Below are 57671 nucleotides of genomic sequence, written 5' to 3' on the forward strand. Positions count from 1 at the left end.
CCACGAAGGCATTTTTCAACAGGCTGTTAGACGGAAACTTCCGACGGCAGCGCGGTCTGCTCGCGAATGCGCGGCTCTTCTTCCAGGCAGGCCAGCAGGTTCTCTTGGATCGTGATGCAGATGTCGTTGAGCGGCAGGTGGCTGAGTCGCTTCGTCGAGAAGGGGTTCTGCAATTCGACACCGATCTGATCGAGGGACAAGAGCGGATAGGCCACCATCATGACGATGATCGGCGTCATCATGCCCGCCTTGTCGAAGATACCGAACGGCAGGGCCACCAGGTACAGGAACAAGAAGCGGCGAATCTTGACCGAAAAGGCCTTGGCCAGCGGCGTCTTCAAGATGCGTTCGCAGGCGCCGATGTGATCGATGAGCAGATCTCGTTGCTGTTCGGCCTGCATGAAGGCGAAGCGGTCGAGTTGTTCGCTGTCGAGCGCCTGACGCAAAAGTTGTGCAATCCGTCCGGCCACGTACACCGGCATGTGCTGCGCGGCGACCAATTCCTCGGTCTCGCGCTTGCCGATCAGTTGCTGCATGTCGTCGATGTTGAACTCGCCTCGCAGGCTATGGCGGCAAGCGTGCGAAAAGGCGGCCGTCCAGCGGACAACACGGTTGCGCCATTCGTTGTCGCGGGGACCGTAGGCGAGGGAGATCTGCGCCAAGTTACGCGATTGATTGACGATACCACCCCACAGCTTGCGACCCTCGTACCAGCGATCGTACCCCGAGTTCGTGCGCAGCACGAGCAGCAAGGCCAGGACCACACCGATCAGCTCGTACGGCGCGACTCCCGAGGTGGGAATCCACGTCGAATTGGCGCCGATCACCCAGACCAAGGTGGCAAACAGGCCGAACACCGCCAGCCGCCCCTTGATCTCGGGCGTTACCGAGTTGTGGATGGTGAAAACTTCGGACCAGAATTCTCTGCGTTCGCGTTTTGTCACAAATTGCCTCGATTGTTTCTCTGTGATTCGATGATCGCTCATTTAGGCGGCGACATAGGCCGCGCATCTTTGTCGATCTAGCAAGTCGAGTGCCGTGTCGCCGATGAGTCGGTACATCAAACGATGGCTCTGCGCCGCGCCCATCACGACCAGATCGGCCTGCCACTTCTGGGCATAGGGGGGCACGACGTGTCGCACCTTGCCGCAGGCAAATCCGGTTTCGAGAACGGGACGCCGCGCCAGGCAGTAATCGGCCATCTCGCGCAACGACCGTTTCGCCTCTCCCTCGTCTTTGCCAATGGCCAGCAGACGATGATCGGCGGCGCCGAAGGCGCCCTGATTGACGAAAGAACGGATCGCACGTCCCGAGGCTTCGCTTCCCTCGTAAATCATCAGTACCCGTTCGATTTTGGCGAGCTCGGGATGTACGGCCAGTAAGGGATAGACTCCCCGTCGCAACAGGTCGATCAGGTCCGTGCGGCTGAGATGGTCGTCGCTCTGTTCGGCGGCTGTCGAGCATCGGGGCGAGGTAACCAACACATCATGAAACCGCGACTCGCGAGCCAGCACCTGCAACGGATTGCCCTCCGCGCGGCGCACGTCGAAGTCCAGCCCCGCCCCGAGACACGCTTGCGTCATTCGCGCCCGGGCGACTTCGTGTTGCAGTTCCACGGTCGCGCGACGGTTCTGCTCCAGGGCGGCGTAGACGGCCGATTCTCCCTGGTTGGCTGCCTCGGCCCGACGAGTGTCGTACAGCGTGACGGCGCGTAGCCGGGCGTCGCACTCTTGCGCCAGCGCAACGCCCAGGCGGATCACTGCCTCGGCCTTGCTCGTTCCGGCGAGATGGAGCAGGACGCTGTTGAGCATGATTCGACCGTCGCGGTGGGGAAAAAGCCGGGAATTGCCGACCCTATTGCTGTGGTCAAATGACGCTTCCTGGCTACACTCTAAAAATCCCGGTTGTTGACAACAATTCGGCTTCTATGGACTGGGAGATCAAAAATGTCGAAGTCGTGTGTGTTTTCTATGGATCGGTTCGAAAATCGGGCTGTTTTGGCGGCTCGAGCGATCCAACGAAAGGTTTGATACGTAAACAAGAAGTTACGAAGACACCCAGGCGCCTCGGTGGTTGCTAGCGACCCCGAGCTCGTTCGGTCGGGAACGAGAGTGCCAAGCGGTCCCCCTATTCATGAAATAGGTAGCAATACCATGCGCCCAGCCGACCCTGCGCTCGAAGTCTGCGCGCCCAATGGCTCGCCTCTCTCTCCGCGGCTCCTCGAGAATCTGCAAGAGCTGAATTTCTCGCATCTGCTCTATTTCTGGACGGTGGCGCGCGATGGCAGCATTGCCAGTGCCTGCCATCGTCTCCAATTGAGCCAGCCCACGATCAGTATGCAGATTCGCAAGCTCGAGCGGTCGTTGGGGCATCGCTTGTTCGACCGTTCCGGGCGGAATCTCGTCCTGACCGACGTGGGACGCACCGTGTTCGACTATGCGGACGAGATGTTCTCCCTCGGTCGCGAACTGCTCAGCACGATGCGCGGATTGCCCGGCAAACGCTCGGGCCGGCTACACGTGGGTATTCCTACCCACCTGCCGAAGATCATCACCTATCGCTTGCTCGACCCGACGTTGCGGCTGCCGGACAAGGTGCAATTGATCTGCCACGAGGCCGAGTTGAGCGAGCTGGTCAACGGACTCACGCGGCACCGTTTCGACGTCATCCTGACCGATACGCCGATCCACTCGTCGACGAGCGTGCGTTGCTTCAGCCATCCGCTGGGCGAATGCGACATCGCGATCTGCGGCGTGCCGTCGATGGCCGCCAAGTATCGCGGTCGATTTCCCGAATCGCTCGATGGGGCGCCCTTCCTGTTGCCGACCTCGGCGACCGATCTGCGCCGTACGCTCGACCGCTGGTTCGATAGCCGCTCGTATCGACCGAATATCGTGGCCGAGTTCGACGACAGCGCGCTGATGAAAGAATTCGGCGGTGGCGGCGAAGGACTCTTCCCGATGCCCACGGCGGTGGCGCCCGATGTCGAACGCCAATACGGCGTCGAAATGATCGGTCGCTTGCCCGACTCACGCGTGCGGTACTTTGCCGTGACGACCGAGCGCAAGCTGACGCACCCGGCCACGGTGGTTATTGCCCAAACGGCACGATCCGGCTTGTTGAGCGAGCCGGAAGAGTAAGGCCGGCTCGCGATCAGGCGAGCAGCGCGACGGCAGACGCTAGCGTCAGGCTCAACCCGTGCGCAGCCGGTCTTCCAGCGCTCGCACCGCTTCGTCGGCGTTCCAGGTGCGCTGCGACAAGGTGACCGGGGCACGGTTCGAGACCCAGTCGTTCACCTTTTGCTGGGCGGAGAGAACCGTCGCGTGGCTGCGGCGACCGAAGTAGGTGCCGATCTCGGCCAGCGCCGCCCGCGTGTGCTTGCGCGCCAGCCACATGGCGAACATGCGTGGATAACTCACCTCTTTCGCCTTGCGCGACGATTGCAGGCTGCGCGGCTCGAGACCGAACACCTGGCAGACGGCCCGCTCGATATCGGCCATGCGGACCGGACGCGCCGAACGCTGGATCATGTCCCCCAGCGCGTCCTGCGCCAGCGCGAGATCAATCGGACAACCCAGCGCCTGGCTGGTGGCGTGCAGACGATGGAGCGCGCCGGCCAGCGCGCGCGGGTGCGAGGTGATCTGCTCGGCCACAAAATCGGCGACGGCGGCCGGTACCTCGAGCTGCATCTGCCGCGCCACACGCGTCACGATCCCGCGACGGGTCTCGTACTCGGGCTGCTCGACGCGGCACAGCATGCCCCCTTCGAGCCGGGTGATTAACTCATCTCCCAACTCGGGGATCTCGTTCGGAGCGCGGTCTGATGCCAGCACGATCTGCCGCCCCATCTCGGCGAGCGTGCCGACCGTATAGAGCAACTCGACCAGCGTTGCTCGTTTGCCCGCGAAGAATTGCAGGTCGTCGATCAGCAGCAGACCCACGCCACGATATTTGCGCCGAAAGTTGGGGAGCCCGCTGCGGTTCAAGGCTTCGAGAAAGAAGCTCGTGAATTGCTCGGCAGTGAGGTAGACCGCGCCGCCGGGGAGACGCTTCTGCATCGCCGCCGACCAGATGCCCTCGAGCAGGTGGGTCTTTCCCACGCCGGTGGAACCATAGATCACCAGGGGCGAAAGCGTCCCCGGCCGTTCCGTCGACATGACCGCCGAAGTATGGGCCAGGCGATTCGATGCCCCGACCACGAACTCGTCGAGCCGCGCGAAGCGGCGGCGCGTGGGCACCGTATCGTTCGCTGCCATGGGAAACTTAAGCGTTACCTCTTCCCCCGCCGCGCCGGGGAGGGCTGGCGCCGGCGGAGAAGCGATGCGCCGTTGGCGAGGAGATCGAGCTGAGGGGGCCCCTGCCGCCGCGCGCAGCGGCTCGGCCGGGGGCACGACTACCTGCGGAGACGGCCTCTTCGCCGTTTCCTGCGGCACTGGGGCCGTGGCGTCATCCCCCTCGGTCGCCACGCTGGAGACGACAAAGCGGACGCTGGCCGAGGTGCCGATCACGTCACGGGCACAAGCTTCGATCTTCGTGCGGAAGTTGCGCCGCAGCCAATCGTGGAAGAACTGACTCGTCGCGCGGACCGTGACGATGGTGCCCGTGACGTCGAAATGCGTGTTGGCGCCGAACCAAAGCTCAAAGCTCTGTTGGCCGAGCGACTCGGCCAATGCGTCACGCAATTGGATTACGACGTCCCTATCGTTCACGCGTATCTTCCCTGACGTCCCCAGCGCGCGGACTTCGCGCAGCGTACCGGCGGAGGCTCATGCATACCGCAGGCGCGCAATCTTAGGTGGCGAAGTTAGGCAGAGGAATAAACTCTAGAAGTGCATCGCGCGACGAGCCGCGTGGCCCCACCCCCGACGTGGCGAGCGTTCGCGACGCGGCCGGCGATTCCGCCTGAAAAGCTGCGGCCGCGGACTGTGCGATCGATCGCTGGTGCGTCTGCGTTTGGCGGCGTTGTTTGGCTGGCGTCGTCCCCGCGCGAGTCACGTTTCCGTGTCACCCGAGCAGCCGATTGTACGCCTGCTAGCTTGGCTGTCAAAGAGAAAAGAACGACGTTCTTCGCGCGCCAAAATCGTCGGCGAAGGGCGTCGACATTTCGTGCGGGAATCTGTGAATATCTTCTCGCGCCAAGCCCCCAAAAAATATTTTTCCGCTCGGCGCGACGTCGCGTGCAAAACCTGTTGGCACCGCGCCACTCGTCGTGACGCAACTCGACGGACGATGTTGCCGAAACGCCGCCCGCCACTAACTTTCCAGCAATCGCACGAACACACTGCGCCGATCCCACGCCAAAAAACCGCAGGCCGAGTACATCTTCAGCGCCGGTTCGTTGGCGGCATCGACGGCGAGGACGAGTTTGCCGCGTGCGGCACAACGCGCGCGCCATTGCGCGTAACGCGCGACGTCCATCCCTAGTGTACGTCCGCGCACCTCGGGCGCGAGACCCATGTACACGAGTTCCCATTGATCGTGTGCCGGATAATCCGACAGGAGCAGGCAACCCACGTCCCGATCACCTTTGCGCACGAAGAACCACGGAGCCGCGGCGGCCGTGCCCGTCGGTCGATAACCCTCGATCACGTCGCGCATCTCTCTCGCGCCGTCGAGTTCGGGGCAATCGCGACTATCGACATAGGTTCGTTCGATGATTTGGGCGAGGCGTGCTTCCTCTCCCGCCTCGACCGGCACGAACTCGAGCGGCGTGCTTGGCATGGTATCGGGGAAATGATCGCGCGTGCTGACCAGATAAAGCAGGTCGACCCTGTGCTGAAGCCCAGAGGTCGCGAGCGCGGTAGCGGCGCATCCTGTATCGGTCTCGAGCAAGGACTGAACAAGCCGCACGTGCTCGCGGCGACAATGCACCAGCGCCGCCGCAATCAAGCGTGGCGCCAATTCGTCGTACGACGCGGTATCGGTCGTGCCGGGCGCGTGTAACAACGCCGTGCGCCCAGGCTGTACTTCGACGAGCACCCCCCCCAGCAGCCGGCCACGATCGCGGGCCACGAGCAGCTCGGCCTGGGACGGGGAGCCGGAAGAAACTGAATTCAACAAGGCGGCGAGGTGTCGCTCGCGTTCTTCGAGAGGAAGACGCCGGCAGAGAAGTGCTAGCGCCGCGCGGCGGTCTGCCAGAGCACAGGGTGCGATTACTACAGATGGATCGTCGTCATCGGTCGTCATGACCGGCAGAATACCGCAGAGTGTAGGTTTTCGTCACGCGGGTTGTGCCGAACACACGACGAGTAGGCTATATACTAGGAGGCGGTTCCCCGTGTTCTCTTCGGCAGGAGTCTGTGCCATGCGGTGCCTGGCCCTCGTAACGCTCTGTACGCTTGCTGGGTGGCTGCCTGGGGGCGTACTGGCCCAAGACCCCGTCGAACGCATGCAACGCGACATTCGCCGCGAGTCGGGCGAGGAGGACGATTCTGCCGCGCGCGAGCCGGGCTATCTCGGCCTGATCGGAGACGCCCCCGAACAAAACGGCTCGGGCGTGCAGGTGCGCGAGATCTATTCCGGCGGCCCGGCCGATCTGGCGGGCATCAAGCCGGGGGACATCATCCTGCTGGTGGCCGAACGCAATATCGGCGGTGTCGGCGATCTCGGGGCGATTCTCACGGCCAATCAGCCCGGTAGCAAGTTGATCTTCACCATCCAGCGCGAAGAAAACGAATTCGAGGTGATGGTCACGCTCGGCCGCCGTCCGAACAGACCCCACTCGGTCGCTATGGCCAAATCGGGCCAGCCCGCTCCGGCCGGCACGACGCCTCCGGCCAGCGGCTCGTTGTTGGGACTGCGCGCCCTGCCGGTCACCGAATCGGTGGCGCTTTCCCTGGGGCTGCCGCGCGCGGCAGGGGCCTTGGTAACACGCGTCGTGACGGGATCACCGGCGGAGCTGGCTGGCATACCCGAGGGGGCCGTTATCGTGGCGCTCGATGGCAAGGATGTCGCCGATGCGCAAGACCTGGCCGACCGCGTCCGCGCCCTTGGTCCCGGGAAGACGATTGACCTGGCCATGTACCTCGACGGCAAGCTGCACACCCGCCAGGTTCGCCTGGGAAGCACGATGCAGAGCGATGCGCCGGCCGGCGTGCCCGGTCTCCCCCCGGAAGGGAATGTTGCTGCTCCCAACGTCTCGGGTGGTCCACAACTGGGCACACCCTCGAGCAGCGGCGGATCGGTTCAATTGCACGCGCTCGAGCAAAAGATCGGCCAGCTCGAGGAACGCCTCGCGCGCATCGAGCGTCTGCTGGAACAGATCCTGGTTAAGGAAAGTGTTCCCGCGCCGGTCGGCGAGATCGACATCGACACCGTCGAAACGACCGCGGCCCCCCTTCCGCAATAGCGTCGAAAGGGACAGCGGAGCAAACAACGCTGCACTTCAATCGTCAGCCGTCGCGCGGACGAACATCTCGTCGATCAACCGCCGCGGCGCCCCGATATCGAGGACCTCGACGCGACCGGTATATTGCTCGGCGCTGACGGTGAAGAATCCCGGTTTCGCCGCGACGAACGTGCAGGTGATCCGCGCTTGGATCGTGTGACGCGCGGGCTGCCCCGTGTCGCAATCCAGACCACTGGGCAGATCGACCGCGAGAATCGGCACGCGCGACGCATTGAGCACGTCGATCACGCGATCGATCGGCGGACGCGGCTCTCCCGTGGCTCCCGTGCCGAGCAGGGCATCGACCCCCCAGCCAGCCCCTGACAGCGCCGACGAAAGCTTCGCCGTGGGATCGTCGTCGGGGGAGATGATCTCGATCGGCAGCCTGGCACGCGCGATGATCGCGTAGTTGGCCGCCGCATCGCCCGTGAGCATCGCGGGATCGGACCACAAGAAGACTCGCACCTTGTGGCCGCGCAGATCTAGGTGCCGGGCGATGACGAATCCATCACCGGCGTTGTTGCCTCGCCCGCAGCAGATCACCACCTCTCCCGAGATCTCTTCACGACAGAGGATGTCGACCACGCCACGGCCCGCGTTCTCCATCAAGACCAGCCCCGAGAGGCCGTACTCCTCGATGGCCCGCCGGTCGACGTCGCGTACTTGCTGGCGGTTGAGGGTCCGCATGAGAGATCCGGCCAGTCCAGCAATTCAAATCGGCACTCTGGACAAGCTAGCAGTGCCACACGAGGTGCGCTAGGCACGAGCTGTAGTTATCAAATCGCATTGGCCATGGCGGTAAGCTGCACCACGGCCCGTTTTTGCTCTTTCTCGAGGTACTCGCGTCCCTTCTTCACATTCACGTGATCCCAGGGGAGTCGATCGGCCAGTCCGTAGGGCTGGTGCAACGTGGCCTGTACGTCGATGCCGAGCTCGGCCATCGCGTCCCACCAGAGTTTTGGATTGGCATGCTCGTGCCAGCTATCGAGCCGCGCCCCGCGGCGCCAGGCGAGCTCGATCACGTCCGCCATGCGGCGATCGCCCCGGCTCAAGGCCCCTTCGAGCAGGCTGGTTTCGACGTTGTGGCACTTGACGCTCACCGCGCGGTTGCGGACGCGCCGCTTCATATAGTCGTGCGCCCAGCGGAAATACTCGCGCGTCTGCATGCCGTTCCATTGATAGGGCGTATGCGCCTTGGGAACGAAGTTCGACACGCTCGCCGTGACGCGGGCAAAGCGGCCCGTCTCGTCGCGGCCGATTTGCGCAATGTGCTCGGCCATTTCCACGATGCCGTCGAGATCCACCTCGCGCTCGCCCGGCAAGCCGCAGAGGAAGTAGAGCTTCACCTTCTCGAAGCCGCGGCTGAAGGCGAAGCGGCAACCTTCGTACAGGTCGTCGTTCTTGATCTTCTTGCGGATCTGCTCGCGCATGTCGTCGCGGGCCACCTCGGGGGCCAACGTGAGGCCCGAGCGGCGATCCGTCGTCAAGAGCGAGGCGATTGTGCGGAGTTGCTCGTTCACGCGCAGGCTGGGGATGGCGATGTTCACCCCCAGCGGCTGGAACGTCTCCTGCAAGCGCCGCATGAGCTGCTCGAAATGGGGATAGTCGCTCGTCGAGAGGGAGAGGATCGAGATTTCGTTGTAGCCCGTGTTGCGATAGCTCTCGAGCGCGGCCGAGACGATCGTTTCCACCTCGCGTATGCGCAAGGGACGCTTGATGACGGTGCTCTGGCAGAAACGGCACTGCCAGGGGCAGCCGCGCATGATCTCGATGGCAATGCGATCGTGAACGCACTCGACGAACGGCACGATCGGCGCCGTCGGCAATGGGATGCCATCGAGATCGGAGATCACCGACGGCTCGATCGTCTCGGGAATGCCCTCGCGCGTGGGATGCAACTTGACGAACCGGCCCTCGGCGCCATATTCCGGTTCGTAAAAGCGCGGCACGTAGGCGTAGGGAATTCGCCGGGCCATGTCGGCCAGCACGTCGGCGCGTGCCTCGCGACTGGCGGCCTCGGTTCGCCAGGGGGCGTCGCCCCGCGCCTCGCGACGCAACTCCAGCCATTCGTCGCAGATCACCGGCAGGCTCGGTTCGCCGTCGCCGGTGATGAAAATGTCGACGAACGGCGCCAGCGGCTCGGGATTCTGCGCGCACGGTCCCCCCGCGATGATCAGCGGATGCTCGAGCGTGCGTTCTTCAGCCCGCAGCGGGATGCCCCCCAGATCGAGCATCGTGAGGAGGTTGGTCGCGCAGATTTCATATTGCAGGCTGAATCCCAACACGTCGAAATCGACGAGCGGCGTGAAGGTCTCGAGGGAATAGAGGGGCGTTCCCGAGTTGCGGAGCGCCGCCTCCATGTCGAGCTCAGGGGTGAAGACCCGTTCGCAGGCCCAATCGTCGCGTTGATTGGTGAGCGAATAAAGGACCTGCAGGCCGTGATGGCTCATGCCGATCGAGTAGGTATCGGGGAAGGCGAGGCACAGCCGCCCGCGGACCGTGCGATGGTCTTTGGCGATGACGTTGAGCTCGCCCCCGACGTACTGTGCGGGCGAACGGACGCCCGGCAGCAGGCGACCGACGACGTAATCCTTGAGGCGTTGATTGAGCATTTTTACAGTTCTAATGGTGCAGCGCCCCGCTCGATCCGGCTGCTCGCGGAAGTGTCCTCAATTATGGCGGATAGGGTGGCTGGAAAACAGGCCAATGGGTGCGATAATCTCTCGTGGACTCGCCCTCGCTGACGCTTTTTGAAGTCGCGCTTTTCGCGAAATCCCAATGCGAAGCGTGAGTTTTGAAGTGGCGCGATTCGATCCGGATCTGGCGACGCGCAAAAATCCTCGGCCAGCGCGGTGGCCGAAAATCAACGGCGCAACAAGCCTCGCACCCGTGTACAGTGGTAGGTCAGGTACCCCGTACCTGACACTTGTTCGACTCGGCCACGTCAAAGTGCTCGAGCATGCCATGTGCAAAGTGGCACGGGCTGTCTAGCCTGTGCAGACGCTACGAGTGGTGCGCGATGGTGCGCGTACCAACACCTCCTACGAGGCCACCAATACCCGGTTGAGAAGCACGAGCGCCCAGCCTGATCCTCGATACGCAAGTGCCCACCACCGCACCGCTTGCAACGAATCCGCTGCTCCTGGGGCGACCGAGTGGTGCGCGATGGTGCGCATGGTGCGCGAACCAACACAATTCGCTCGAAAAGCGCAACTTCAAAACGGACGCTTCGGGTTGTGCTCTTGGCTCCACGCCGCACTACATCACAATCCAAAGCGTCAGCGAGGGAACTCACCGGGCGACAGTCCGCGGCGATTTCGATTCGGACGGCCTCAACCGGCGACACGCGCCGCGCACAATGCCGCGAAGCAGCCGAAGAGTTTCTCCGCAAGCTGGTGCATCGCGGGCAGTCGCGCGGGAGTCTCGGCACGGATTCGCGCCGGATCGATATAGTCAAGCTCCGCCAGTTCCTGGCGGCCGGCCGGTTCGCTGAGCCAGTGCTCGATGATCTCGTGCGTTACCTCGGCGTGGAACTGCACGCCATAGGCGGTCTCGCCATAGCGGAACGCTTGTTGCACGCACGACTCGCCACGGCAGAGTTGCACGGCGCCGTCGGGCAACTCGAACGTGTCGCCGTGCCATTGGAAGACCCTCTCGCGCGGAGCGAAGTGTGCGAAGAGAGGGTCGCCCGCCGCCTCGGCTGTCGGTGCGAGGTCGTACCAGCCGATTTCCTTGACGGGATTGCGATCCACGCGCGCTCCCAACGACCTGGCCAGCAACTGCGCGCCCAGGCAAATGCCAAGAACAGGTACCTGGTGATCGACTGCCGCGCGAATCCAGTCCATCTCGGGCAAAAGAAACGGATGCTGCTCGGTCTCGTCCGTGTTCATCGCGCCCCCGAGCACGATGAGTCCCGCCAGTTGTTGCGGATCGAACGCGCGTAGCGATTCGCGCGACAGATCGAGATACGAGTAAACGAGCCCCGCCTGTCGCAAGGCCAACTCGGCGACGCCCAGAGACTCCTCGGCCGTATGGCGAAACACGAGCACAGGTCGCATGACGGCACCTATTTGCCCGCGAATCGAGCCAGCGCCTCGCGATTCAATTCGATGCCCAGCCCGGGCTTCTCCGGAATCGCCAGCATTCCCTCGGCATCGAGGCGGAATGGCTCGGTAATGATCTGTTCGATGTACGGCGCCGGGGTCAGGTACTCGACAAACCGCGCCACTGGCATGGCAGCGGCCAATTGCAGATCGGCCGCCACGCCCACGGCGGTGTTCCAGCCGTGACTGACCATTTGAATGTTGTGGTCGTACGCCATCCAGGCGATGCGCCGCGCCTCGCTCAGGCCGCCACATTTCGTGGCGTCGGGTTGCACGATGTCGAACGCGCCGCGTTCAATCCAGGTTTGAAACGTCTGCCGCCGCGTGAGGACTTCGCCCCCGGCAATCGGTACCGGCGCGTGACGCCGCAGTTGCACGAAGCCCTCGATATCGTCGGGGGGGAGGGGTTCTTCGAACCAGCCGATGTTGTACTGCGCGAGCATCTGGGCCGTGCGCAGGGCCCACTTGTAGCCGTGCGGCCAGAACTGTTCGCTCCCCCCCGCGTCGACCAGGAGCTCGACGCCGTCCCCCACGGTGTCGCGGGCCGTGCGGACAAGCAACTCGTCGTAGCGCGAGTCGCGGCGGCCGAAGGGACGCCAGCCCAACTTGATGGCGCGAAAGCCGCGCGACGTGGTCGCCTGTAACTTGTCGCGCAGCTTGGCCGGCTCGTCGAACAAGATCGATCCATACGGCTTGATCTTCGTGCGATAGCAACCCCCCAGCAGACGTGAGACCGGCTGGTTGCAGAGCTTGCCGAAGAGATCCCACAGCGCGATATCGATGCCGGAGATGACGTGCTCGACCGTGCCGCCACGCCCCTGCCAGAAGCTCGATTGCCGCAGCTTTTCGCTGACGCGCTCGGGCTCGACGGCCGACTCGTGCAGCCATTGCGGCCGGAGAAACTCGACGCCGGCCTCGACCAGTTGCGAGCTGGTAAAGACGCTGCCGACGCCGGTGGGGCCCTCGTCGGTGATGACCTCGACCAGGGCGTGCAGATCGTCTTCGGCCTCGTGGGCGTCGGGCCAGCCACCGTCGACGGTGCCGCCCAGCAGGCGATGGACGCGAATATCGGTGATTTTCATGCCGCACAGCTTACCGGCCGCGGCGAGCGCGGGCAAAGGGGCGACCGCGCTGGCGACAACCGCGACGGGCTCCCTGGACGTTCGTCGCTTTGCCTGCCTTCGGCCGCTTCGTACACTCAAGGATAGGAACAGCACTTCCGAGCGACTTCTCATCCCGCAACGGCACTCGCCCACGATGCCCGATCCGACGCCCATTTTGTCGACGTCTTGCTCGCCCGGACACGCGGCGCGCCATGGCGGCCGAAGACGACACACGCTGGCCGTGTGGCTGTTGTGCCTTCCTGGATTGCTCCTCGTGGCCGGTTGCGGTGGTTGTGGCGAATCGAGTCCGACGGAGTTGAGCGAGAAGGAGAAGCAGGAGCAGGCCAAGAGGGAACAAGAACAGGCCGAATTCCTGCTCGGCACGTTGCGGACCGAGCCGAACGGACTCGATAAACGGGACGCCTCGACGCCGACGATTCCCTACAAGCCGGGGCATTGGACCAGTGCGACGCTCGTCGCGCAGGCGAGCCGAGAGAATCTGGACGGAAGAATCGAGACCGTGCCGCTCGCGCTGCCAGGCACACCTTATCGCTTAGGGGCAGAGCGCAACGCGGTTCTCGCCAAAGGAGAGGCTCGCCAGTTCGAGTTTATTTTCTTTCCCCCCGCGGGCCAACAGGATGCCGACGGTCGCGAGCGATCGTCGTTGGAGTCCGAATTGACGACGGCCTCGGGGCGCATGCTGGTGAACCGCCACGACGTGTTGTCTCCGATGCCCGCCTACCAGTATTTCTTCGTGGTGTTGGCGGCGGAGCCGGATCGATATTCTTTCTTCCGGCGGCTCGACTCGGTGCGTGCTCCTTCGGAGGGGCTCGACTCCGAATTCGACATGCACTATCGGGTGCTGTTGCCCAACGTGAAGATGCACGTGCCTCTCCCGTCGAGCTCGCTCTGTTGGACGTCGACGGCCTTCCTGCTGTGGGATCGCTTCGATCCGGCGCGACTCACCCCCGACCAGAAAACGGCGCTCGTCGATTGGTTGCACTGGGGTGGGCAACTCATCGTCAGTGGGCCCGATACGCTCGACGTGCTGGCCGCGGGTTTTCTCAAGCCCTACGTGCCGGCCGATCCAGGCGGTACGGTCTTGTGGACGGCTGGCGATCTGTCGCGACTCACCGTCGATGACTGGGAGATGGAGGGGCCCAAGTTGACCGATGATCGTGAATGGACCGGCGTCGAATTGCAGCCTCGAACGGAGGGCGTCACGCTGGTCACGAGTGGTGACCGTCCGATGATCGTCGAGCGGCGCGTGGGACGCGGTCGTATCGTCGCCACGGCTTTTAGCCTCACCGAACCGGAACTGCGAGCCTGGCCCAAGTTCGACACGCTGTTCAATGCTGCCCTGCTGCGCCGCCCGGCCCGGCGATTCGTACTCGTCAAAGGAATGGATGTCGCGACCGATCTGCTCGAGGAAGTACAGGGAGCGAACGACGCGGAGAAGGCGAAGGATGAATTCGAGCAGGATACGTTTCTAGTCGAATGGGCCGATGGCCACCCGCGCGACGACGCGGCGCGCACGTCGCGCGTGCGAATCTTTTCGCGAGATTCTTCCGCGCGAGCGCCGCTCGATGGTTCGGCCGAGGTACAGCACGGCGTCGAGGCGCCGCTCACGTCGGGCATGCCAGGCTACGCCCCGCCGGCGACGCGCTACGGCTCCGGTGTGGCGGGCTGGAATTCCCGATCGAGCCTGACGAATAGCGTGGCGCAGGTCCTCACCGATGCGGCCGGCATCACCATTCCCGAGGCCACCTTCGTGGTCAAGGTGATGGCGCTCTACCTCGCCGTGCTCGTGCCGTTGAACTGGCTCGTGTTTCGAGTGCTGGGTCGCGTCGAGTGGGCCTGGGTCGCGATGCCGCTGCTGTCGATCGCCTTCACGGTGCTGGTCGTGCGTTGGGCGCAGTTGGATATCGGCTTTGTTCGCTCCGAGACGGACGTGGCCGTCGTCGAACTGTACGACGGCTACGATCGGGCGCACGTCACGCATTACTCGGTGCTCTACACGTCGCTGGCCACGCGCTTTGCCGCGGTTTTCGAGGGGACTGCCGTGGTGCAGCCACTGCCGCGCGAGAAAGGGGCCTTCGACGGGCTCGGCAGCGACGATCTCGTCCTGGCACAGGGGACGACCACGCGGCTCACGGGATTCACCGTCGCGTCGAACTCGACCGGCATGCTGCATGGCGAGCAGATGCAGAACGTGGGGGGAGCGCTGCGTGTGGGCCGTGCTGCGGCGGGGGGCTGGCAGGTGACGAACGAAACCAGTCTCACCATTCGCGGGGCCGGTGTGCTATCGGCAGAGGGTGCCGCCTGGATCGGCGAGCTCGCCCCCGGCGCCGGCGCGGTCTTGAAGTTCGCCCCCTTCGATCCAGCCACGCTCTGGCAAGCAGAACTCGACGGGTCGCCAGAGACCGATGAATCCGCGGCGCCGGGATCGCTGAACGTGCGGCGACTGTACCGTATGAATGCGGATGATTTCGCCCAAACCTTTGCCGGCATGCGATTGATCGGCTGGACCGACGCCGGCCCGAGCGGCATGTCGATCGAACCGGCCGTTTCGCAACAAAGAAAGATGGCTTTCGTGGTGGCGCATTTGCAGACGCCGGAATTGAGCCGCCCGGCCGACGATATTGGCACGCCCCATCTACCGATCGACGACCAGGCGGAACCAGAGATGGACCCCAGCGAGAACCCGGCCTCGGCATCGTCCCCCCCCGCGGCCAACGCTGCCACGCAATCCACCGCAGCAAGTGCCGGGGGCATGCCATGATCGAGTTGATCGACTTCGGCAAGGATTATGGCGACTTCACGGCCGTCGAATGCCTGAACCTGAAAATCGAGGCGGGGGAATTATTCGGCTTCATCGGTCCCAATGGCGCCGGCAAGAGTACCACGATTCGCTTCCTGGCCACGTTGCTCAAGGCTAGCCGCGGCGATGGACGCGTGAACGGGCATAGCGTGGCCCGCGATCCCATGTCGGTGCGGCGCAGCATCGGCTATATGCCCGACAATTTCGGCGTCTACGACGGCATGCGCGTCTGGGAGTTCTTGGATTTCTTTGCCGTCGCCTACCAGATTCCGCGCGCGCGTCGCAAGCAGGTGATCAGCGACGTGCTCGAACTGCTTGATCTGGCGCACAAGCGCGACGACTTCGTGAACGGCCTTTCGCGCGGGATGAAGCAGCGGCTCTGCTTGGCGAAGACGCTCGTTCACGATCCGCCGGTGTTGATTCTCGACGAGCCTTCGAGCGGTCTCGATCCGCGCGCTCGCCTCGAGGTGAAGGCCCTGCTCAAGGAACTGTGCCGGATGGGAAAGACGATTCTCATCTCGAGCCACATTCTTACCGAGTTGGCCGACTGTTGTACGTCGATTGGTATCATCGAGCGCGGCCAGATGCTCATGCACGGACCGATCGATGACGTCTATCGTCGCATTCGGCGCAATCGCGTGATCGATATCCGCGTGAACGATCGGGTCGACGTGGCCCTCTCGGTGGTGCGCAGCCGGCCCGAGACGTTGAACGTCGAGAGTATCGATCACGCGATTCAAGCCGAACTGGCGACCGACGACGATGGTGTCGCGTTGCTGTTGCAGCAGTTGCTGGCCGCCGGGGTGGCCGTGCGTTCCTTTGCCGAGAAGGAGCCCACGCTCGAGGACGTGTTCATGCTGGTCACGAAAGGATTGGTCACCTAGGACCAGCGGCAACCATGTACCTCCGCGAAAATAGCGTTCTCCAGCGCGAGCTGCTGCTCAATCTGCGGCGCAAGCGGGCCTTTCTGTTGCTGCTGGGCTACCTGGCCGTGTTGGGGGCGGTCGTGTACGTCGCCTGGCCGCAAGAGAAGCAGATCGACCTGATGACATCGGCCGCGTCGCAGCCGCTGGTGAATCTCTTCTTCGCCGCGCAGTTCCTGCTCGTCTCGCTGCTGGCGCCGAGTTTCGCCGCCGGCGCGATCACCGGAGAGAAGGAACGTCAGACCTACGAGATGCTGCTGGCCAGCCCCTTGCGCCCCGCCGCGATTCTGTTGGGCAAGTGGCTCGCCTCGCTCGTGCCGCTGGTGGTGTTGATCTTCGCCTCGCTGCCGATCGTCATGCTCTGCCTGCCGCTGGGGGGCACTTCATTTTACGAAGTGCTGGCGGCCTACGCGGCTTTGATCCTAGCCATCGTGGCCTTTGGGTTGGTGAGCCTTGCCTGCAGCAGCTATTTCCAGCGCAGCGTGGCGGCGCACGTCGTGTCGTACCTGTTGATCCTGCCCGCCGCGCTGGCGCTGGCCGCTTTCTGGCAGACGACCTCCGGCATGTTTCGCCTGGTGACGTTCGCGACCGTGCTGCCGCTGGCAACCCTGGCGATCTGCGTGCCGCTCTTCCGGCGCACCGCGCAGCGTCTGCTGCATCCGCCCGATCTCGGCGCCGAGGGGCGCGAAGTGGTGGACGAAGATCGCGAGCGGCGCGAGGCGGTCTTCCTGGTGATTCATCGCGGGCAGTTTCCCGACAACCTCTTCGCGCCCGCCAAACGGGACGATCTGCTCGAGGACGGCGCGAATCCGGTCCTCGACAAGGAGATGCGGAGCGAGGTCTTCAGTCAGGGAACGCTGATGATGCGCGTCGTCATCCAGATCTCGATGGCGCTGGCCATCCCGTTGATGTTCTATAGCTTTTATTACGATGATCCCGGCCGGGCCCCCTGGTACGTGAACTACGTTGTGCTGTTCAACCTGCTCGTGGGGCCCGTCTTCTCTGCCGGGGCGATGACGAGCGAGCGCGAGCGGCAAACGCTGGAGTTGCTGCTGACGACCGCCCTATCGCCGTGGCAGATCTTGTGGGCGAAGCTGATCTCGGGCTGGCGCGTGTCGGCCGTGTTGACGAGCTTTCTGCTGTGGCCGTTGTTGCTCGCGTGTGTGCTCGTGCCCGACTATTGGAACAACCTGCCGGCGATGGCGTGGTACGTGGTCATCGTCTTGTTGGCCAGTGTCGTCACGACGACCGTGGCGCTGGCCATGTCGGTCGTGTGCCGCACGTCGATGATCAGTCTGGCGATGAGCTACCTGGTGTTGCTCGTGTTGTTCGCGGTTCCTCCGGCGGTGCAGTATTTTTCGGAAGAGTTTCTGCCCGACTCGCCGTGGACCGCACGCATGCCCGCGGCATCGATCACCAGTCCCTTCTCGGCTGCGCTGAGCGTGCCGCTGGAGATCGAACAATCGCCCTTCCGCCGGAATGCGACGACGATGACCTTCGACACGGCCGAGTATCGTGCGTGGCCCGTTTATCGGTTTTTCACGGCGTTTTACGTCGTGACGATTCCGCTGCTCGTCGCCGGCATGACGTGGTTTTTTCGGCGATGCTGGCGCGTGGTGTAAACACCAAAACCGTCACTGGGTGTCACTGCGGTGGCGAATGGATCAACTGCGAGGCATTGAGTTCGTCTCGGTTCAGAGAGAACGAAATGCGCGTAGCAGTGATCTGCTGAATCGTCCTTCCGGCACGAGTGACCGTGATGGTCGCGGGTCGTTTGGCATCTCCTCTCAGAAGCAGCGTACCGGTCGCTTCGTCGTAGGATTGCCGTGGCGCGGACCAGGTGACCGTAGGAATGGCACTCGCTAACTCAATCGAGTTCGGTCCTTGCTCCGCCGCGATAGAAAACAGGGCTGCCAGCAGCATGGACTCCAACATGGGCGATCCTCCGTGAGAAAACGAGCCAGATATCACGAAAGCCACGAGTGCAACAGATCGTAGCAGCCTTCGGTCTAAGAGCCCAAGGGCGTTTTCCGTCTGGCCGACGGCACGAAGCGGAATTGACCCAGTTTTGTCGGTCGACGTAGAATCCCGCCTCGCGGTGGTTCATCCAAGCCACCGGCACTTTGGGAGCTGGCCATGGATGGCCTCGTCCGGCAGGAAATCGAGACGGCAATCGCGGGCTCCGCACCGAGCATACCTGGTCGCTCGACCGCGCGGTTGATCGTCGCGCTCGCGGTGGGGTTGGCTCTCCCCGTAATGGCAGCGAAACTGGTGCTGCTCCCCTTCCCGGTGACCACTCCGCTCGAATTCGTGCGGTGGCTGCTGCGACTGGGCATCGTGGCCGCGGCGGATTTGTCTTTCATCATCTATCTTGCCGTGCTGTGCTCGCTGGTGGCGCTCGTCGGAGCGAATTTACCGTGGTTGCGAGGCAACGGTTGGCGTCGCACCGGTCACTTCTGCCTCGTGGTGACATTTCTCTTAGCGGGGGTATATGCCGTCGCCAGTGTGCCGATGTTTCGGCTGGCAATGGTCCCGCTGACCGTGGAACTCCTGTCGTTCAGCGGAGGGCCGTCGCTGATGGCCTCGTCGTTGTCGGGTTTCTTGCAGATCGGGACCGTCCTGGCGCTTATCGCGGTGCCTTGCACATTGTACGCCTGTGTGTCGATCGCTCGTCGCGTCCCGTCCTTCGGGCGTGGCGAAGTAGCGGTCGCGCGGCAGATCGCTCTACTTGTCGCTATGGCGCTCGCGGCCTTTCTGCTGAGCCACGGCAGCCGCATGTATATCGAGCGAAACTGGACCGATCCTAACCGCTGGGAACGACGCATCGCCGCTTGCCCTCATACCGTCTTCCTGAGTTCGTGCGTCGACGAACTCTTCAAAGCAGACCGGCTGACGCTGTCGTTCGATCCGGCGGAGGTCGACACATCCGATTTCGAGCCAAGCTTAGCCCGGGCAGGTGTCCAAGAGCAGCAGGTCAGAGCAGCATCTGCCGTGCGACCTGCGAGCGCAGTAGAGGCGTCAACCGTCGTGCCGGTCACGGCGATTTCCAAGCGCGACGTGCTACCACTCCAGGGCCGCCCACAAAACCTGATCGTGATTGTGCTCGAATCGGTCGGGGCGAACTATCTCGGCCTGTACGGCGCCCCGTACGACAACACGCCTTACCTGGAAGCGCGCGCGGCGCGCGGCGGACTCGTGCTCGAGCACGTTTATGCCCACGCCGCCTCGAGCCCGAAATCGCTGGTCGCGCTCACCGCCAGCGTTATTCCACGCGTCGACTGGAAGCTGATTACGCGCGATTCGCCGAACTTCGACGTGCCCCTCTTGCCGCAGGTGCTGCACGCGCGCGGCTATCGCACGTGCTATCTCCACTCGGGCTATTGGGGGTGGAAGAAGCGCGACAGCTTCTTACATCGTCGCGGAGTGGAGACGATCCTCGATGCCACGAATCTGCCGGCGCCGGAGTTGTTCTCTTGGGGCATCTCGGACGATGCGCTGTTCCAGGCCGCCTTGCGCTGGATCGACGAGGATCGCACGCGCCCCTTTCATGCCCTGTTGTGGACGATCGAGACACATCACCCTTACATCGCGGGGGACGATCCGCGCGACTTCGGCGTTGAGGATGAGGAATTGAATCGCTACCTGAACGCCATCCGCAACGTCGATCGCCGCATCGAACGGTTGATGCAGGAACTCGAACGGCGCGGGCTGGCCGACGATACCGTGGTCGCCATTACGGGCGATCACGGCGAAGTCTTCGGCCAGCACGGCCAGCGCGTGCATAGCTTTGGCATCTATCAGGAGAACGTTCGTGTTCCGGCCGTGCTGCTGCACCCGTCGTTGGCCCGTGGCCCTCGGCACCATGAGTCGGTAGTGCAACAGATCGATCTGCCGGCCACGCTGCTAGGCCTGCTCGATGTGCCGGCGCCCAATAGTTGGCAGGGGCGAGATATTCTTCACGACCGTCCGCTGCCACGAGCATATTTCTTCTCGACCGGCAACGAGGTGCTCCTTGGCCTGCGCGAAGGAGACTTGAAATACCACTATCACGTCAGCGGCGGATACGAAGAACTGTTCGATCTGGCGCGCGATCCGCAAGAGCTAACGAACGTCGCGGAGCAATTCCCGGGCAAGTGCGCGGAATTCCGCCGCCGAGTTGGCGGGCTCGTGCGCGCCCAGCGCGGGTTTCTCGCCGCGCATGGCTCACCCTAAGGTCCCCAAACGCAACATGCCTAGACTCGTTCGAGCCTAGGCATGCGGCAAATTCATTCTGTCGTCGCAACCCGGTGGTTGCGGCGCGAAGCGGACTACCAGGCGGCCCGCAGCACGTTGCGCACCGGCTGACCGGGCACAAACACGCGCGGTCGCACCACGACCGGACGACCGACGAAGACCGGAGCAGGCGACACCACGACCGGCGCCGGGCGGAAGACCATCGTCGGCGCCGGCGACATCACCGTGACCGGCTGAGGCGGCAGGAACGTGACGGTCGGCTGCGGCGCGAAGAAGGTGGTGGTCGGCACCACGACCGGCGATTGAACGACGGTCGGCTGAACGAAGGTCTGCTCGACGACGCCCGGCTGCCAGACCGGCACCGGAGTGACCGTCTCGACCACGGGCGAGAAGACCTGATACGGCACCACGACCTGGGCCTGGGCCGAAGCCGCCCAACCCAAAGCCAATGCCACGCACGCTACGGCAGTGATACCTCTCATCGCGCACATCCTTTCCTATTCCAAGTTGCTCGTGGGTGACAGCCGCATGCGACACGCCGTCGCGATGCAGCCGGAAGCGAACCCAACGCAATCACCGTTGCTTATGGACCTGAATAGAAATCTAGCCCGCGCAATCACTACGGGCAAGCAACTCGACGATTTCGTCACAGCTTCGCGAACGCAGCTCGCAGCAAGCATGCGGTTTGCCTGCTAGCATGCGTAAACTGCGGTGACTTTTCGTCTTGGCGGCGTCACGCCGGCAACTGACAACATCCCTATAACCGGTACGAGGCGCCATGCGTTGGGATCGTGCAGGCTCGAGGCCGGACACTCCGCCGGCTGCCAACGAGCTACGCGGATGGCGCGGAATCGCCGAGCCCGAGTTGCTCCATCCGGCGATAGAGCCGGGGACGGGTCAGCCCCAGCAAGCGGGCGGCCCGGGCTTTGTTTCCCTTGGCCATGCGCAGGGCACGCGAGACGACTTCCTTCTCGATCTCGGTCATGAATCGGTCGAGCACGATCGGTTCTGTTTCGCGCCGGCGCGCCACGTGCCCCAAGCGCACGCGGTCGTCGAGATCGCGCGACGTGACGACGGCGCCTTCCGCTTGCTCGTGGGCACGTGCGACGAGCTCGCTCAGCTCGGCGTAGCCCCCCGGCCAGGCGTAGGCCGATAGCAGATCGAGCGCCTCGGGACTAAAACCGGTGTGTTGCCGCGTGGCGCGGCCGTTCAGTTCTTCGAGCAGCGCCTGGGCCAGCAGGGGAATATCCTCGCGACGCTCGCCGAGCGCGACGAGTGGGATCTCAATCGTCGAAAGCGCGTGCGCCAACTCGACGTGATACTGTCCGGCACGTGCCGTCTCGACGAGCGATTGCCGCGCGGTCGCCAGGATGCGCGCCGTCGCCCCACTGCCGCGTAGCCAGCGCCAGAACTCTCCCTGCAATTCCGCTGGCAACCTATCGATGTCGCTTACAAGGAAGGTGGGGCGACTTGTCGCCGAATCTGCCGGTGTCGTCCGAGTGAAGCTGCTGAGGGCCGCATTCCAGGTGTCTGGGGTGGCAGAGGGAGCGTCGAGCACCGGCAAGGGACCACGTTGTTGTCCGTCGCGTCCCATCGAAATCGCGCGCGCCAGACCGCGACGGCCGCTCCCCTCGCTTCCCAGGATAATCGCATGCGCCGAGCTGGACGTGGCCACGTCCAATTGAGCTCTCAAGCGTCGCGCCGCGGGGCTATGGCCCACGGTCAGGTCGAGCCGATAGCGGCCCTGGTGGCGGGCGCGAAAGCGCAGGAGCTCGGCGTGTAGATCTGCTTCCGCATTCGTAGCGTTCTCGGCAGTCTCTCCCGCATCGACGGCGTGCAGCACGACGAGCAAGGCGCTCCCCTCGGCGACATTCTCACCCAAGCGTAGAAATGTGGCCCGGTAGCTCGTGCTCGTCTCGGAGCCCGTGGGCCGCACGATCGGGCGTGCGATCGTCTGATGGCTGCCGAGATCGGGAGGCGGCGCCAACGAGGCCGCGACGAGCTGGGCACGGGTGGCCTCGAGCGGGACATGGAATTGGCAGGGGGTGCCGAGGAGTTGCTCGGCCGGACAGCCGCACCAGGCCTCGAACGCGGGATTGACGTAGGCCAGTCTTGACTCGTCATCGAGGAGACAAACCGGCAGCGTAGTGGCCTGGAACAGCCGGCTGGGATCGAGCGGTTTGAGTCGCTGAGCAGACATCGGCCGTAATTTAGCGTGACAGTCGTGCGGCCACAACAGTTTGTGTCATAGAGACTTGAGACGCACGGAGCCCATTCGTGGAGTGCTAAAAGGGGCAGCAGTGGCGGGCCGCAGGGGTGGGGGGCGAGCGGATTTCGGTCGGAGATTTCCTGGCACAAGTTCGTTTACCTGTGACAGCTAGTTGTCACCCCCCACGTGTATAAACCACCAAAGTTGCGCGTCCCGGCGGGGCAGTTGGGAGACGTGCCTGAGATCGAGGCTTTCTCCAGCGGTTTAACTGTTGGAGAAGGCTTGCCCCTAGCATTCGATCCGGGCACTACGCACCTCGGAGTGCTGTGCGAGAGCAGGCACTCTGTCGCGGGACTTACCAACCAAACGCCGCCGGCAACCCAGTGCGTGCCGGCGGCGTTGTTTTTTGGCGCCACGGCCGCCGCCCCGCTTGATCGCCAGGCCAGAAATTTGCGCGAGTTGGCGACCGATGTATAATTCGAGCTTACGGCACAATCTACCCGTGCGCGTCGAACAACGCCGGTTCTTGATGTCTGCCGGCCTATTCGACTGAATCGCTATGGATGGGCTGATTGGTCGACGGCGAGCGCGGGCATGTCCGGCGATTGTTGTGCCGTGGTGGCGGCTGGGGAAGAGGATTTCAACACCGCGCGTCCGGCCGAATCGGAACCGGTCGTGACGGCTCCCGGTGCGAGCCCAATGGTCACCACGAGCAGGGCAGCGAGAATGCCGGCCGCCAGGGCACCGATGCCCCCCTCGGCCGCCAACACGCCGCGCGGCTGACGGAAGTACACCGCGCTGATGATGCGCAGGTAATAGGCCGCCGCGATGGCGGCGTTGACGACACCCAGCACGGCGATGCCGATGAACCAGAGTCGAAGATCGACCGCCTCGCCCGGCACAGCTTCGATGCCGATCGCCCCGCGAAAGAGAGCCAGCTTGCCCCAGAAGCCCGCCATGGGCGGAATACCCGCCAGGCTGAACATGAAGATCGCCAGGGCGAGCCCCGCGAAGGGATGCGTCTGTCCGAGCCCGGCGAGATCGTCGACCGAATCGACCTGGCGCTGGCGCTCGCCCAGATAGGCAAGCACGGCGAACGTGCCCGCGGTGGCAATCGCGTAGACCGCCAGATACAGCAGCGCCGCGCCGAAGCCTTGGATTTTGTCTGCTTCGACCGCGGCGCCACCGGCAAAGGCCACGGCCAGGCCGATCAACATGTAACCGGCGTGTGCGATTGACGAGTAGGCCAGCATGCGGCGGACGTTGTCTTGCCACAGGGCCACGACGTTGCCCAACGTCATCGTCATGGCCGAGAGCACCAGGGCCAGTTGCCAGCCCAGCTCCGACAGCCCCGGCATCGCCATGGCGGCGATGCGCACGAGCGCCACGATGCCCGCGATCTTCGGCACGACCGAAAGCAGGCCGGCGTTGGCGCTGGTGGTCCCTTGGTAGACATCCGGGGCGTAGAAATGGAACGGCACGGCGGCGATCTTGAAGCCCAGCCCCGCAAAGACCAGCACCAACCCCAGGCCGGCCAGCCGGGCAAAGCCCACCAGCTCGGGCTGCGGATTGGCCAGCGTGGCGGCAATCTCCGGCATGCGGGTCGAGCCCCCCACGCCGTACAAGAAGCTGAATCCATACAGCATCAGGGCCGAGGCCAGAATGCTGAGGAAGAAATACTTCACCGAGGCCTCGCGAGCGCCGTCGTCGCCACGTCCCAGGTAAAGCAGCAGGTAAGTGGGAATGGAGACCAGCTCGAGCCCGACGAACAGCAGCACCAGTTCGCGCGTGCCAGCCACGAGCATCATGCCGACGAGCGTCATGAGGGTCGAACCGATACGTTCGGCGGCGTGCTCGTCATCATCGCCACCCGACATGAGCAACACGAAGAGCAGGCCGACAACCAACACCAGCCAACGCACGTAGTTCGAGAACGCATCGGAATAGAGGGGGCCGACGTCGACGGCGCCCCCCTTGGCGCCCCACAGGGCTGCGGCCGTGGCGAGCAAACCACCCGCGGCCACCCAGCTCCACACCGCCGTGCCACGCACGATCGAACCGCCGATGTAGATCAGCGTGGCGACCGCCAGCAGCGTGATCTCCGGCAGGAGATAGAGGATCGTGGCGTTCGAAAGATAAGCCGGTTCAGTGGGCACGGGCGACCTCCTCTCGCACACTTTCGCGTCGAGCTGGTGTCTCTGCCACCGGCAGGGGATCCTCGGCACGCATGGCACGCTGTGCCGGCGCCGCGAGATCGTCGAGCGTCGTAGCCATCGGATCGAGGAAGAACTTCGGATAGAGACCAATCCAGAAGACGAACAGGGCCAACGGCGCGAGCGCCGCGATTTCGTGCAGCGACATGTCGCGGATGGGCCCCTGATGCGAGCCGTGGTGGCCCCCTTCGTGCAAGGGACCGAAGAAGACACGTTTCACCAGCCAGAGCATGTACCACGCCCCCAGCACGACGCCCGTCAACGCGAGGACCGACATCAGCTTGAGGTGGAATTCGATCTGCACGGGAGCGTCGGTCCAGGCCCGCTGGAACATGCCGATCAACAGCAGAAACTCGCCGGCAAAGCCGTTCAGGCCCGGCAGTCCGATGCTCGACATCGTGAACAACACCATGAAGAAGGCCAGCAGCGGCGTGCGCCGCGCGAGGCCCCCCAGGTCGCTGATCTGGCGGGTATGGTAGCGCTCGTAGAGCATGCCCACGATGGCGAACAAGCCGCCGGTCGAAATGCCGTGGCTCACGAGCTGCAAGACTCCCCCCTGCACGCCCAGCCGATTGAGCGAAAAGAGCCCCAGCATGCAGAAGCCCAGGTGGCTGACGCTGCTGTAGGCAATCAACTTCTTCATGTCGGTCTGGACCAGAGCGACGAGTGCCCCATAGATGACGCCCGCGACGGAGAGCCACATGATCCAGGGCATCGCCACGGCGGCGGCGTTGGGCAGCATCGGCAGACTGAAGCGGAAGAAACCGTAGGCGCCGATCTTCAGCAACACGCCCGCCAACTCGACGCTGCCGGCCGTCGGCGCCTGCACGTGCGCCAGCGGCAGCCACGTGTGGAGCGGGAACAACGGCACCTTGATCGCGAATCCGGCGAACAACGCCAGGAAGATCCAGAACTGCGTATCAGGATCGATCGGGTGCTGCGCCAGTTGCGACGTCAGCTCGGGTATCGAGAAGGTCATCAGGCGCGGCTCGCTGTGGTAGTAGACCCACATCACGATTGCCAGCAGTCCGAGGAACGAGATGACGCTGCCGAAGAGCGTATAGAGGAAGAACTTGATCGCGGCGAAGCGGCGATCCTCGTGCCCCCAGACACCGATCAGGAAGAAGATCGGAATCAGCGTGAATTCGAAGAAGATGTAGAACAGGATGATGTCCTGCGCGGCGAAGACCCCCATGCTGCCCGTCTCGAGCAGGAGCATCAGCGCGTAGAACGCGCCCGCGCGATCGTTGATGGCGTCCCAGCTCACGAGCACGGCGGGCAGCATCAAGAGCGCCGTCAGCCCGAAGAGCCATACGCTCAGCCCGTCGAGCCCCACGGCAAAGCGAATATCGAGGCCCGATTGTGACGTGCCGAGCCAGTTCCAGCCCAGGCCATAGTCGACGGTGCCGCCGCCGGCCGCGAGATACTCGGAGATGCAGAAGCCGGCCAACGCGAGCGTGATGAGGCTCGAGACGAGGGCCGTCGCGCGCACGACCTTGACCCCCGCTTCGGACAGCGCCCAGCAGGCCGCCGCGCCGACGACAGGCGAAAAGATCGTGATGACGAGCAGTGTGGCCATTATCGAAGCAGGGTTCCCAAGAGGACGAGCAGCCCCAAGACCATCGCCAGGGCGTAAAACTGCACGAGACCGGTCTGCAGCGAGCGGAAACCTGCCCCGATGGCAAGCGGAATCCGCGCCGACGAATCGACGATGCCGTCGATGATGCGCCGGTCGACCACCACGCTCAGCAGCGTGGCAATTGCCTTCAGCGGCCAGACGAACAGCACGTTATAGATCTCGTCGAGATAAAACTTGTGGTAGGAGAGTTGGTACAAGCCCAGGCGTCGCATGAGTACGGCCACGACCGAGGCCTCGGTCGTGCGTCCCAGGTACAGGAACGCGGCAATGCCCACCCCCGATACGGCAACCAGCGTGCTGACCAGCGCGATGTCGAAGTGGAATTCGCCGGCGGGACCGGTCGCTCGTAGCGGGGCATAAGCCAGCGAGGGGGTCATACCCAGCAAGTGGACGAAACCGTGCGTCCACTCGAAGTACCAACCCACGCCAAAGGCAAACACCGCCAGAATCGCTAGCGGCGCCCACATCACGGGGGGCGATTCATGCGCGTGATGGCCCGCCTCTTCCGGCACCTCGAGCGGACCGAAGAAGGTCAGGAAGTACGCGCGGAACGTGTAGAGCGCGGTCATGAAGGCGGTGGCCAGGGCGGCCCAGTAGAGCCAGCCGTAGAGCCAGGCGTAGTTCGCGCTGTGATGGGCCTGCTCGTGCGTGGCGGCAATGATCGCGTCCTTGCTCCAGAAGCCGGCAAAGGGGATGACACCCGCCAGGGCCAACCCGCCGACGAGGAACGTCCAATGGGTCCAGGGCATGAGTCGCCGCAGGCCGCTGAAGCGGCGCATGTCGATCACGCCCCCCATGGCATGCATGACGCTGCCGGCCCCGAGGAACAAGAGCGCCTTGAAGAAGGCGTGCGTGAACAAGTGGAACATGCCTGCCGTGATGCCGGCCAGCGTGCCCGTGCCGAGCCCGAGGAACATGTAGCCCAACTGGCTCACGGTCGAATAGGCGAGCACGCGCTTGAGATCGGTTTGCGTCAGGGCGATGATGCCCCCCAGCGTCAGGGTGATGCCGCCGATGAGGGCGACGATCGCCTGCGCCTCGGGCGCGGCCAGGAACAAGGGCGAGCAGCGCGTCACCATGTACACGCCGGCGGTGACCATCGTCGCCGCGTGAATCAAGGCGCTTACGGGGGTGGGGCCTTCCATGGCGTCGGGCAGCCACACGTGCAAGGGAAACTGCGCACTCTTGCCGCAGGCACCGAGCAGCAGGAACAGGCAGATGGCCAGGCCGATCGTGCCGCCGACAAAATTGCCCTCGGCCAGGCGCGACTGCCCCAGCACGCCCGCGGTTTGCACGACGCCATCGACCGTCACGTCGTGGAAGTTGAGCGTGCCGTAGGTGGTCCAGATGAGAAACACGCCCAGGGCGAACCCGAAGTCGCCGACGCGGTTGACGAGAAAGGCCTTCATGCCGGCCGCGGCGGCGGCGGGTTTTTCATACCAGAAACCGACGAGCAAGTAGCTGCACACCCCCACGGCTTCCCAGAAGACATACAGCAGCAGGAAGTTGCTCGACGAGACGAGCATCGTCATCGAGAAGACGAACAGAGGCACGTAGGTAAAGAATCGCCAGTAGCCGGGATCGTCGTGCATGTAGCCGATCGAGTAGATCACGACCAGCGAGGCGATGAAGGTGACCGTCGCCAGCATGATCGACGTGAGCGGATCGGCCCGCAGCGCGACCGTAATGTCGAAATTGAGCGGTTTTTCCGGGCGTGGGACGGGCAGGTTGGGATCGGCCTGGGCCGCCGCGGCTTGGGCGGAGTCTTCGAGAGCTTCGGCCGGAATGCCCCCGCCATCGTATGCGCCGACCACGTCGGCCCAGGTCCAGAGGACGTGGACTTCTTCGTAGCCGATGCCGACGTGCGCCTGTTCGGCCTCGTGGGCGGCGTGCGAGACGTGCCACAGCAGCATCAAGCTGAGCACGCAGGAGGTGGGCACGGCCAACAGCGCCGGCCAGTGGCTGCGCGAACCGAGCACGGGGCGGCCCAGCAGGGCCGTCAGGATCGCGGCTGCCAAAGGAAGCGCCGGAATCAACGTGAGCAGCGTGGCGGCGTCAAACATGGGTGCGGTGGTACTCGTCCCGTTCGCTGTGTTGCGGCTCGACGCCCGCGGGCGTGAGCTTGGGCCAGTGTTTTTCGTCTGCTTCGAGCTCTTCCGGAATCTCGTGGTCGACGTATGCCGGCAACGACGATTCGCGCAGGTTCTGCCACACGACGATGTCGAGCTTGCCGCTGCGGCGATAGAGCGTGAGCACCAGGGCCAGCGCGATGGCGGCCTCGCAGGCGGCGACCGTGAGGATGAAGATGGTGAGGATCTGGCCTCCCCAGTTGTTGTGGAAGCGTCCCCAGGCCACCAGGCTCACCGAGATGGCCTGCAGCATCATCTCGGCCGAGAGAAACATGACGATCATGTTGCGGCGGCTGAGGAATCCGACGAGGCCCAGGCCAAACAAGATGGCCCCGACCGCCAGATAGCCGCGCAGGAGTGCGGTTTCATCCATGGAAGTCGTGAGCCCTTTCCGCGCGACGCGACGACTCGTCGAGTCCGACAATCGATACGGCCGCCACGAGCGCGACGAGCAGCAGCGTGCCGGCCACCTCGATGGCGATCAGATATTCGCTGAACAAGTGAGCTCCGAGATGAGCCACGTGCTCGGTGTTGAGAATGTCCTTTTCGAGTGCCTCGGCCGACGGCGGCTGCAGCTTCGGCGCGTCGGGCGACGTGGTGAAGGCCTTCATCAGCGTGATCGACAAGATGCCGACCATCACGGCCCCGGCCGTCGCCGAGAGGAACGCCTCCCAGCTCACGCGGTCGTAGTAGGCGTGTCCCTTGGGATTCGCCAGCATGAGCACGAACAGGAAGGTCACCAAAATCGCGCCGGCATAGACCACCACGGTGGCCAAGGCCAGGAACTGCGCCCCCTGGAACAGGAACAGCGCCGCCGTGCCCAGCAAGGTCAGCGCGAACCAGATGGCCGAATAGACGGGATTGCGGAACGTGATCGTGCAGGCGGCGGAAATCACCGTCACGGCGGCGAGGATCAGGAAGACCGCTTCCGAGAACCACTCGTCGCTCCCCACCGGCACCAGTTGCGACCCGTAGACCACGCCGGCGAGGGCCGCCAACAAGGCGCCCAGGCGGCGTCCGCCGGCGTTGCCACGCGGCAACATGAGCCACATGCCGAGGCCCCCCAGCACCGTGGCCAGCAGCAACGTCGCCTGGGGGCCGTGCGAGACGATCCATGCGCCCGGCGCACCGAGCGAGCCAAGCTTGTCGGTCAACCAGTTCACGGAGTCGTTCCTCCGCGATGGCTGGGCATCGGTTCGGCGTCTTTGGTCTGATCGTAGACGCTCAACAGCTTTTCCTTGTCGAAGACCATCTCTTCGCGGCTGCGGCCCGTCAGGTCGAAGAGACTGGTCAACTCGATCGCTTCGACCGGGCAGGCCTCTTCGCACATGCCGCAGAAGATACACCGCAGCTCGTCGATGACGAAGCTCTCGGGATACTTCTCGCGATCGGGCCAGGGGCTGGGCGCGGCGATGATGTCGATGCAGTGCGCCGGGCAGGCCGTGGCGCACAGGAAGCACGCCACGCACTTCACGCGGCCGGCGTCATCCTTGTTCAGGCGATGCACGCCGCGATAGATGAGGGGATTGCCGATCTTGGGACGCTCTTCCGGAAAGCTCACCGTCTGCTTCGGGCTGACCAGATGGCGCGTCGTGGTGGTCAGCCCCTGCACGACGAGGGGCAGGTACATGCGGCCCGTCAGCCCCAGGCGAGGCTCTTCGATCCAGCGGATATTGGGGTCGGTTGGTTTCATGAAACGTCGTGGTGTGACCGGGGCGAAAAAATGCGTTTAGGCGGCGTCCATGCGCGGTCGGTTGTCCCCCGACAGGGGCGCGATCCAGGCGGCCGCCAGGCAGGCAAGCAGCGTAGCGATCCACATGCCGGCAATCAGGAAGGCGCGTCCCCACGTGGCGGTGATGTCTTCGCCATACTCGACGAGAGAGGCCATGAGAACGAGATTCACCATGCCCAACGGCAGCATCACCTTCCAGGCGAGCGCCATGAGTTGATCGAAGCGGAAGCGGGGCCAACTCCAACGCACCATCATCATGAAGACGATCGTGGCGAGCACCTTGACCACCAGCACGACGACGCGCAAGATCGCGGTCCCCCATCCGATCTCGTCGCTCGAGCCGGTCAGGCCCCAGAAGTGCCAGCCGCCAAAGAAGAGGATCACGATCAAGAAGGCCGCCGTCACCATGTGCAGGAACTCGGCGATGAGGTACAGCAACAGCGGCATGCCCGAATACTCGGTGTGATAGCCGCCGATCAATTCCTGCTCGGCCTCGGGCAGGTCGAACGGCAGGCGGGCGCTTTCGGCGAAGGCCGCGATCAGAAACACCAGAAAGCCGAGCGGTTGCACGAGGACGTTCCACAGACCGCTCGTGGCCTGCGAGGTGATGATCGTGTCGAGCCGCAACGAGCCGGCCGCCAGCACCACGCCCAGGATGCCCAGGCCGAGCGGAATCTCGTAGGCGATCAATTGCGCGCTCGAGCGCAGGCCGCCGAGAAAGCTGTACTTGTTGTTGCTGGCCCAGCCTCCCAGGATCACGCCATACACGGCGAGACTCGACAGGGCAAAGACGTAGATCATGCCCACGTCGATACCGGGCGCGACGACCAGGCGAATCGGTCCGCCATCAGGTTGCGGGAACCCCAGGTCCGAAGGGAGCACGCTGCCGAAGGGAATGACGGCGAACGTGGCCAGCGCCGCCGCGAGAATCGAAATCGGCGCGACGATATACAGCACCTTGTCGACGTGCGAAGGCGTGTAGACTTCTTTGAAGATGAATTTCAGACCGTCGGCCAGCGGCTGTCCGAGGCCGAACATCTTGATCTTGGTCAGCGGGATGCCGACTCGGTTTGGACCGAGACGGTCTTGCACCCAGGCGGCGATCCAGCGCTCGAGCAGCACGAGATACGCCGCGGCGGTCATGAGCGCGAAGCACAGCAGGACGATCTTTACCAGTGCTTCAACGACGATGGCAGTCATGGGGGGTAGCTCAATCCTTGGGCTGGCCGATCACGTAGTCGTGGTCGCCGGGGTCGTCTCGCTCAGGGCCACCCCTTGGGGCGACACCGGGCCGGCGGCCAGGGCGAAGTAGGGAATCGTCGCGGCGATTTCATCCAGCACGGTGCGCGACCGGTACAGGCCTGCGCGCCCGAGCAAACGCCACAACACCGAGCCATCGGTGCGCACGCCCGCGGGCGAACGAATGGCCCAGGGGACCGATTGCAAGCGGTCGGCGCAATTCACGTAGGAGCCTTCGCGTTCGGGAAAGGCAGGGCCGGGCAGTTGATAATCAGCCACCTCCGTTACCGGCGAGGCGAACAAGTCCTGCACGACCAGCAGCTTGCCCGACGAGAGCGCCTGCGCCGCGGCCGCGTCGAACGTGTCGGTCTTGTAACCGCCGCTGACCCAGACGCCGCCGATCAATCCGGCAGCGACGTCGCTCTGCACGGCCTCGTAAACTTCCGACTCGCAGCCGAAGTGCTTGACGATTTCTTCCACGCCGCGGCGATTCGGACACTTCTCGGCGCGGATCGTGAAACCGTTGGGGAACGTCTCGTCCGTACCTTCGACGGGCACGGGACCGACGACCAGCCGCGCGGCGGGATCGATCTGGCGGATATACGTGGCGAGCAGATACGCTTCTTCCACCGTGAGGTGGGGCGAAATCACCGCCGCCAGCGGACCAGCCCCCTGCAAACGCGCAGGCAATTCGCTGAAGACCTGTTCCCACTCGATCGCGGTGGCGCCGCTGGCATCGCGCCGCACGGCGCCGACCAGGCGCTTCGTGCTGTGGACGTGGTGGTAGCCGTAGCGTCCCTCGTCGCACATCCACCACTGGTTGATGCGGGGATTCTCGCGCGGCTTCAAGCGGTAGACCGTGTCCTGATTCTCCTCGACCGAGATCGAGCACCCCGTGGAGCAGCCGGTGCAGACGCCGTCGTGCTTCTCCATGAACCAGACGCGTTGCTCGTAGAGGAAATCTTTATCCCCCAGCGCGCCGACCGGGCACAAATCCACGACGTTGCCCGACATGCGGTTATCGAGCGGATGTCCTGGGAAGACGTCAATTTCGTCGTGGCTGCCGCGGTCGATGACCATCAACTCCGACGTGCCGGTGATCTCGCGGGTGAAGCGGACGCAACGGGTACACATGACGCAACGATCAGCAAACAGCGTGACCGTGGGGCCGACGTCGCGCTTCTTGCTGGTGAAGGGGCGGATATCGGCGCGGCGTTGGGCCTGTCCGTGCTCGAAGAAGTAGTCCTGCAGGTGGCACTCCCCCGCCTTGTCGCAGATGGGGCAGTCGATGGGGTGATCCATCAACAGCGCCTCTTCGACAAAGGCCCGGCTGTGCTTCACGCGGTCGGAGTTCGTCACGAAGACGGTGTTGTCTTTGGCGGGGGTCTGGCAGGCGGGAACGAGCTTCGGCACGACCGTGATTTCGCCCGTGTCGGGATTGCGCGTGCCACTTTCGACCAGGCACATGCGGCAACTGGCCACGACCGAGAGGCCCGCGTGCCAGCAATAGTGCGGAATCTCGATGCCGGCGCGGCGCGCGACCTCAATGCCGTTGAGGTGTTCGTCGTCGCCGATCGCGACCTCGATCCCGTCTACGATTACCGTGCCCATGTCGTGCCGTCTTTCGGACGGTTTCCTTAGTGCAAACTGACCACCTGGAGCGCCGGGACCGGATCGGTCACCAGGTAGCCGGTGGGATTCGTACGCTTGATATAGTCTTCGAACTCGTCGCGGAACTTGCGAATGGCATTCTTGATCGGCCAGGCGGCGCCGTCGGCGAGGCCGCAGATCGTCGTGCCGGGGATGATGCCGATCGTGTCGCCGATTTCGAGCAACAGATCGAGATCGCGCAAGCGCCCCTTGCCCGCCTTGATCCGCGCTAGCATGCGCACGCTCCACTCCGTGCCTTCGCGGCAGGGGGTGCATTGTCCGCAACTCTCGTGGGCGAAGAAGCGGCAACTGTTGTAGAGGAAGTCGACCATGCTGACCGTCTCGTCCATGACGACGACGGCGGCCGTGCCGAGCCCCAGGCAGCCGACCTTGCCCGGTCCGGCAAAATCGAGGGGTGTGTCGAGTTCGGCCTCGGTCAACAGCCCCATGCTGATGCCGCCGGGGATGGCGGCCTTCGCGCGGCGTCCCTTCCAGACGCCGCCGCCGTACTCGTCGATCAATTGGCGGCAGGTGATGCCCAGCGGCGCCTCGTAGCAGCCGGGGCGTTCGACGTGACCGCTCAGGCAGTAGAGCTTCGGCCCGTAGCTGCCGGGATCGCGCGAGTTCTTCGGATCGGCCGGCACGCCGATCGACTTGAACCAGTCGACGCCGCGCTGGGCGATCTGCTTCACGCAGCAGACCGTCTCGATATTGTTCACCACCGTCGGCTTGCGGAAGACCCCTTCGACCGCCGGGAAAGGCGGCTTGATGCGCGGCCAGGCCCGCTTGCCCTCGAGGCTTTCGATCAGCCCGGTCTCTTCGCCGCAGATATAGGCGGCCGCCCCACGGTGCAGATAGATATCGAGGGAGAAGTCGGAGCCTTGGATGTTTTTGCCGAGATAGCCGGCGGCGTAGGCCTCGTCGATCGCCCCCTGCAGACGTTCGTACGACAGCGGGTACTCGTACCGCAGATAGATATAGGCGGTCGTGGCGCGCGTGGCGAACGAACTGAGAATGATGCCTTCGATCACCTGATGGGGGTCTTCTTCCATCAGCACGCGATTGTTGAACGTGCCCGGCTCGCTCTCGTCGGCGTTGATGCACATGTAGATCGGGCCGGGGTGTCCCTTCGGCAGGAAGGTCCACTTGAGCCCGGTGGGGAAACCGGCGCCGCCGCGCCCGCGCAGATTGCTCGACTTCACCAGTTCGGTGAAGGCCACAGGGTCCATCTCGGCCAGCACGCGGCGCAGCGCCTGATAGCCGCCGGTCGATTCGTAGACCGACAGCCGATGGCTGTTCTCGCGATCGATGTTCGCCAGCAGTACTGGCTCGAAGCGTGCCACGCGCGATTACTCCAACGCCGCGAGAAACTCGTCGGCCGATTCCGGGGTGAGATTCTTGTGCAACGTGCGACCGGCGAGCATGCAGGGAGCAAACTCGCAGGCGCCCAGGCATTCGCCAAACTCGAGCGTCAGCTTGCCGTCGGCCGTGGTTTGGCCCGGCTGCACCCCCGCCTGATGGCAAAGATGTTCGAGGATCTCCTCGCCGCCACGCAGCGCACAACTGATCGAGCGACAGACCCAGGCCCGCGTCCGACCGTGCGGCTGGTCTTGCTTGAAGAAGCCGTAGAACGTCAGCGTGTCCTGCACCTCGGCCGGGGCGAGGCCGAGCAGTTCGGCCACTTCTTCCACCGCCCGTAGCGGCACGTAGCGCAAGTGCTCGTTCACGATGTGCAACGCCGGCAGGGTCACTGCCCGCCGCGTCGGATAGCGCGGGAAGTACGCCTTGATCTCGGCGATCATCTCATCGGTCAGGATGCGGGATTCGTTCGGCATCGGTTACGGACTCTTGTAGGTCAGGTACGGGCGTACCTGACAACCTTCGATACAAGCCTGTTCTTGGTCTATCGATCCAACTCGGCGGCAATGATGTTCAAGCTGCCCAACACGGCGACCACATCCGACAGGGTGTGACCGCGGATCAGATGCGGGAACACGGCGAAGTGGATGTAAGAAGGGGGGCGGCAACGGGCGCGGTAGGCGATATCGCGGCCATCCCCCACGACGTAGAAGCCCAACTCGCCGTTCGGGCTCTCGATCGCCGCGTACGATTCTTCGTGGGGCGTCTCGAAGCCGCGATTGCTCATCTTCAACTCGAAGTGCGAGATCAACCCTTCGATAGTCGAATAGACCATGCGCTTGTCGGGAATGATCGTGCGCTGCTCGTTCCCCACATTGATCGGACCGGCCGGCAGATTCTCGATCGCCTGCTCGACGATCTTCAAACTCTCGCGCATCTCGGCCATGCGCACGAGATAACGGGCAAAGCAATCTCCCGTCGTCGCGGCGCACACCTGGAAGTCGAAATCCGGGTAGGCCAGATAGGGCTCGTCCTTGCGCAGGTCGCGAGCCACGCCGCTCGCTCGCAAAATGGGGCCCGTGCAACTGCGCGAGAGGGCCTCCTCTTTCGTCAGGATACCCACCCCCTTCGTACGATCGACGAAGATGCGATTGCGATTGAGCAGTCGCTCCATGTCGTCGAGCGTGCGAGGAAACTCGCGCACGAAGCGCCGCACTTGTTCGATGAACAGCGGCGTGGCATCGTGCAGCAAGCCGCCGACGCGGGTGTAGCTCGTCGTGAAGCGGGCTCCGCACAGCGTCTCGAACGCCTCGTAGAGCGTCTCGCGCTGGTTGAACGCGTAGAGGAAGAACGTGAACGCGCCGGTATCGAGTCCCACGGCCCCGTTGCACAACAGGTGGTCGCTGATACGGGCCAACTCGGCGATGATCGTGCGAATATACTTGCAGCGTGGCGTGATCTCGAGCCCCAGCAGCTTCTCGACCGCATGATGCCAGGCCACGTTGTTGGCCAGCGGCGAGATGTAATTCATGCGATCGGTCACCGCGACGTATTGGTTGTAGTCGAGGTGCTCGCCGATCTTCTCGAAGCCCGAGTGCAGGTAGCCGATATCGGGAATCGCGTCGACGACGCGCTCGCCGTCGAGTTTCAGCACGATGCGCAACGTCGTGTGGGTCGCCGGATGTTGCGGGCCGAAGTTCAACGTCCAGAGATAGTCCTGCTCGGACGTGTGGCCAGACGTTTCGATGGCTTCTTCGAAAGTATGCGCCACGTCAGCTCTCCGCTCGCGTGAGAACGGGGAAGTTGTGACGCTCGCCACGACCCTGCAGCGGGTAGTCTTTCCGCAAGGGGAAGGGGACGAACTCTTCCGGCATGAGAATGCGCCGCAAGTCGGGATGCCCCTCGAACTGGATGCCGAACATGTCGTACACCTCGCGCTCGAGCCAGTTGGCTCCTTCCCACAGCGGCACCGCCGAGGGGACCGTCAGGTCGACTTCTCCCACGTAGCATCGCAACGTGATCCGCTCGTTCGTCTCGCTCTGCGCCAGCAGATAGACGAGTCCGAAGCGATCGGGTGCGTTGCGGTATTGCAGGTAGTCGACGCAGGTAACGTCGACCAGCAGGTCGAAGTGCCGCGCATCGCGCAACCACTGGAACAGGGCAAGGAGTTGATCGCGAGGGACGACGACTCGCGTCTCGCCGCGGAACTCGCTCGTGGCGAGGCCCGGGTAGGCGTGCGTCAGGGCGTCGATCGTTTCGGGCGTGGCCATGCGGGGCGGTGGGCTAAGGCTGGCGGTTGCTTGCTCGCGATAAACTTAATCGTGCGCGCTCAGAGTCGATTCGTTTGCGGTTGCGAAGGGGTGCCGAGCGCCGCGTACGGCGGCAACTCGACCAGGGCGCGTTTCGGCTGCTGGCGCTGACGCAGGCGGAATTCCTCGCCGCCGATCGTCCCTTCGCGCTGGATCTTGTCCTGCAGGTCGATGATCGCCTGAATCAGTTGCTCGGGACGAGGCGGGCAGCCGGGGACATACATGTCGACCGGAATGAACCGGTCGATCCCCTGCACCACGGCGTAGGTATCGAAGATGCCCCCCGTCGAGGCACAAGCCCCCATCGAGATGCACCACTTCGGCTCATGCATCTGCTGCCAGATGCGCTGCAGCACGGGCAACATCTTCATCACCACCCGGCCGGCCACGATCATCAGATCGCACTGGCGAGGCGAAAAGCGAAACACCTCGGCGCCGAAGCGGGCCAGATCGTGCTTGCTGGCCCCGGTGGCCATCAACTCGATACCGCAGCAGGCCGTGGCGAAAGGCATCGGCCACAGGCTGTTCTTGCGGCACCAACTGGCCAGCTCGTCGAGCTTGGTGACGACGACGTTTTCCGGGACCTCTATCGCCATTGGAAAACTCCCTTCCGCCACGCGTAGACAAAGCCCGCCGCCAGCAGGGCGATAAAGATCATCACTTCGCCGAAGACGAGACCCCGGCTGACGACCAGCCCTTCGGCGACCGCGGCATCGAGCCCAGCCGGATTCCGCGCGGCCACGGCCCAGGGGTAAAGGAACAACAATTCGACGTCGAAGACCAGGAAGGCGATCGCCACCAGGTGAAAGCGGACGTCGAAACGCCGCCGGGCGTCATGGATCGGGTCCATGCCGCTCTCGTAGGGCATTTGCTTGACCCGGCCGTCCCGTTTGGGGCCCAGCACCTTGGCGGCGACGAGCATACCGACCGCCAGCAGCGTCCCGGCCAGGACGAAGAGCAGGATCGGTACGGCAGCCAGTTTTGTGATCATCGCTTGATCGGCCTCGACGCGATCGCATCCTTGCTAAGGCGTCCCTCCGGCCTACTTTGTGAATCGTTTCACAAAGGGGGCCGAAAAGAAGGCCCGACGCCAAGTCGAGCCGCGACGGCATCTTAGCGGGGTGATAGCGAAATGGTCAAGGGTCGCCATTATCCCGGAATTGGACGTTTGGCGAGGGGGGAGTGGCAAGTGGGCAGTGGTCAGGGGTTAGTGGCCAGTGGTCAGGATTTGGGCGTGGAAGGTGGGCGGTCGTCAACTGCCCCCTACCCACTACTCCACCAGCCAGGCCTCGAGCAGCGCTTGCTCGGGCGGGTGGGGACTTTCGCTCGTCTTCAGGCCATAGCGCATCGTCTCAATCGCGCCGGCTTTGTCTCCATTTTGGTGCAGCACGCGAGCCATATTGAACCAGGCGGTCGAATATTTCGGATCGACTTCGGTCGCACGCCGGAAGGCGGTCAGGGCCTCCGACCTACGACCTCTTGCCAGTAGCGTCGCGCCCCGGCCATTGTGGGCGGCTGCCAGCCGGGGATCGAGTTCCAGGGCGAGACTGTATTCCTGCAACGCTTCGTCGAAGTTGCCCGTCGAGTAAAAGAGCATGCCCAGGGCCGTGTGCGGCTTGGCGGGCTCGTGCGAGTGGGGGATCGACTGGCGAAACTCTGCAATCGCTCCCGGGAGATCGGGCGGGTCGGCATGCCACAACTCATAGGCGAGCATGGCCCGCACGATATAGGTGCGAGGATTTACCTCGACCGTGCGGCGGAACAATTCCGTATCGGTCCGCCAATAGGAGGCCTGCCAGGTGCTCAGACCGGCGAGCATCAGCGCGAGTACGCCGAAAGCCCCATACAGAAGTGCGTGCGAGTGCCGCGCGAGAATCCACGCCACGGCCAGGGAGGGCCCCAGCATCGACACATAATAGACGTAGCGATCGGCCACGGTCGAGTTGCCCTGATACGAAAACGGCACGAATCCCAGCACCGGCAGCATGCCGATCACGAAGATTGCCAACGCGCCCAGGTAAACGCGGCGTGCGCGCAGCGCGGCGAGCACGCCTGCCAAGACGACGGGAAGCAGCCAAGAGACATAGGCGATGCCCGACTCCAGCACGTGGGTCGGGGTACGGCTGTAGCTGATGGCCAAATTCACGGGCAGCACGAGCTTCCAGAGGTAGAACGCGATCGCGTCTCCCGCGATGAAGGGGCGTTGCCAGACCGGGGGAGGGGTGAAAGGGACTTCGTCCCCCGACTGGATCCAGGAGGTCGAGGCGATGGCGATTGCCGCGATCGCCAACCAGGGCCAGAGCACCAACAGCGATTGCCGCCCAGCGCGACCTCGAAAGCAAATATCCAGGACCCAGGCGATGCCAGGAAAGACTACCGCCGAGGGTTTCGCCAGCAACGCGATCGCCAGCAGACACGTCGTCGCGAGTTGCAATCGTACGAGCGGCCCTTTCTCGAGCGCGGGATCTTCCGTCTCGCGCGTATAGAGCCAGATCGCGAGCCAGCCGAACGTGGCGCTAAGCAGTCCTTTGGTCTCCGTCACCCAGGCGACCGACTCGACCTGCAAGGGATGCACCGCATAGAGCAGCGCGCCGCACAGAGCCGGGAGATCGGCGCGGATGGTGCGCCGTAAGATGCTCCACACGAGCGCGACATTCGCCGCATGGAGCAGCAGGTTGCCGGCATGAAAAACCCCGGGGTGGATCGTGGCAGCATTGCTCTCGTCCGAGGTGGTGGCCAGCCACGATTCCAAACCCCAGAACGTGTAGGTCACCGGGATGTAGAGCGCGCCGTAGGGTTTGCGCCAGTGATTCCATATACCCTGCCACGAAATGGGATGTAGATTTTTATTGCCCGGGATATTGAACTCATCGTCCCAGGCAGAAAAATCGTGCCTGAGCGTCTGGCCATACACGAGCGCGACGGCGGCGAGCAGTATCGCCAGGCAGGTGACCGAACGACGCAGCGACCGACGCTCTTCCACAAAACGCTCGCCAAGAAAATTCGAAGTCGGGGATGACGGCACGATCCACGCGCACGTGGACTCGCGACAAAGGGTCGCTGCCTGATATGATACGCCACGCCTGCCGTTCGATGTCTCCCGGCTTGTCTGCTTTCCGAGGATAGCCTACCCGCGAGTGACCCGTGCCAGAGCTGCGTATCTTCGATTCCGTTTCCGACTTCGATCACGCGGCCGCCGAATTGTTCGTCGCGGCGGCCGATGAGGCGATCCGTTTGCGTGGGCGATTCCTGGTGGCCCTCTCCGGAGGTTCGACGCCCCGCTCGATGTACGCCTTGCTGGCGGCCGAGCAAGCGAGCCATCGGTCGCGCATCGCCTGGCAGAACGTGCAGGTGTTTTGGGGGGACGAGCGGCATGTCGGTCCGGAAGACCCGCAGAGCAATTATCGCATGACGCGCGAAGCGTTGCTCGATCAGGTGCCCATTCCGCCCGAGAACATCCACCGGGTGCGGGCCGAAAATCCCGACGCCGCGGCGGCCGCCGCTGATTACGAGGCCGATATTCGCCGCGTCTTCGAGTTGGCGGCGGGCGGGTTCCCGACGTTCGATCTGGTACTGCTCGGCATGGGGCCCGATGCGCACACGGCGTCGCTGTTTCCAGGCACCGACGTGATTCATGAGTCGGTGAAGCTGGTTGCGGCCCCTTGGGTCGAGAAGTTCAAGTCGTTTCGCATCACACTGACCCCGCCGGTATTGAACGGGGCGCGGCAGGTGACGTTCATGATTCGAGGCGAGGACAAGGCCGAGGCGCTGCAGGCCGTGCGGCGCAGCTTGTTCGATCCCGATCGTTATCCCGCGCAGATCATTCGTCCCGCGCAAGGCAAACTCACCTGGTTGCTCGATCGCGCCGCGGCGCGCTTGATCGACTGACGTTCGGTACCCGACAAAAAGTGCCGGGAAAAACTGGACAGCGGCCCCTCGACTGGCCTAGGATCAGCGGCTGTTGATCTCGTTCGTTCGATCCACCTAAGGGGGGCACCTTCGATGGGGCTTAGGTATCTGTGGGGCGCGCGCCGCCGCGCCGCGATGGCGATCGTTGTCTTGCTCTGCTTCGTCGTCGCTTCCTCGGTGCGGGCCGAGCCTCGCATGTGGCGCGATCCCGCGGGCAAATTCCGCTTCAAGGCCGAGCTCATCGAGTTGGGCGACGGCTTCGTACGGCTGAAGAAGACCGACGGCAGCGTGGTGCGTTTGACGTTGGATGAGCTCAGCACGTCGGATCGCGTTTACCTGGCCAAGAATGCCGACGCGGTCGACACGCCTCCCCCGACGAACACTCCTCGGCGATCGGACAAGGCCGCACCCCAGGAGTCGCCGTCACCGGCGCCGGTGACGGCATCGGTTCCCCCGCCGGCCCCCACGTCGAGCCAACCGGTGCAGGCCTTGCCCGAGTTGGTGGAACGGGTGGAGCAAAGCGTGGTGCGAATCTACGGCAAGCTCAAGGATGGCCTATCCCTGGGGAGCGGAGTGCTGATCGACGAGTCGGGGCACATCGTGACGAACCATCACGTCATCGAAGGCACGTCGAAGATCGAAGTGGAATTCCGCGATGGTACGAAGCTGCCCATGCTGGGATGCTGCCGCTGGGACGAGTCGCGAGACGTGGCCATCCTGCTCGTCGATCACGCCCGGGTGAAGGTCAAGCCGTTGCCGCTGCTCGATGCGCTGCCGCGCAAGGGAGAGCACGTGCTGACGATCGGCGCCCCGTTGCGATTCGACTTCACCGTTTCCGAGGGGAACGTCAGTGCCGTGCGCAAGGGGAGCGAACTGGCCAAGATCGAGCCCAGCCTGAAGGCCTACGCGGCCGACGCCTACTGGATACAAACGACGGCCCCCATCTCCTCGGGCAACAGCGGCGGGCCGTTGATCGACATGCAAGGGCGCGTCGTGGGGCTGAATACCTGGACGATGGTGCGTGGCCAGAACATGAATTTCGCGATCAGCTCGCTCGATGTGTTGGCCGAGTTCAAAAAGCTGAATGGCGAATTCGTGCCACTCCCCAACGCGCCGGCAGAGACTATCGCCGGAGAAGGCCATTCTGGTGAGCCGGTGATCCTTTTGCCGTCGGGCACGTTGGTACACATCGGCGCGATCTTTCTCGAGGGGGTGAACGATTTCAACGCCATGTTTCCCCCGCGGGTGCCGGTCCATGTACTCACGTTCAACAGCGGCCGGCCCTGGGCCTTGGTTTCGCACCGCCAGGGACGCTTTCACGGCTGCGTGGCTGCCCTGTACGAAACCGGTGTAATCGCCACGATCGCCAATTACGACGACGCCCAACGCCACGGAAACCTGTTGACCTGGACCACCACCGGCGAACGATCCGTTTTTGCACAATATGCCAGAGGAAAGCTGCACGGCATCCTTTGCCGATTCCGTGACGACAATCTATCGTTGGTACAGGAATACAAGGCCGGACAATTGGTCTCCTCGCACCTTGTCGAAGGGGGCGAGATCGTCAAGAACTACGTTACGGCCGACATGCCGCCGGTGCTCGACGAAGATCTGGCCAAGGCTCACGCCGATCTGGAAGAGAGGCTGGCAGGTTTGGCCGACAACGAAGCGACGTTCCGCAAGTCGGTGATGAGGCTCGAACAGCAGAATCGACGGCTGGTGGCCGCGGCCCGCTCGGTTAATTCACGGTCCAAGATTCAATCGCGTGAGGATGGTCGACGTGCGGCGTTCGGAGGAGCGATTGCCGATCTGCAAACGCGCATGGGGATGCGTCCCTAGTCGGGCTGGCGCGACCCGAGCGGGCTGGATGCTGGGAGACTCGTCGTGGCCATCGCTACGGCGCAGTGTCGCAAGCCAAGAGAAGTAGAAGCCCCTTGGTCACGATCAAGATCACGACGATTCCGCAGCTCTACCGCAACCTGAACCGGTGGCGCGAGATCCTGTCCGTCTTGAGCAAGTACGGGCTGGCCGATTGGATCAGCCGGCTCGATCTCGAGTTCGCCAAGGGGATCTTCAAAGATCGCAGTGGCGAGATGCTCGCCCGGCACACGACGCAGGCGCGCATCCGACTGGCCCTGACTGAGCTGGGGCCCACCTTCATCAAGCTGGGGCAGATTCTCAGCACGCGTCCCGATGTCGTCGGACGCGAGCTGGCCGACGAGCTCGAGCACCTGCAGTCCGATACGCCGGCCGACGATTACGCCGTGGTCCGCGATACGATTCGCTCGGAACTGGGGCAAGAGATCGAGGATCTCTTTGCCGAGTTCGAGCCGCAGGCACTCGCCTCGGCCTCGATCGGGCAGGTCCACCGCGCGCGGCTGCGCTCGGGTGAGCCGGTCGCCGTCAAGGTGCAGCACGCCGGCATCCAGGAACGCGTGCGGATCGACCTCGACATTCTCTCCGGGCTGGCACTGCTGGCCGAGCGGATTCCCGAGTTCGCCAACTACCGGCCGCACGCCACGGCGGCCGAGTTCCAGCGCATCCTGATTCGGGAGCTCGATTTCGGCCGCGAAGAGCGGCACATGCAGGAGTTCGCGCACGAGTTCGAGACCGATGCCACGATCCACGTGCCGCGGTCCTTTCCCGAGCTGTCGACGGGGCGCGTGCTCACGATGGAGCTGCTCGAAGGCATCAAGCTGGCCGAGACGACGCGGCTGGTCGGGGCGGGCTACGATCTGCAAGAGGTGGCCCGGCGCGGCGCCGAGGCCTATCTGGAGATGATCTTCACGCACGGCTTCTATCACGCCGATCCGCACCCGGGCAACATTCTGATTCTCGAAGGGAATGTGATCGGTCTGCTCGATTATGGCATGGTCGGGCGCATCGACGAGCAATTGCGCGAGGATATCGAGGAAATGCTGCTGGCGATTGCGAATCGCGATGCCATGCTGCTCACCACGATCATCACGCGACTGGGCGAAGTGCCGCCGCAGCTCGATCACGCGGCGCTGTCGGTCGACGTGGCCGACTTCGTTTCGCATTACACGACGCAGCCGCTCGATTCGTTCGATCTGAGCGGCGCGCTCACCGAGATCACCGACATGATCCGCCGCTACCAGATCATGTTGCCCACGCGTGTGGCGATGCTGATCAAGGTGCTCGTGATGCTGGAGGGGACGTCGCGGCTGCTCAATCCGCACTTTAACCTGGTGGATGTCATGCGTCCCTATCAGAAGCAACTGATCTGGCGCCGACTCTCGCCGGCCCGTCACGTGCGGAAGCTGCGCCGTTTTTACAGCGAGATGCAGCACCTGCTCGACATCCTGCCGCGTGGCTTGATGGACATCATGCAGCAGGTGCAGAGCGGCAAGTTCGACGTCCACCTCGACCACCGCGGGCTCGAGCCGTCGGTGAACAGGCTGGTCATGGGGCTACTGACCAGCGCGCTCTTCGTGGGCTCGTCGTTGCTGATGAGCCGCGAGGTCGGCCCCTCGATTCAAGGGATTTCGATCCTCGGGGGGCTGGGCGCGGTGATTAGTTTCGTGATGGGATTGCGGCTTTTCCGCGCCATCAACAAGTCGGGTCATCTCGACCGGCGCGAATAGCCGCGCCGCGAGCCCATGCTTGCCACGCAGCCCGGCCGCGCCTGAGGGCGCTTATTTCGAGCGGGCGGCCTCGTTGGCGGCACGTTGCCGCAAAACTTCGGCCAGCGTCTTTTCGACGCGCAGATCGAGCGCTTCGATTTGTCGCAGCAACTCGGCCTGGCGGAGTTCGAGATCGAGCAACGGAGGGAGGGTCTCGCAGTGAGAGTCTGACATCGATGGCCGCCTCGGGTGGGATCGGATCGTGCCACGCGTGGGCACGCATACCCGCATCGGCTGGAAAAGTACGGTCAGTTGATCGTGACCGTCACGGCCGTCGAGGTCTGCCCGGCTTGCCCCGTCGGCGGTAAGCCGTACCGGTTCGACAAACCGCGTTGCTAGCTAAGCGGCTGCTGGCGCGGACATCGCCCGGCGCTCGCTACGGCGATACACCAGGCGATACGCCACGGGAATGACAATCAGCGTCAGCACCGCCGAAACGATCAGGCCGAAGATGATCGCCCCGACGAGCGGCTGCCAAAACTCGCCCCCCCCCGAAAGATTGAAGAAGGTGGGGAGCATGCCCCCCACCGAGGTGAGCATGGTGAGAAGCACGGCCCGCGAACGCTTGGTTCCCGCCTCGACGAGCGCTTCGTCGAGCGACATGCCGCGGCGGCGCGCATCGTTGGCGAAGTCGACGAGCACGATGGCGTCGTTCACCACCACGCCCGTCAGGCTGATCAGACCGATGAACGAGGCCAGGCTGAAATGGAAATCGCACAGCCACATGCCGAGCACGACCCCCACGAAGCTCAGCGGCACGGTGGCCATGACGACCATCGTCTGGCGCAGGCTGTTGAACTCGATAATCAAGATCACGATGATCAGGATGAAACCGATGATCATCGAACGGAGCAGGCCATAGAAGCCCTTGTCGCGTTCCTCGTTCTCGCCCGTGAACGCCGCGCGGAGTCCTTCCGAGGCGGTGCTGCCCTGGCCCAGAAACGCCATGCGATTGCCCACGGCGGGACGGAAGCCGAACTCCGGTAGAATCTCTTTCCGTATTTTCTCGAAGATGTGATCGGGAATCACGTCCATGTCTTTGCGCACGTCGCACATGACCGTCACGGCGCGGTCGTGATCGCGGCGGTTGACGCTGAACAGGCCGTTCTCGCGGCGCACATCGGCCAACTCGTCGACCGTGGCGAAGCGCCCCGAGCTACTGACCAGCATCAGGTTCTTCATGTCGGTGCGATTGCGCTGGAACTCCGGCTTCGCCTGCAGACGCAGCGTGATGTCTTCGTCGTCGATCGGTAATTGGATCGCGGTGTCGCCGAGAATGGCGGTCTGAATCGAGCGGGCGACGTCGGCTTCCGTCATCTGGTACAAGCCGACGACGTCGGGGCGCGGCTCGATCACGATGCCCGGGTTGTCGGGGCGATAATCGGTGCGGGCTTCGACCGTGCCGGGCACCTTTTTCAGCATCTCGACCATTTGTTTGGCCATCGTGCCGAGCCGGTCGAGATCGCGACCCGTCAATCGCACGGCGACGTCGGCGCCCCCCGGCGGTCCCTCTTCGATCTGGTCGATGTGGAATTCCATGCCGGGGATCGGCCGGATCTTGGACCGCACTTCCTCGACGATCTCGTTCTGGTGACGTTTCCGCGCCGAGGGATGCACCAACTCGACCATCACGCGGCCGAACTCGGGTCCCATCGCCGGATCGTTCTCGAGCCGCGAGGCCAGACCGGCCGAGGAGCCGACGGCCGTGACGAAGTGGACCAACTCGCCCGTTTCTTGCAGGTCGGCCAACGGCAGCGCGACGGCGTCGGCCGCGGCGGCCGTTTGCTCGATGCTCGAGCCGAGGGGCATGTTGAAGCTGATCTCGAACTGCCCCCGATCGCTCGGCGGGAAGAAGGTGAAGCCGATGAATCCAAAGTAGAGCATCGCGCTGGCCCAGGCCACGGCGATGGCGCACGTCGACATGACGTACCAGGGGCGCGCGAGCGACCAGCGCAAGATACGCTCGTAGCCATGATAGAAGGGGCCCCACATGCCCCCGGCTTCTCCGCCATCCTCGGCGGTGCGAATGGTCGGCGGAACGTAATTGCGGAAGGCCCAGGCCGCCACGACCGGCACGAGAAAATGGTCCACGATCAGCGAGCCCGCCAGCGACATGGCGACCACGATCGGCAAGACGCCCAGAAAATCGCCCATGATGCCCGGTACGAGGACCATCGGCAGGAAGGCCGCCACGGTGACGACGTCGGCGGCGAAGACCGGCACGGCGACTTCGCGGACGCCCTTCTTGGCGGCTTCGCGCGGATGCTCGCCCATCTCGAGATGGCGATAGATCGCGTCGGCGACGATGATCGCGCCGTCGATCACCATGCCCCCCGAGACGATGTAGGCGAAGATCACCATGTTCGAGATGGCGAATCCGAACAGGTAGAGGAACACCAGCGAGACGGCGGCCGCGAACGGGATGGCCATGATGACCAGTAGCGCCGTCCGCAGCCCCATCGTCCAGGCCAGCACGATCAGCACCACCAGCGAACCGAAGATGGCGTCGGAGCCGAGGGACTGAAACATATAGGCGATTTCCTGCGAGACGTCGCGCGTGCAGGAAAAGTGAATGTGCGGATACTCGAGCGCCAGCTCCGCCACGCGCGCCTTGATCGCGTTGGCCGTGGCCAGCGAGTTGATATCCGATTCCTTGTTGACGATGATCGTGGCGCTATTCAGCCCATCGAGCTGCGCGACGTTCGTCAAGCGCTGATACGTGTCGCTCACGTCGGCCACGTCGGCGACGGTGATGAGCCGGCCTTCTTTTTCGCGAATCACCGCCGTGCGAATGTCGTTCACGTTGCGGAACTTGGTTTCGCTGCGGACGTTCAGATCGAAGTCCTTGGCGTTGAGCGAGCCGCCGGGCATCGGGGCATGAAAGCCCTGCAGCGTGCGCCGCAACTCATCGATCGAGAGCCCGTACTGCACGAGCAGGTCGGGATCGAAGTTCACGTGCAGCTCGCGCTGGCGGCCGCCGAAAAGCTGCGTGTTCGCCACGCCGTGGATGGTTTTGAGATTATCTTGCACCTCTTCCGCGATCTGCTTCAGGCTGCGCTCGTCGAAACCATCGGCCGCGGTGAGGTTAACGAGCATGATCGGCATGCTCTCGAAGTCGATCACGTTGACCGACGGCTGTACCTCGCGTCCCAGTGGCAGCTCGCGGCGCACTTCGTTGATCAGGTGCTCGACGTCGTTGCGCGCCTTGTCGGAGTCGACCCCGTCGAGGAACACGATCTGTGTCACGCTCGAACCACGCATGCTCGTCGAGACGACGAAATCGACGTTGTTCAGTCGCTCGAGTGCCCGTTCGATCTTGCGGGTGATTTGTTCTTCGACCTCGATCGGCTGTGCGCCCGGATAAGGCACGGCCACCATCACGATGGCCGTGTGAATGGCCGGCGTGCGCTGAATGGGAATCAACATGGCCGACATCACCGCGCATAGCATCACGAGCGCGGTGAGAGCCAGGACGATACGAGGATGATCGACGGCCTGATCGCTGAGCTTCATCGACGAACCGGCAAGGGATGAATTTCGGGGGCGTTCGCGGGGGGAGAAAGCAAACAGGATCGAAACGTGCCGGCGTGGCCCCTGTCGACACGTAACGGCTGCTTCCAAGCCATCAGTTTAGACAGGACGCGCGTTCCGCACAGCGCCCGAGTGGGAACCGGCCGAAGAGCACGCCGCAACGGGACTTGGGAGAATACCCGCTCGCCCGTTCCAGGTTTTCATCGCCGACCGCCGAATTGCCGCCACAGCCCGGCCGCGAAGCCAATACGGGTTTGCCCCGCTTACCCTTCTCGCCGCGGAATGGATCCCTCTTTGCGGCGTGACGGCGCGGGGCAGGGGGGCGATCTAAAGGTCGAACTCGGTTTCGGCGGCCAGCACCGGCAGGACCATGATCTTGCCGTCCCCCATGCGACCCGTGCGGGCGATGGAGACGATCTTGCGGACCACTTCTTCGACACGGGTGTCGGCGACCCAGAGGGTAATCTCGACCTTGGGCAGGAAGGCGAGCGAATATTCGCTGCCGCCGTACTGGTCGAGGTAGCTCTTTTGGCGACCGAAGCCTTTGACCTCGCGGATTGTGCAGGCCTCGATCGGAGCGCGTTTCAGCCCGTCGAGCACCTTTTCGACGAGAAACGGTTTGACGACGGCGATGACTTGCTTCACGCGAGACCGCTACGGGAAAGGAGATGCTCAGGGCGTTCGCGGGTCCGCCGGCAGGGCCCGAACGCGTTTGACACTCTTCGCGACTCGTTCGACAATGGCAGGGCCGTCAAATTCGACGACGCGAATGGTGCCACGATTATCGAAGGATCACGCCATGTTGGCAACTGCCCGCGTACGCGGCAAGTCGTATGTACAAATCACCGCCTGGTCGTCACTTGCACTGTTGCTGGCGGTGTCGGGTTGTGGGACGTCGGCGTATGAAGAGCGGCTCGAAGCGACGGTCGGCGCGCTGCGGGCGGGTCCTCCCGCGGCCCGGTCGGGCGAGGCTGCCGAGCCACCAGCAGCCCCCGCTGGTCTGCCAGTCGATGATCCCGTCCCGGGGCAAGAGGCCGTTGAAGCGGCCGGTGCGGCGAATGCCGCCGGGCAGGGGGGCGTCGTCGGACGTACGATTCTCGCCCCGACCGATGTCTTGCCCTAAGCGCGCGGCGACAGCCAAGACGCGTACGAAACCAAGGTTTCAGCAGGCCAGGCGAGCCTAGCTGAAGAAGTTCTCGCCGTAGAGGTTCATCGGCGGCGTCGTGACGACGTCGATGTCCCCCTCGACCTTTGTCTGGCACGAGAGCCGCATCGTCTCTTCGTTGCCGATGTAGGCGAACGAGAGGGCCAGGCGAGCTTTCTCGAACATGCCCTTGTCCGACGTGTTCTCCATGCCCTTGGTGACGAGCACGCGGCAGCTCCCGCACTGGGCGAAGCCGTGGCAATTCAGATAGTTGTGCGGAAACGGGTAGAGCTGAACGCCCGCGTCCAGAGCGGCGCGACGCAGGTTCGTCCCTTCGGGCACCTCGATCTGCTTCTTCTCGTTCACAAAGTTGATGACCGGCATCGAAGTCCCTGCAATGGCTGGAGTTCGGTCGAATGGCCACGGGCGATACGTTCAGGGCTGTATCGGCCGCCGCAACGCAAATCTCAACGTTCAGCCGCGAATTCTAGCCAGACCCGACAGCATCGTCTACCCTGACCACCGGCGGCGCAGGTCGTGACGCGGTCGCAAGTTGCGTAGCGTGGCGCGGGCCCTCTAACGTCGCACCGGTCTCGGCGACGAAATAGATTACACGGCATCGCCGAGGCACTTTCCAACCGCACACGTACCCGAGAAGACAACCACCGATGGTCGAGCGAACGAAGTACCAGCAGCAGATCATCAAGAACTACTACAAGAACCAGGACAACATCCTGCTTTCGCGACTCAGCGATCTGGTCGGCGAGCTCTATCTGGCCGAAGGCAAGGCGAAAGAACGCCATTGGAAGGCCGCCGCCGAGTGCATGACGAAGCTCAAGCTGCCGGCTGCCCGCGTCGAGCATCTCGTCAAGCTCGGCAATCCGGCCCTCATCGCCAAGGTGGTCGAAGAGTTGCACGCCAAGTCCGCGTAGTCTTGCGGCATTCGCAAGTGAGGATGTCATGGGGTGGTGAGTCCGTCCGCGCGTAGCGCCGTCACACGCGCCGCACCGCGTTGCCGCTGACGCGGCGAATCAATCGCCGCACCTCGAGGGCGCTGATCGTGGCCAGCACGCGTGAGACTTCGAGACCGCTCGTTTCGACCACGGCGTCGATCGTGGTGACCTCGGAACGGATCGCGGCCAAGACCTGTTGCTCGATCTCGTTGAGCAGCAGTTCGGCGGGGTGACGCAGCTCCTCTCCGTTCGGGCCTTCGGTAGCGGCGACGAGGGGCCCCAACTCTTCCAGCACGTCGTCGACTGTTTCGACCAGTTTGGCGCCGTCGCGGATCAGGCGATGGCAGCCCTGCGACATGCGATTGTCGACTCGTCCCGGCACGGCGAATACGTCGCGTCCCTGCTCGGCGGCATGGCGGGCTGTGATGAGCGCCCCGCTGCGCTGCGACGCCTCGACGACGATGATGCCCATCGACAGCCCGCTGATGAGGCGGTTACGTTGTGGAAACGTGCCGGCGAGCGGTTTCGTTCGCAAGGGGAGCTCGCTGAGGACCGCCCCCTGGCGGCGAATCTTTTCCGCCAGCCCGAGGTGTTCGGGCGGATAGAGCTCGAGTAGTCCGCTACCGAGCACGGCAATGGTGCGTCCCCCTGCCTCGAGTGCTGCACGGTGTGCCGCGCCATCGATGCCGCGCGCCATGCCGCTGACGACGGTCACGCCGGCGCGTGCGAGACTGGCCGCCAGTCGTTCGGCCTGCTCGAGGCCGTAGTGCGTGGCATGCCGCGAGCCAACGATCGCGACGGCCAATGCATCGCAGGAACGGATCTCGCCCGCGGCGTAGAGCAGTCCGGGCGGGTCGTGGATCTCGGCGAGCGCACGGGGGTAACCGGGTCGGGACGAGAGGAGCAACTCGACACCGTGCCGGCGGCACAAGGCAAGTTCCTCGCGCGCGGCGCCATCGTCGGTGGCGGCGCTGAGGGCGCGCGTCAACTTGGGGCCAATCCCCTCGACCGCACGCAGTTGATCGGGAGCGGCGGCAAAGATGGCCGAGGCCGATCCAAAGCGGTCGATGAGCGCCTGTCGAAGGCGGGGGCCAATGCCCGGAACGAGCGCGAGGCGGATCTCGGCGAGTGCCTCGGTATCAGGCTCCGAGTCGATCGATTGCCCCGGCGCCGTGCGTTCATCGGCCGGTAGCGCCGAGAGTTGTGTCGTCCGTCGCATGCGGCCTGCCCCTGCCACCCAAACGAAGTAATTACCAGGTCAATATAGCGGTGAAACGTCGCCGTCGCGCTAGTTTCCTGCGGCGAATTGCGGGCGAGCTCGTGCATTCGCCCCATCAAGTTAGTAAGCTATCGAAACGATGTCGCCGATGGCTGAGTAAATGGAACACGTTTGTGTGGTCCCGGTTCGACCATCTGCCGGCAATAGGGGCGTGGAGCATATTGCTGGGGGCTTGTCGATTTCCTCGTTATCGCGAAAGGTGCGTAGTATGCGCAAGCTGGGTCTGGCCATCCTGGGCGTCTTGATGCTCGCTCTTCCGTTGGGTGCGCGCACGGCAGTGGTCGCCGCCGAACAGAATATTGGCACGAAGATCGATGGTTTTACTCTGCCCGACTTTCACGGCCAGGACCGCAGCCTAGGCGAAATGGCCGACGTGAAGCTCGTCGTGGTCGCCTTTCTCGGCACCGAGTGCCCGCTGGTTCGGCTCTATGCGCCTCGCCTGGCGGAGCTTTCGCAGCGATTTGCCGATCGTGGCGTGAAGTTCATCGGCATCAATGCCAATCGTCACGACACGGTGGTCGAGATGGCGGACTTTGCGCACAGCTACGGAGTTCCTTTCCCGCTGCTCAAGGATCGTACGGGTGACGTGGCCGATCAGTTTGGCGCCCTGCGCACGCCGGAGGTGTTCCTGCTCGACGGCGATCGCGTGGTACGCTATCGCGGCCGCATCGACGATCAATACGCCGTGGGGATCGCGAAGGAGGAAGCGGGCGAGGAGCACCTGGTCCGCGCCATCGAGGAATTGCTGGCCGGCAAGGAAGTCAGCGTGCCGGCCACCGAGGCCCCGGGCTGCATCATCGCCCGCGTGCCCAAGGTCGAGCCTCATGGCGAGGTGACCTATGCGAATCAGATCTCGCGGATCATGAATAAGCGTTGTGTCGAGTGCCATCGCGAAGGGGAATTGGCGCCGTTCGCGCTGACGAGTTACGAAGAGGTTGCCGGCTGGGGGGAGACGATTCGCGAAGTCGTCAAGGAGGGCCGCATGCCCCCCTGGTTTGCCGACGAGCGCTACGGCCACTTCGTCAACGACGCGAGCATGTCGGACGAAGAGAAGAAGCTGATCGACGAGTGGGTAGCGAACGGCACCCCCGAAGGCGATCTCTCGCAATTACCCGCAGCGCCTCACTTCGCCAACGGTTGGAGAATCGGCGAGCCGGATCTGATCATCAAGATGCCCGAAGCCTTTAACGTGCCGGCGGAAGGGGTGCTCGACTATCAGGATATTCGCGTCGATCCGGGATTCACCGAGGACGTGTGGATCACGGCGGCCGAGGGGCGGCCGGGCAATCCCTCGGTGGTGCATCACATCGTGCTCTTTGCGGTTCCGAAAGGGGAGCGGGGCCGGACCGATACGCAAGGCTTCGGCCAGATGGTGGCCATCTATGCTCCTGGCATGCCGGCATGGGTTTATCCGACAGGCACCGCCATGTGCATTCGCAAGGACATGGATCTGGTGTTCCAGATGCACTACACGCCCAACGGCCGTGCCCAGACCGATCAGAGCAGCGTCGGCCTGAAGTTCACCACCAAGGACAAGGTCAAGCAGAAGATTCGCTACGGCATGGCGCTGAACATGGCCTTCGAGATTCCGCCCCACGCCGACGATCACGAGGTCCAGTCGAAGATCACCTTCCGGCGCGATTCGCTGCTATTGAATCTCTTCCCGCACATGCACTACCGTGGGAAGTCGTTCAAGTTCGAAGCGCTCTACCCGGATGGCACCCAGGAGGTGCTCCTCGACGTGCCCAAATATGACTTCAACTGGCAATTGCGTTACGACTTTACCGAGCCGAAGTTCATGCCCAAGGGGACGAAGATGGTCTGCACGGGCCACTTCGACAACTCGGCCGACAACCCGCGCAACCCGAACCCGGAAGAGAAGGTCACCTTCGGTCTGCAATCGTGGGAAGAAATGATGGTGGGTTATTACACCACCGTCCCCGTCGGCGAGGATCTGGCCTCGGATGATGAGGGAGACGCCAAGTAAGCGCCGTACTTGAAAAAGCAGACGCCCTGCCCATCGATTCGACGCAGCACGCTCACTTACAGCGTGCCGCGGTCGATCACCTGCGCTTCGGTCGAGGGAATCCAGCCGCTGCGACCGTCGTTGAGCTGGATTTCGAGCCAGTCGGCACGACGATCGACGACGCTGAATTCCGTACCGGCGATGAGCGGCTTCTCGAACCGTGGGGCGAAGGCGATGCCTCCCGCCTCGCGGATGATGGCCTCGTTGCCCGTCACGACGCCGTGTGGCGCGTGATCGTGCGAAGCGGCTTCGAGCACGATGCCCGTGCCGCAGCCGGCAACCAGCAAGGCAGCCGGAGCGACCACATAGCGCCAGCGGAATTGGTTGAAGAACCTGGCCGCGATCAGCGACGACCACAGTACGAACCAGGCGCACGCGGTAATGGCCACGAGCAGCCGGCGATAGGCGCCGGCGAACCGCAAGATCTCGATCCAGAGCGGTTGCTGCGGGCGAGGGGGCATCGCTCCGGCCAGCGTGCGGGCGTGTTCGAGATTGACCGCGACCTGTCGATCGCCAGGGGCCAATGATTCGGCTTGCAGATAGCTGGCGATCGCCGCCGGTACGCGGCCACTCTGCAATTCGGCATTCCCGAGATTGAAATAGAGCCGGCTATTGTGGGCGCCATGTTCGGTTAGCAGGCGATACTTCGCTGCCGCCGTGGCGAACTCGCTCTGGGCGACGGCAGGATCGCTGCCGGCCAGATCTTGGCCGCGACTGTAGGCCGCTTCTGCCTCGCCGAGCAGCGTAGCGAGTTGCTCGCGCGTCAGAGTGGTGTCACTCATGCGTACGTTCGTGCCCAGCGCGGCGAGACCGGGTGCGGGGAGCGCCCTCTCGGTCGGTGAGCTACCGAGCCACCAGGCCAGACCACAGGCCACGGCAAGCGACATCGTGCCCGCGAGGGCGATCGTCCAGTTTCGCGGAGTCATTCAACGGTCCTTTCCGCTGGCGCACTCTTGTTCCAGGTGACTCAGGCACTGCCGCGCTTCGGCGACCAGGCGATTCGTATCCTCGACCGGAGCTCCCGCGAACCGGGCCGATTCGCACTCGGAGAGCACACGGTCGAATTCGTGTACGGCCGCGACGTGCGGCATCCGTTCGTCGAGCAGGAACACGGCCTCGCGGCGCGTCAGCCCCCCGACGGGCACCGTACAGCGATCGGCCACGTAGCTCAGCAGGGCCGCCGCGACTCCATCCGGAGTCGCCTGGCGATCGAGCCTGGCCAAGGCATGCTGCGCGGCCAGCTTGGCGCGGCGGCGCGGCGAGACGGTCCAGCCGTCGTTCCAACGCTGCCACACCACCGTGCCGGCAAAGGCCACCGGCGGCAGCAACAGGGCGGCCAACCAGGGCCAAGGTTGGGCCGGTGGATCCCAGGCCAGCACCGAGGGGCCCGTGTAGTTGGCAAAGTTCAACACTGGACGAGCCGCGTCGCGATCGGCCGGGGATGAATCGTCCGTCGCACGCGACGACGGATGTCCGCCGACGATCGAATCGAGCGCCAACTCGTCGGCCGGTTGCACATCGATCGCGATCGGTTCGCTCGTCACCGTGTGGAACGTGCCGGTCGAAGGATCGAAGTACGATAGCGAAATCGCGGGAATCTCGGTCACGCCCGCCTTGCGCGGACGAACCGTGGTGATGAAATGCTTCACATTGTCGCGGACGACACCGGCCAGGGGCTCGTCGGCAACCTTGAAGTTTTCCGTAAGCTGCGATAACTCGGCCAAGGGTGGAGCCGGCAGCAGGTCGAGCCGCGGACCGCCGCTGACGGTGATTCGCAGCGTGATGGGATCGCCCGCCTTTAGCTCATGTGTCGAGGCCTCGGTGGCGATTTCAAATTGCCCCACGGCGCCGCGGAAGTCGGCCGGTCGGCCGGTGGTGGGGAGCGGCTTGATCTCGGTCGAAGCAAGCTGAGCGTCGGCCACGACGATCTGGTTGCTCGAAATCGCCAGTCGTCCGAACGAGAGCAGGCCGCCGGCCCGCTCGAGCCCGGTGGGATACGCCACGACGACCTGCACGTTGCCGCCGGGCACGGTGCCCGCGGCTTGGGGCTGCACGGTCGATTGCAGTTCGTAGAGGTAATAGCTGCGTTCGACGCCGTCGCGATCCGCGCGGCGAACCTGGCGGAAGGGAGGCAGCTCGCGCTGGCTGGTCAGCCTGGCCAACGATTCTTGGAAGGGCCCCCACTGGCTGCGGTCTGCCAGCACAAGATTCCAAGTGTCTTCCGGCGAGAGGGTCACGTCGTAGGGAGCGTTGTGATACACCTCGATCCAGAGCCGCAACGTCACCTTCAGCGGCTCGCCGACGTAGACCGACGGGCGGTCTCCCATGATCTCGGCGATCACGTGATCGCTCGGCTCAATGGCATGGGCCTCGAACGAGAGCGCGGGGGTCGTGAAGCGATGTCCATCGACGTCGAGCGTCTGTGCGGGGACTTCATGCTGTCCTGGCTTGCGCGGCGTCAATTCCCAGGCGTAGGTGATGGATGAAGATTGCGAGAGCCGTCCATTGATGATCGTGGTTTGCGAGCTGCGGCTGGGGGCCCCGAGCGAGCGGACCTCGACGTCGGGCAATTTCGGCGCGGCGGGCTCGCTGGGCTGACTGACGTTCTTCACGGTGACGTAAAGCGTGACGGGAAAACCGACCGTCGTCTCGCGACTCGAAAGCTCCGCCGCGACATCGGCGGCTCGGGCAGTCGCGCCCGTCGCGAAGACCAGCGCGGCCACGGCGAGTGCCGAGGTGACGATTCTTTTTGTCGAGCGTGCGTTCATGGTTTGCCTTTCGACTTCTCCGCCCACGAAACCGTTGCGAACGAGCGTTTCTCTTTCCCCCACCGGCCGCACGCGGCGGCCCGGCTACGAGCCCTTACCAGTCGCGATCGACGGGGCGTTGCCGTGCTTGTTCGCGACGCAGTTGCTCGTAGCGGCGGAGCAGGTCGCGGTCGCGGACGGCTTGGAGGAGCTTTTGGGCTTCCTGCTTGGACATTTCGCCGTCCGCTTCCGCGGTACCTTCTACCTGTTCATTACGAGCCTCGGCGGTATCGCGGTTCGCCGACTGGCCGGCGGCCGAAAGTTTGCCCTCGGGGAGCTTCTGGTCCTGCGGTTTCTGCTCATCCCCCGGCTCGGCGGGATCGGCCTTGCTAGCGTCCTCTTCGCCCGTTTCCGAGCGGGGAGGTGCCGTTTGGCTCGTCCCGGACGGGGATTGCTGCTGCTTTTGCTGGTCTTGCTCGTGTTCCCGCGGTTGATCGGCCGAGGCCTGGTCCGCTGGCCGAGGTTGATGTTCGGGCTGATCCTGTTCGTCCTGACCCGCGGAGTCCGCCAACTGATGCTTTTGCTCGTCTTGCGGCTCTTGCCGAGCTTGCTCATTTTGTTGACCGGATGAGGGAGAGTGGTCCGGCGACTGTTCACCCTTGGGTTGCTCGGATCCCGAACCCTGTTGCTGTTGATCCTGGGGCTCTTTCTCTTCCTGGCCGGCGGATTGCTGCTGCGAGTTCGATTCCTGTTGCTCTTGCTGCTGCCGATCGGCCGACTGCTGCTGATCCTGGTTGCTCGAATCGTTCGGCTGCTGCTGATCGGCCGATTGCTGGTCTTGTTGCGACTGTTGCTCGTTCGGTGACTGCTTTTGCTGCGACTGATTCTGCTGTTGTTCGTTTTGTTCTTGTTGCTGCTGATCCTGTTGCTGCGGATCTTTGGACGAGTCGCTTTGCTGGTCTTGCTGTTGGTCTTGCTGTTGGTCTTGCTGTTGGTCTTGCTGTTGGTCTTGCTGCGACTGGTCGTTTTGTTGCTGCTGTTGATCCTGCCGCTGTTCTTGTTTTTGTTGCTCTTGCTGCTGGCGGAGTTGCTCTTTCAGACGCAGCGCCAGTTCGAGGTTCGCCCGGGCGTCGGCGTCAGCAGGAGCCGCGGTAAGGGCATCGCGGTAGTGCGCGACAGCGGTGTCGAGTTGCTGGATCGCGCGCTCCGGGGCTTGCTGGGCCATTTCTACCGCGTCGGCATACGAACAGTTGCCCAGGTTGAAGCGTGCCCGGGCTTCGACGTTTTGCGGCGCGCGAGCGACCACGCGCGCCCACAACTCGGCAGCCTGGGCACGATCTCCCTGGCGGTACAACTCGACCGCGTGGTTGTAGATTTGCTCGGGCGAGG

Annotated in this window: 46 protein-coding genes (1 of these 46 running past the window's edge); 12 read left to right on the forward strand and 34 right to left on the reverse strand. The window is 63.8% G+C overall.

Annotation, left to right across the window (positions count from 1 at the left end; translation table 11 throughout):
• Positions 1-26: 26 nt before the first annotated feature.
• On the reverse strand, positions 27-986 hold the full coding sequence (locus KF708_00005) for a hypothetical protein (protein ID MBX3411067.1): 960 nt from the start codon (positions 984-986) through the stop codon (positions 27-29).
• Positions 987-1811: a universal stress protein gene (locus KF708_00010; GenBank protein MBX3411068.1), complete on the reverse strand. Its 825-nt coding sequence runs from the start codon at positions 1809-1811 to the stop codon at positions 987-989.
• A gap of 417 nt (positions 1812-2228) precedes the next feature.
• Between KF708_00010 and KF708_00015 the strand changes: the two genes are divergently transcribed.
• Positions 2229-3140 (forward strand): LysR family transcriptional regulator, encoded by a 912-nt coding sequence (locus tag KF708_00015; GenBank protein ID MBX3411069.1) that lies wholly within the window; start codon positions 2229-2231, stop codon positions 3138-3140.
• A gap of 51 nt (positions 3141-3191) precedes the next feature.
• Here KF708_00015 and dnaA read toward each other — a convergent pair whose 3' ends face one another.
• Positions 3192-4709 carry a chromosomal replication initiator protein DnaA gene (gene dnaA / locus KF708_00020; protein ID MBX3411070.1) on the reverse strand — a complete coding sequence of 506 codons (1518 nt, stop codon included), beginning with the start codon at positions 4707-4709 and terminating at the stop codon, positions 3192-3194.
• A 544-nt stretch (positions 4710-5253) separates the two neighbouring features.
• The gene (locus KF708_00025; GenBank protein ID MBX3411071.1) at positions 5254-6186 is read right to left on the reverse strand and encodes a GNAT family N-acetyltransferase; all 933 of its coding nucleotides are present in this window, start codon (positions 6184-6186) and stop codon (positions 5254-5256) included.
• A gap of 118 nt (positions 6187-6304) precedes the next feature.
• Between KF708_00025 and KF708_00030 the strand changes: the two genes are divergently transcribed.
• Positions 6305-7348 carry a PDZ domain-containing protein gene (locus KF708_00030; GenBank protein ID MBX3411072.1) on the forward strand — a complete coding sequence of 348 codons (1044 nt, stop codon included), beginning with the start codon at positions 6305-6307 and terminating at the stop codon, positions 7346-7348.
• A 36-nt stretch (positions 7349-7384) separates the two neighbouring features.
• On the opposite strand, the gene KF708_00035 is transcribed toward KF708_00030, so the two are convergent.
• From KF708_00035 to KF708_00050, 4 genes are all read right to left on the reverse strand, one after another.
• On the reverse strand, positions 7385-8074 hold the full coding sequence (locus KF708_00035; GenBank protein ID MBX3411073.1) for an NAD(P)H-hydrate epimerase: 690 nt from the start codon (positions 8072-8074) through the stop codon (positions 7385-7387).
• Between the two features lie 89 nt (positions 8075-8163).
• Positions 8164-9999 carry a TIGR03960 family B12-binding radical SAM protein gene (locus KF708_00040; GenBank protein MBX3411074.1) on the reverse strand — a complete coding sequence of 612 codons (1836 nt, stop codon included), beginning with the start codon at positions 9997-9999 and terminating at the stop codon, positions 8164-8166.
• Positions 10000-10719: 720 nt separating this feature from the next.
• Positions 10720-11445, reverse strand: coding sequence for a gamma-glutamyl-gamma-aminobutyrate hydrolase family protein (locus tag KF708_00045; protein ID MBX3411075.1), 726 nt, complete (start codon positions 11443-11445; stop codon positions 10720-10722).
• A gap of 8 nt (positions 11446-11453) precedes the next feature.
• Complete coding sequence (locus KF708_00050; GenBank protein ID MBX3411076.1) at positions 11454-12572, reverse strand: mandelate racemase/muconate lactonizing enzyme family protein; 1119 nt, start codon at positions 12570-12572, stop codon at positions 11454-11456.
• A 262-nt stretch (positions 12573-12834) separates the two neighbouring features.
• On the opposite strand from KF708_00050, the gene KF708_00055 reads away from it, so the two are divergent.
• The 3 genes from KF708_00055 to KF708_00065 are packed head-to-tail and all read left to right on the forward strand — an operon-like array spanning position 12835 to position 17959.
• Entirely contained in the window at positions 12835-15375 is a 2541-nt protein-coding gene (locus tag KF708_00055; protein ID MBX3411077.1) for a hypothetical protein, read from the forward strand.
• Complete coding sequence (locus KF708_00060) at positions 15372-16298, forward strand: ABC transporter ATP-binding protein (GenBank protein ID MBX3411078.1); 927 nt, start codon at positions 15372-15374, stop codon at positions 16296-16298. The genes KF708_00055 and KF708_00060 overlap by 4 nt, the downstream gene beginning before the upstream one ends.
• A gap of 14 nt (positions 16299-16312) precedes the next feature.
• Positions 16313-17959, forward strand: a complete 1647-nt coding sequence (locus KF708_00065) for an ABC transporter permease subunit (GenBank protein ID MBX3411079.1) — start codon at positions 16313-16315, stop codon at positions 17957-17959.
• A gap of 22 nt (positions 17960-17981) precedes the next feature.
• Here KF708_00065 and KF708_00070 read toward each other — a convergent pair whose 3' ends face one another.
• The gene (locus KF708_00070; GenBank protein ID MBX3411080.1) at positions 17982-18272 is read right to left on the reverse strand and encodes a hypothetical protein; all 291 of its coding nucleotides are present in this window, start codon (positions 18270-18272) and stop codon (positions 17982-17984) included.
• Between the two features lie 201 nt (positions 18273-18473).
• Here KF708_00070 and KF708_00075 point away from each other — a divergent pair, with 201 nt between their 5' ends.
• Positions 18474-20549, forward strand: coding sequence for an LTA synthase family protein (locus KF708_00075; GenBank protein MBX3411081.1), 2076 nt, complete (start codon positions 18474-18476; stop codon positions 20547-20549).
• A gap of 95 nt (positions 20550-20644) precedes the next feature.
• Here the strand turns inward: KF708_00075 and KF708_00080 are convergent, their stop codons facing one another.
• From KF708_00080 to KF708_00160, 17 genes are all read right to left on the reverse strand, one after another.
• Positions 20645-21052 (reverse strand): hypothetical protein, encoded by a 408-nt coding sequence (locus KF708_00080; GenBank protein ID MBX3411082.1) that lies wholly within the window; start codon positions 21050-21052, stop codon positions 20645-20647.
• A gap of 350 nt (positions 21053-21402) precedes the next feature.
• The gene (locus KF708_00085) at positions 21403-22770 is read right to left on the reverse strand and encodes a PAS domain-containing protein (GenBank protein MBX3411083.1); all 1368 of its coding nucleotides are present in this window, start codon (positions 22768-22770) and stop codon (positions 21403-21405) included.
• A 566-nt stretch (positions 22771-23336) separates the two neighbouring features.
• Positions 23337-24935 (reverse strand): NADH-quinone oxidoreductase subunit N, encoded by a 1599-nt coding sequence (locus tag KF708_00090; protein ID MBX3411084.1) that lies wholly within the window; start codon positions 24933-24935, stop codon positions 23337-23339.
• On the reverse strand, positions 24925-26571 hold the full coding sequence (locus KF708_00095) for an NADH-quinone oxidoreductase subunit M (protein ID MBX3411085.1): 1647 nt from the start codon (positions 26569-26571) through the stop codon (positions 24925-24927). The genes KF708_00090 and KF708_00095 overlap by 11 nt, the downstream gene beginning before the upstream one ends.
• Positions 26571-28694, reverse strand: a complete 2124-nt coding sequence (nuoL, locus tag KF708_00100; GenBank protein MBX3411086.1) for an NADH-quinone oxidoreductase subunit L — start codon at positions 28692-28694, stop codon at positions 26571-26573. Before nuoL ends, KF708_00095 begins: the two co-directional genes overlap by 1 nt.
• Positions 28687-29133 carry an NADH-quinone oxidoreductase subunit NuoK gene (gene nuoK / locus KF708_00105; protein ID MBX3411087.1) on the reverse strand — a complete coding sequence of 149 codons (447 nt, stop codon included), beginning with the start codon at positions 29131-29133 and terminating at the stop codon, positions 28687-28689. The genes nuoL and nuoK overlap by 8 nt, the downstream gene beginning before the upstream one ends.
• On the reverse strand, positions 29126-29923 hold the full coding sequence (locus KF708_00110) for an NADH-quinone oxidoreductase subunit J (protein ID MBX3411088.1): 798 nt from the start codon (positions 29921-29923) through the stop codon (positions 29126-29128). The genes nuoK and KF708_00110 overlap by 8 nt, the downstream gene beginning before the upstream one ends.
• Positions 29920-30453 (reverse strand): NADH-quinone oxidoreductase subunit I, encoded by a 534-nt coding sequence (locus tag KF708_00115; GenBank protein MBX3411089.1) that lies wholly within the window; start codon positions 30451-30453, stop codon positions 29920-29922. The genes KF708_00110 and KF708_00115 overlap by 4 nt, the downstream gene beginning before the upstream one ends.
• Positions 30454-30489: 36 nt before the next feature.
• Entirely contained in the window at positions 30490-31692 is a 1203-nt protein-coding gene (gene nuoH / locus KF708_00120) for an NADH-quinone oxidoreductase subunit NuoH (GenBank protein MBX3411090.1), read from the reverse strand.
• 30 nt (positions 31693-31722) lie between these two features.
• Positions 31723-33342, reverse strand: coding sequence for a 2Fe-2S iron-sulfur cluster binding domain-containing protein (locus tag KF708_00125; protein MBX3411091.1), 1620 nt, complete (start codon positions 33340-33342; stop codon positions 31723-31725).
• A 26-nt stretch (positions 33343-33368) separates the two neighbouring features.
• The gene (gene nuoF, locus KF708_00130; protein MBX3411092.1) at positions 33369-34724 is read right to left on the reverse strand and encodes an NADH-quinone oxidoreductase subunit NuoF; all 1356 of its coding nucleotides are present in this window, start codon (positions 34722-34724) and stop codon (positions 33369-33371) included.
• Between the two features lie 6 nt (positions 34725-34730).
• Positions 34731-35216, reverse strand: a complete 486-nt coding sequence (locus tag KF708_00135; protein MBX3411093.1) for an NAD(P)H-dependent oxidoreductase subunit E — start codon at positions 35214-35216, stop codon at positions 34731-34733.
• Between the two features lie 68 nt (positions 35217-35284).
• Positions 35285-36487 (reverse strand): NADH dehydrogenase (quinone) subunit D, encoded by a 1203-nt coding sequence (gene nuoD / locus KF708_00140; protein MBX3411094.1) that lies wholly within the window; start codon positions 36485-36487, stop codon positions 35285-35287.
• A 25-nt stretch (positions 36488-36512) separates the two neighbouring features.
• Positions 36513-37010, reverse strand: coding sequence for an NADH-quinone oxidoreductase subunit C (locus KF708_00145; protein ID MBX3411095.1), 498 nt, complete (start codon positions 37008-37010; stop codon positions 36513-36515).
• A gap of 59 nt (positions 37011-37069) precedes the next feature.
• Complete coding sequence (nuoB, locus tag KF708_00150) at positions 37070-37645, reverse strand: NADH-quinone oxidoreductase subunit NuoB (GenBank protein MBX3411096.1); 576 nt, start codon at positions 37643-37645, stop codon at positions 37070-37072.
• Positions 37636-38040, reverse strand: a complete 405-nt coding sequence (gene ndhC, locus KF708_00155) for an NADH-quinone oxidoreductase subunit A (protein ID MBX3411097.1) — start codon at positions 38038-38040, stop codon at positions 37636-37638. Before ndhC ends, nuoB begins: the two co-directional genes overlap by 10 nt.
• 279 nt (positions 38041-38319) lie before the next feature.
• Positions 38320-40032 carry a tetratricopeptide repeat protein gene (locus tag KF708_00160; GenBank protein MBX3411098.1) on the reverse strand — a complete coding sequence of 571 codons (1713 nt, stop codon included), beginning with the start codon at positions 40030-40032 and terminating at the stop codon, positions 38320-38322.
• 161 nt (positions 40033-40193) lie between these two features.
• Here KF708_00160 and pgl point away from each other — a divergent pair, with 161 nt between their 5' ends.
• The 3 genes from pgl (at position 40194) to KF708_00175 (ending at position 44563) form a co-directional block, all read left to right on the forward strand.
• Positions 40194-40937: a 6-phosphogluconolactonase gene (gene pgl / locus KF708_00165; GenBank protein MBX3411099.1), complete on the forward strand. Its 744-nt coding sequence runs from the start codon at positions 40194-40196 to the stop codon at positions 40935-40937.
• A 114-nt stretch (positions 40938-41051) separates the two neighbouring features.
• Positions 41052-42797 carry a trypsin-like peptidase domain-containing protein gene (locus KF708_00170; protein MBX3411100.1) on the forward strand — a complete coding sequence of 582 codons (1746 nt, stop codon included), beginning with the start codon at positions 41052-41054 and terminating at the stop codon, positions 42795-42797.
• Between the two features lie 104 nt (positions 42798-42901).
• Positions 42902-44563 carry an AarF/ABC1/UbiB kinase family protein gene (locus KF708_00175; protein ID MBX3411101.1) on the forward strand — a complete coding sequence of 554 codons (1662 nt, stop codon included), beginning with the start codon at positions 42902-42904 and terminating at the stop codon, positions 44561-44563.
• 51 nt (positions 44564-44614) lie between these two features.
• Here KF708_00175 and KF708_00180 read toward each other — a convergent pair whose 3' ends face one another.
• From KF708_00180 to KF708_00190, 3 genes are all read right to left on the reverse strand, one after another.
• A complete protein-coding gene (locus KF708_00180; GenBank protein ID MBX3411102.1) occupies positions 44615-44776 on the reverse strand; it encodes a hypothetical protein in 162 nt (53 codons plus the stop codon).
• A gap of 165 nt (positions 44777-44941) precedes the next feature.
• A complete protein-coding gene (locus KF708_00185) occupies positions 44942-48115 on the reverse strand; it encodes an efflux RND transporter permease subunit (GenBank protein ID MBX3411103.1) in 3174 nt (1057 codons plus the stop codon).
• Between the two features lie 345 nt (positions 48116-48460).
• Positions 48461-48778: a P-II family nitrogen regulator gene (locus KF708_00190; protein MBX3411104.1), complete on the reverse strand. Its 318-nt coding sequence runs from the start codon at positions 48776-48778 to the stop codon at positions 48461-48463.
• 154 nt (positions 48779-48932) lie between these two features.
• Between KF708_00190 and KF708_00195 the strand changes: the two genes are divergently transcribed.
• Complete coding sequence (locus KF708_00195) at positions 48933-49256, forward strand: hypothetical protein (GenBank protein ID MBX3411105.1); 324 nt, start codon at positions 48933-48935, stop codon at positions 49254-49256.
• 57 nt (positions 49257-49313) lie between these two features.
• Here KF708_00195 and KF708_00200 read toward each other — a convergent pair whose 3' ends face one another.
• On the reverse strand, positions 49314-49661 hold the full coding sequence (locus tag KF708_00200; protein ID MBX3411106.1) for a (2Fe-2S)-binding protein: 348 nt from the start codon (positions 49659-49661) through the stop codon (positions 49314-49316).
• A gap of 284 nt (positions 49662-49945) precedes the next feature.
• Here KF708_00200 and KF708_00205 point away from each other — a divergent pair, with 284 nt between their 5' ends.
• A complete protein-coding gene (locus KF708_00205; GenBank protein MBX3411107.1) occupies positions 49946-50209 on the forward strand; it encodes a hypothetical protein in 264 nt (87 codons plus the stop codon).
• A 61-nt stretch (positions 50210-50270) separates the two neighbouring features.
• Here KF708_00205 and dprA read toward each other — a convergent pair whose 3' ends face one another.
• The gene (dprA, locus tag KF708_00210) at positions 50271-51449 is read right to left on the reverse strand and encodes a DNA-processing protein DprA (protein ID MBX3411108.1); all 1179 of its coding nucleotides are present in this window, start codon (positions 51447-51449) and stop codon (positions 50271-50273) included.
• A gap of 268 nt (positions 51450-51717) precedes the next feature.
• On the opposite strand from dprA, the gene KF708_00215 reads away from it, so the two are divergent.
• Positions 51718-53496: a redoxin domain-containing protein gene (locus KF708_00215; GenBank protein ID MBX3411109.1), complete on the forward strand. Its 1779-nt coding sequence runs from the start codon at positions 51718-51720 to the stop codon at positions 53494-53496.
• Between the two features lie 56 nt (positions 53497-53552).
• Here KF708_00215 and KF708_00220 read toward each other — a convergent pair whose 3' ends face one another.
• The 3 genes from KF708_00220 to KF708_00230 all read right to left on the reverse strand — a co-directional run.
• Entirely contained in the window at positions 53553-54461 is a 909-nt protein-coding gene (locus KF708_00220) for a hypothetical protein (GenBank protein MBX3411110.1), read from the reverse strand.
• Positions 54462-56303: a BatD family protein gene (locus KF708_00225; protein MBX3411111.1), complete on the reverse strand. Its 1842-nt coding sequence runs from the start codon at positions 56301-56303 to the stop codon at positions 54462-54464.
• Positions 56304-56397: 94 nt separating this feature from the next.
• Positions 56398-57671: the 3' portion of a hypothetical protein gene (locus tag KF708_00230; GenBank protein ID MBX3411112.1), read on the reverse strand. The gene runs 211 nt beyond the window's last position; only the last 1274 of its 1485 coding nucleotides appear in the window; its start codon lies off the right edge, out of view; it ends in the stop codon at positions 56398-56400.

This window comes from Pirellulales bacterium (assembly GCA_019636335.1).
Classification (GTDB): domain Bacteria; phylum Planctomycetota; class Planctomycetia; order Pirellulales; family JAEUIK01; genus JAHBXR01.

What these genes read in the sequence shown, in the direction of transcription:
- KF708_00005 (MBX3411067.1), bottom strand. Translation starts at nt 986, where the DNA reads ATGAGCGATCATCGAATCACAGAGAAACAATCGAGGCAATTTGTGACA.
- KF708_00010 (MBX3411068.1), bottom strand. Translation starts at nt 1,811, where the DNA reads ATGCTCAACAGCGTCCTGCTCCATCTCGCCGGAACGAGCAAGGCCGAG.
- KF708_00025 (MBX3411071.1), bottom strand. Translation starts at nt 6,186, where the DNA reads ATGACGACCGATGACGACGATCCATCTGTAGTAATCGCACCCTGTGCT.
- KF708_00030 (MBX3411072.1), top strand. Translation starts at nt 6,305, where the DNA reads ATGCGGTGCCTGGCCCTCGTAACGCTCTGTACGCTTGCTGGGTGGCTG.
- KF708_00035 (MBX3411073.1), bottom strand. Translation starts at nt 8,074, where the DNA reads ATGCGGACCCTCAACCGCCAGCAAGTACGCGACGTCGACCGGCGGGCC.
- KF708_00040 (MBX3411074.1), bottom strand. Translation starts at nt 9,999, where the DNA reads ATGCTCAATCAACGCCTCAAGGATTACGTCGTCGGTCGCCTGCTGCCG.
- KF708_00045 (MBX3411075.1), bottom strand. Translation starts at nt 11,445, where the DNA reads ATGCGACCTGTGCTCGTGTTTCGCCATACGGCCGAGGAGTCTCTGGGC.
- KF708_00050 (MBX3411076.1), bottom strand. Translation starts at nt 12,572, where the DNA reads ATGAAAATCACCGATATTCGCGTCCATCGCCTGCTGGGCGGCACCGTC.
- KF708_00060 (MBX3411078.1), top strand. Translation starts at nt 15,372, where the DNA reads ATGATCGAGTTGATCGACTTCGGCAAGGATTATGGCGACTTCACGGCC.
- KF708_00065 (MBX3411079.1), top strand. Translation starts at nt 16,313, where the DNA reads ATGTACCTCCGCGAAAATAGCGTTCTCCAGCGCGAGCTGCTGCTCAAT.
- KF708_00070 (MBX3411080.1), bottom strand. Translation starts at nt 18,272, where the DNA reads ATGTTGGAGTCCATGCTGCTGGCAGCCCTGTTTTCTATCGCGGCGGAG.
- KF708_00075 (MBX3411081.1), top strand. Translation starts at nt 18,474, where the DNA reads ATGGATGGCCTCGTCCGGCAGGAAATCGAGACGGCAATCGCGGGCTCC.
- KF708_00080 (MBX3411082.1), bottom strand. Translation starts at nt 21,052, where the DNA reads ATGAGAGGTATCACTGCCGTAGCGTGCGTGGCATTGGCTTTGGGTTGG.
- KF708_00085 (MBX3411083.1), bottom strand. Translation starts at nt 22,770, where the DNA reads ATGTCTGCTCAGCGACTCAAACCGCTCGATCCCAGCCGGCTGTTCCAG.
- KF708_00095 (MBX3411085.1), bottom strand. Translation starts at nt 26,571, where the DNA reads ATGGCCACACTGCTCGTCATCACGATCTTTTCGCCTGTCGTCGGCGCG.
- nuoL (MBX3411086.1), bottom strand. Translation starts at nt 28,694, where the DNA reads ATGTTTGACGCCGCCACGCTGCTCACGTTGATTCCGGCGCTTCCTTTG.
- nuoK (MBX3411087.1), bottom strand. Translation starts at nt 29,133, where the DNA reads ATGGATGAAACCGCACTCCTGCGCGGCTATCTGGCGGTCGGGGCCATC.
- KF708_00115 (MBX3411089.1), bottom strand. Translation starts at nt 30,453, where the DNA reads ATGAAACCAACCGACCCCAATATCCGCTGGATCGAAGAGCCTCGCCTG.
- nuoH (MBX3411090.1), bottom strand. Translation starts at nt 31,692, where the DNA reads ATGACTGCCATCGTCGTTGAAGCACTGGTAAAGATCGTCCTGCTGTGC.
- KF708_00125 (MBX3411091.1), bottom strand. Translation starts at nt 33,342, where the DNA reads ATGGGCACGGTAATCGTAGACGGGATCGAGGTCGCGATCGGCGACGAC.
- KF708_00135 (MBX3411093.1), bottom strand. Translation starts at nt 35,216, where the DNA reads ATGCCGAACGAATCCCGCATCCTGACCGATGAGATGATCGCCGAGATC.
- KF708_00145 (MBX3411095.1), bottom strand. Translation starts at nt 37,010, where the DNA reads ATGGCCACGCCCGAAACGATCGACGCCCTGACGCACGCCTACCCGGGC.
- nuoB (MBX3411096.1), bottom strand. Translation starts at nt 37,645, where the DNA reads ATGGCGATAGAGGTCCCGGAAAACGTCGTCGTCACCAAGCTCGACGAG.
- ndhC (MBX3411097.1), bottom strand. Translation starts at nt 38,040, where the DNA reads ATGATCACAAAACTGGCTGCCGTACCGATCCTGCTCTTCGTCCTGGCC.
- KF708_00170 (MBX3411100.1), top strand. Translation starts at nt 41,052, where the DNA reads ATGGGGCTTAGGTATCTGTGGGGCGCGCGCCGCCGCGCCGCGATGGCG.
- KF708_00180 (MBX3411102.1), bottom strand. Translation starts at nt 44,776, where the DNA reads ATGTCAGACTCTCACTGCGAGACCCTCCCTCCGTTGCTCGATCTCGAA.
- KF708_00185 (MBX3411103.1), bottom strand. Translation starts at nt 48,115, where the DNA reads ATGAAGCTCAGCGATCAGGCCGTCGATCATCCTCGTATCGTCCTGGCT.
- KF708_00195 (MBX3411105.1), top strand. Translation starts at nt 48,933, where the DNA reads ATGTTGGCAACTGCCCGCGTACGCGGCAAGTCGTATGTACAAATCACC.
- KF708_00200 (MBX3411106.1), bottom strand. Translation starts at nt 49,661, where the DNA reads ATGCCGGTCATCAACTTTGTGAACGAGAAGAAGCAGATCGAGGTGCCC.
- KF708_00205 (MBX3411107.1), top strand. Translation starts at nt 49,946, where the DNA reads ATGGTCGAGCGAACGAAGTACCAGCAGCAGATCATCAAGAACTACTAC.
- dprA (MBX3411108.1), bottom strand. Translation starts at nt 51,449, where the DNA reads ATGCGACGGACGACACAACTCTCGGCGCTACCGGCCGATGAACGCACG.
- KF708_00215 (MBX3411109.1), top strand. Translation starts at nt 51,718, where the DNA reads ATGCGCAAGCTGGGTCTGGCCATCCTGGGCGTCTTGATGCTCGCTCTT.
- KF708_00220 (MBX3411110.1), bottom strand. Translation starts at nt 54,461, where the DNA reads ATGACTCCGCGAAACTGGACGATCGCCCTCGCGGGCACGATGTCGCTT.
- KF708_00225 (MBX3411111.1), bottom strand. Translation starts at nt 56,303, where the DNA reads ATGAACGCACGCTCGACAAAAAGAATCGTCACCTCGGCACTCGCCGTG.